Here is a 57,671-nt window from a genome sequence, read left to right on the forward strand (position 1 = left end):
CATCACTGTCACCCGATAATATTTGTAAACGTACGGTTGTGCCCTTCGAGCCTTTTATTAGCTCGACCACATCATCTAAACGCCAGCCAATAACATCTTCAAAATCTTTTTCACCTTGAGCAACACCAACAATTTTATCTTTTGCTTTAAGCTGCTTTGATTTATCTGCTGGTCCGCCGGTAACGATGCGGTGTATAACTGTATAATCCTCAATGGAGCGAAGTTCTGCACCAATACCTTCAAGTTGTAGGTTCATATCAACTTGGAAACGTTCCGCATTGCGAGGTGATAGATAAGAAGTATGTGGTTCAACAACACGAGCAAAACTGTTCATCACAAGCTGAAAAGCATCCTCGCTTTCACTTTGCTTTAATCGTTTGATCGCATAATTATAACGTTTGGTGAGTACTTCTTGAATTTTTGGCCATTTTTTCTTAGTTAATGTCAGATTCAAGACGTCTGATTTAACTTTTAAGCGCCATAATTCATCTAATTCTGCTTCGCTAGTCGGCCAAGGAGCGTCTTCGCGATCGAAATTATAACTATCATGCTTGGTGAAATCGAAAGGGTTTTTACTTCCTTTAACACCGAGTAAGTTAATCGCATATTCATAACGCTCTAGGCGCCTTTGCATATTAACATTATAAATAGTAAAGGCTGACTCTAACTTGCCTCTGGTAAGTACCGAGTCAAATTCTAAACGATACTTTTCAAAGCTATCAATATCAGTTGCTAAAAAAACATTACGTGCATAGTCGAGTTGTTTGATATAGCGGTCAAAAACTTCACTAGATAAGGCGTCATCTATAACGACTTTTTTATAATGTGCACGGGTAAATCGTGCCGTAATGCGCTTGCTAGCTGTTGCATGCTGACTTTCAGGCATGAGTACAGGGAGTTCTTCAGGTGTGTGTTGTTTCTCAAACGCGATGGCGCTTACGGACAAACCTAATGATAAAGAGACGGCGAGCGCGATACGACAAAATTTTTGCATGCATTAACTTCCTATTCAATTTCTATTTGACTTAAAACAGTGCTAAGTCTGGCCGACAAACTTTACAGGATGTCGACTATTTATGCGGTTACAAGTAAATATTTTTAAGCTGAGTCTTAATAACCATGCCTGAATTAAGCTGCACACTGATATCTTTACCTGATATCTCAGTGATCGTTGCATTCATTGGCGAGTTACCTAGTTGTACTCTCACTGTGTTACCTACTTTGAGTGTAGCTGATTCAACAGGTTTAAGTGGCGCGACTTCTTTTTTAACAACCGTTTTACTGGCGGACTTAACCGTCTTGAACTTAGCTGAATCACGTTTTTTATCTGCTGGTTTATGAGTACCCGCATCTGTTGAACTGTGCTTACCTTTATAAGGCTTTTTACTATCGCTGTCTGTTGCTTTTTTGTTACCAAACTTTTCTTGGCTTTCTTTAAGCGTTTTACTTGCGTAGGCTGCCTGATCTGCATCAATCTCAGCAACGTCTTTACCATCTACATCAACACGAGAAGTGCCAATTTTAATGGTTTTTAAATAACGCCAGCTACTTGTGTAATGTCTCAAAGCTTGACGCAAACGTGTTTTACTTACCGTTTCATCTTCATTAAGCTTTTCTGCTAGGTCTTGGAAAATACCAATTTTAAGCGGTTTGACGGGGCCTTTAATTGAAAAACACTCAGGGAATTTTTCAGCTAAATACGCGATAATATCTTTAGTACTTGTACGTTTAATTTCAGTTTCCATAACTACACTTTTTTTTTTACAATTTAATTAATTTAAGCTGACTTTATTTTTAAACAAGAATCACTCTATGTAAGAGCACTCTAGCAAGAAAATAGCGCCAATGGTTAGCTTTCTTTATTCTTCAGATTGGAGATGTTGCTCAGGATTCTCAAGCACATTTTTACACCAATCATATATATCGTCTGATTCTATATCAGCTATCACTTCTTGGCCTATCCAGGTATCCCAAATAAGGTCCAATAACTGCTCTAAAACTTCCGTTTCTATATCTTCGTCCGCTAAGTCGTACATTGTATGATAAAACTCATTCATACGCTCAGCAACTTCTTCTCCTTGACCATCCCAGTCCCCGACAACTTCTTGGCTAACTAGATAATCATGAATGACTACAAATTCTTTCATTAAAACTTCACTTTTCTGTTTTTAACTTTCGGTATGACTTTTACTATTACTTTTCATGCTCATTTTGATATTTCTTTAAATGTAAAAAGACTTACGCTTTAAGATCATTATGAGCCACTATGTTTTGCTCAAATACTTTAACAATCGAGCTAATACCTTGTTGATCTTGTAAATCAAAACGGCCTAATGTCGTGCTGTCAATATCTAAAACGGCAATAACTTTTCCGGCTACCTTTACCGGAATGACTAGCTCAGCATTGGTTGTTGCATCACAGGCAATATGTCCATCAAACGCATGTACATTATCAATACGCTGTATTTCACCCGTGGTCGCACATACGCCACAAACGCCTTGCCCGAGTGGAATACGAATACAAGCAACCTTGCCTTGAAAAGGGCCAAGAACCAGCTTGTCACCAACTAAACGATAAAAACCAAGCCAATTAATATCAGCTAAGCGTTCAAAAAGTAACGCACTAACATTTGCCATGTTAGCAATAATATCAGATTCATCATTTATTAGCGCCTTAGTTTGCCCTAATAATTCATTATAAAGCTCAGCTTGTTTACTCATTTAAAATCACCAGTAGCGAAAGCTATAATAAAAAGCGCTAACATACCTAAAAACACGCAATAATTAAAGCTTTTATGACATCAATAGCCAACTATTACCTATTATTGAGTTTTTTTTCATTCTTTGAGGCTAAATACCACTAAAACACGTGCAGTAATTGTTTGGCTACCTATCAATGATACATGCGTTCTTTGGCTAGCACCACTCACCCTCGCTTCACTATACATAGGTCGGTAATGGTTACTTGACACTTCTTTTAAAAATTTTAATTTATCGATTGTTGCCCCCGCCTGCTTTGCCATATGCTGTGCTTTTTCTTTGGCATGACTAATCGCTAATAATAACGCTTGTTGATAATACTCATCTCGCTCCTTCACGCTCATAGATAAAGGCGAGATGTGACTAACATTAATTTTAATAATGTCAGTTAAAAAACGATCGTAATCAGAGACCTTGTTAAAATGAACCGTTATTTGACGACTTAATTCAAAGAGTGGACGTTGTTTAGCATGATCATTTGTTGCTTGATAAATGCTTTGACCATCAACATATATAGAGCCCTGTTTAGCTTTATGATATTCAACTCCCTGCACTTTAATTGATGGTTTTTCAGTCACTATACGTAAATTAACCCGCGCAGAAGTTATATTAGAGTCATTTATTGCCATACTTTTTGCTGAATTGACCACGGCATTACTTTTCTTATCGACCAAGGCTTGTAACTTGCTAGGGACTCGACCACGTTCTGTAATCGTTAGCGTTAAAGAAAATTGATCAGCAACAACCTCAACACTACCTTGTCCTGAAACCTCTATTCCTAGATCTGAAAAAGCATCCGCCTGAATGGGTATGAATAACAAATAGATAAAAAATAAATAAACAGATAATAAACGCATATTTGCCCCTTTATAACAGTGAATTAGATAAGTCGTAATTGGCGGGAGTCAACCAGCGTTACTTTCTTAATTTGGCAAAATCAAAAAATTGTTCTTTTTCAGCATCACTGGCTTTTTTCCACCAGTATTTAAGCATGGGCACAACATCAACTTTCTCGATAACTTTATCATTAAAATCTTGCTCGTTTTCATGCTTGTTATTATCCGTGCTGACGTTTATAGGCGTTATTTCAGTTTCAGTTAAACGAGTCAATACGTTGTTCACTTGTTTTGCTAGCTCATAGTCATCAAGCTTTTGTAATACTAAAACAATTGAGTGCTTTTTCTCATCGAATAAAGTGAGTTCCGGTGACTGTGCAAAGCGCTCAGCATCCGAGAGGTTACTTATTTTATTGGTTGATAACAGTAATTTCTGCTGATTTTCTACGGTAAATTTAATAACAAAATAATCAGAGGTCACCAACCTTTCTTCGGCCATGTCTAAGTCTTCAAAGACATCTTTATATTTAAGTACTAAGGTATGCGCACCTGCGCTGAGCTCAATTATTTTCTTTTGTGAAAAAAAACCGTGTTCTATGGCTTTGTCATCTATGTCACGTAACACCAAATTGTCGCTGATAGTAAGGCTAGCTGCACTTGAGGTCATACTGATGACACTACTTAGTAAAATGCTGGTATAAAGAAGACTAACGAGTATATGGTTTAAAAGTACTGAACGGATGATAATGTTAGACAAGCTTGAATCCCATGAACTAATAAAGGTAATCACTCTTTATAAACTGCCTAGCTGAAAAATAAAAGTAAAAAGATGTGATAAAGCGATGGATTTAGTGTTTTATCGATTGAAGTTAAAATGTAACGAGCAAACATGGATGGCTTTTAATGGTGCACTCTACTAACCAGGGGCTGAATTTAAGTGCTAGCATTATCGACAAGAATAAAACTTAAAACACAAAAAAGCGCAGTAAAAACTGCGCTTTTATGTGTATTCTAGTCTGATGGCACCCTCACCCAACCTTCCATTAATACCCGAGCACTTCGGCTCATAATGACTTTTTTCACGGTCCATTTATCATTTTCGAGTATTGCTTCAGCGCCTACTTTCAAGATTCCTGATGGATGACCAAAAGTAACAGAACCTGAGGTTTCCCCACCCGCATTACCTGCAGCAAGTGCAACTAAAGTTCCAGGAATAGCAGCAGCAGTGCCAATCGCTACCGCCGCAGTACCCATCATGGCATGATGTAGTTTACCCATTGATAATGCTCGCACATGTAAATCTATATCTGTTGATGATACTGACTTACCACTAGAGGTTACATAATCTTGCGCCTTAGCAACAAAAGCTATTTTTGGGGTATGTTGGCGTGTTTTGGCTTCAGAAATATCACTAATCAAGCCCATTCTCACCGCTCCATAGGCACGAATAATTTCAAAACGTGCCAAGGCTTTTTCATCACCGTTAATCGCTTCTTGCAGCTCTATGCCGGTATAACCAAGATCATCCGCATTTAAAAATATTGTCGGAATACCCGCAGTAATCATGGTTGCTTGGAAAGTACCAATGCCCGGCACTTCAAGTTCATCAACTAAGTTACCGGTAGGAAACATAGCTTCTGATGGGTCAACTGGAGCAATGAATTCAACGGGCACTTCTGCCGCCGGAAATGTCACGCCATCGAGCTCAAAGTCACCGGTTTCTTGCACTTGTCCATTAGTGATAGGTACATGGGCAATAATGGTTTTTTGGATGTTTTTCTGCCAAATACGCACAGTACAGACACCATTATCAGGGATACGGCTTGCAGCAACCAAACCTGAATTTATCGCAAAAGAGCCGACAGCCGCAGTTAAGTTACCGCAATTACCCGACCAATCGACAAAGGGCTTATCAATAGACACTTGGCCAAATAAATAATCAACATCATGATCAGCAACATCACTTTTAGCTAAAATGACTGTTTTACTGGTACTTGACGTTGCTCCGCCCATACCATCAGTTTGTTTACCGTAGGGATCTGGGCTACCAATAACGCGCAATAACAAGGCATCACGTGCACTACCCGCTACCTGACAATCTTTAGGCAAGTCGGTTAAATTAAAAAATACACCTTTTGATGTACCACCACGCATATAGGTTGCTGGGATTTTTATCTGAGGAAGGTATTGCATATTTTTCCTTTTTTATCTTCGCTTCTCAAAAGGAGATTTATCTGCGTTGAATGATGTCACATAGAAGTCTATGTTCCTTACATTCGCCTTGCTAAATAACCTTTTGCTTTGCGATCTTTCAACTATTAAAAAACAGCAAATTAGTTATCTAAATTACTGTTTTACATAAATCACACTGAGTTTGACGTATAAGCGAGTTAAATTAAGTTTTGTGCTAGGCGAAAGCGCGGAGTTGACGAACGTCAATGAGCACTTTCAACAACGCACAGAGCATAATTATCCGCTTAGGCGTTAGATTCTAAGAAATCATTGGCAAATTTTTGTAATACCCCACCGGCGGCATATACTGAAACTTCTTCCGCGGTATCTAAGCGACACTTCAGCGGAATCTTAATTATTTCACCATTTCGACGTGTCATAATGACTGTCATTGCCCCGCCTGGTGCCATTGCTTCTACGTTAGTCCCTTCAACATCAAAAGTTTCGCTGCCATCAATGTTATAAGTATGTCGCGTTTCACCGTTAGTAAATTCTAAAGGTAAAACGCCCATGCCGACTAAGTTAGTGCGGTGAATACGCTCAAATCCTTCAGAAATTATCACTTCAACACCGGCTAAACGCACACCTTTTGCGGCCCAGTCACGTGAAGAACCTTGACCGTAGTCAGCGCCGGCAATAATGATTAATGGCTGCTTGCGTTCCATGTAGATTTCAATCGCTTCCCACATGCGTGATTCTGTACCTTCAGGCTCAATACGAGTAAGAGAGCCTTGTTTGACTTCACCGTTTTCATCACGGCACATTTCATTGAACAGTTTCGGGTTAGCAAAGGTAGCACGTTGTGCCGTTAAGTGATCGCCCCTATGGGTGGCATATGAGTTAAAGTCAGCTTCAGGTAAACCCATTTTAGCTAGGTAGGCACCTGCGGCGCTGTCTAGTTGAATGGCATTTGACGGGGATAAATGATCTGTGGTGATGTTATCGCCAAGAACCGCTAATGGCACCATACCTTTCATGGTGCGTTCACCGGCTAATGCACCCTGCCCCTCTGTATTCCAATAAGGTGGACGGCGGATATAAGTACTGGTTTCATCCCAGTCATATAATGGGCTTTCCGCTGGTTCAAAGGCACCTAAATCAAACATTGGCGTGTAAACTTTTTTGAATTGCTCAGGCTTGACACATGAAGCGACAATGGCATCAATTTCTTCATCCAATGGCCAAATATCTTTCAAGGTAATATCGTTACCGTTTTGATCTTGACCTAGAATATCTCTTTCAATATCAAAACGCATAGTACCGGCAATAGCATAAGCAACAACTAATGGTGGTGATGCTAAGAAAGCTTGTTTTGCATGCGGATGAATTCGCCCATCAAAATTACGGTTACCTGATAATACCGCGGTAGAATATAAATCACGATCGATAATTTCTTGCTGAATTTTCGGCTCTAACGCACCGCTCATACCGTTACAGGTAGTACAGGCGTAACCGACGATACCAAAACCTAACTTTTCCATTTCAGAGAGTAGGCCTGCTTCTTCTAAATACAGTTTGGCTACTTTAGATCCCGGCGCAAATGACGTTTTTACCCAAGGTTTACTGACTAAACCTAACTCATTAGCACGTTTAGCCACCAGACCCGCCGCAACAACGTTACGTGGATTTGAGGTATTGGTACATGAGGTAATAGCAGCAATAATTACCGCGCCATCAGGCATTTGCCCATTAGCTTCTTGTGCTTTACAAACATCTAAATTTTTCGCAATGTCTTTCGACACTAAATCAGCGGTTGCTAAACGACGATGCGGATTAGAAGGTCCGGCTAAGTTACGACATACTGTCGATAAATCAAATTCGATAACACGAGGGTAATGCACTTCTTTTAGGTCATCAGCCCAAAGGCCGGTATGTTTGGCGTAAGTTTCCACAAGTTTTACTTGCTCTGGTTCACGACCAGTAATTTTCAAGTAATCAATAGTTTGTTCATCAATATAGAACATACCTGCTGATGCACCGTACTCTGGCGTCATGTTTGAGATAGTTGCTCTATCACCGATAGTTAAGTTTTTAGTACCTTCACCGAAGAACTCTAAGTAAGCAGAGACAACTTTTTCATTACGTAAAAATTCTGTGATGGCTAAAACCATATCGGTAGCCGTAATACCGGGTTGACGCTTGCCAGTTAACTTAACACCAATAATGTCGGGTAAACGCATCATAGAAGGTTGACCAAGCATAACCGTTTCAGCTTCTAGGCCACCAACACCAATAGCAAGCACCCCGAGGCAGTCAATATGTGGCGTATGAGAGTCGGTGCCAACACAAGTATCAGGGAAAGCAATACCGTCACGTGCTTGAATAACCGGCGACATTTTCTCTAAGTTGATTTGATGCATGATACCGTTACCGGCAGGGATAACATCCACATTTTTAAAAGCTGTTTTTGTCCATTCAATGAAGTGGAAACGCTGTTCATTACGACGCTCTTCAATGGCACGGTTTTTAGCAAAGGCTTCAGGATCAGCGCCAGAAGCCTCTACGGCTAAAGAATGATCGACAATTAATTGTGTCGGTACCACTGGGTTTACTTTAGCGGGGTCACCACCTTGATCAGCAATAGCGTCACGAAGACCCGCCAAATCAACTAAGGCGGTTTGTCCTAAAATATCATGACAAACAACTCTTGCCGGATACCAAGGAAAATCAAGGTCTTGCTTAACTTCGATAATTTGCTTTAACGAATCGGTCAGTGTCGCAGGATCACATTTACGCACTAATTGCTCAGCAAGTACGCGTGATGTGTAAGGTAATTTAGCGTATGAGCCTGGTTTAATGGCTTCGATAGCTTCACGGGTATCATAAAAATCTATGGTCACACCGTTATTTTTATAGCCAGGCAACGGTTTGCGGTATTGGTAATTCATAAGTAAATCCAGGAAACATTTCTAATAAACAATAGTTGATGGTTCTATAACTAACATTGTATAAGTCGTTAAAAGTAAAATCAGACGACGGAATTTGCCATGAATTCAAGAAAGAAAATAAGAGCATATAAGTATATGTGACTATTTTCTGACGATGAAGTCGTGGCAAAGTTCAAGTCTCTCCTACCTCTTTTCGATAGCTACAACCGAACGTGGTTCACTGCCGATGTAATCAGCACTTGGTCTGATTATACGGTTATTGCTACGCTGTTCCATAACATGCGCGGCCCAACCAGTTAAGCGTGAACAGACAAAAATAGGGGTAAATAGTTTTGTCGGAATACCCATATAATTATAGGTAGAGGCATGGAAGAAATCTGCATTACAGAATAACTTTTTTGTATCCCACATGTATTCTTCACACGCGACAGAAATATCATAAAGTGAAGTATCACCATTCTGTTTAGCTAGCTTTTCAGACCAAGCCTTAATAATGACATTTCGTGGATCGCTGGTGCGATAAATCGCATGACCAAAGCCCATGATTTTCTCTTTACGCGCTAACATTCCGGCCATTTGTTCTTTAGCATCACTTGGTGAAGTAAAGCTCAGAATCATATCCATTGCCGCTTCATTAGCACCACCATGCAGTGGTCCACGTAAAGTACCAATAGCGCCAGTGATACAAGAAAACATATCTGATAAGGTAGAAGCACACACACGTGCCGTAAATGTTGAGGCGTTAAATTCATGCTCAGCATATAAAATCAGTGATACATCCATTACGCGTTGGTGTTGCTCAGAAGGACTTTCACCGTTTAATAAACGCAGGAAGTGTCCGGCAAGTGAACTCTCAGATGATTGACAATCAATTTCTACGCCATCATGACTGTATTTATACCAGTAACACATGATCGCTGGAAAAGCGGCTAATAAACGATTTGCTGCGTTATTTTGCTGGCTAAAATCATTTTCTGGCTCTAAGTTACCTAAAAAAGAACAACCCGTGCGCATAACATCCATTGGATGGACATCTTTAGGGATAAGTTTTAATACCGCTTTTAATGCCTCGGGTAAATCACGTAACGATTTAAGCTCTGCTTGATAAGCCGTTAATTGTGCTTGATTTGGTAATTCACCATTGAATAATAAATAAGCAACTTCCTCAAAGGTTGAATTTTCGGCTAAATCAGCAATATCATAACCACAATAGGTTAAGCCTGAGCCAGATTTTCCAACTGTACATAATGCTGTTTCGCCAGCACTTTGACCACGTAACCCTGCGCCACTCATTTTTTTATCACTCATGATTTTTTCCTTATATTCTTAAAATTTAATGTTCGAATTATTTTTGAATTGTTATTTAAATTAATGCGCTAAGTCATTGCCTTAATTCAATTTCGATACTTATATTTATTATTTGATTTCTTATTCAGTTACTTATTCTTGCCTTCAGCACTCTTTAGCTATTTATTTTTACCTTCGGCAAAAAGGGAATCAAGCTTTTGTTCATAATCGTGATAACCAAGGTAGTCATATAATTCCATGCGTGTTTGCATGTTGTTAATTTCAGCCTTTTGATCGCCATCTGCTAGCAAGGTTTTATAAACCGATTCAGCGGCTTTATTCATTGCACGAAAAGCGGATAATGGGTAAAGCACCATGGCACAACCCCACTCAGCTAATTGCGCTTTATTCCATAGCTCTGTTTGACCAAACTCAGTGATATTAGCCAGTACAGGTACATCAAGAGCTTCAGTAAAAGCACGATAATGTTCTTGAGTTTTAATGGCTTCAGCAAAAATACCATCAGCACCTGCTTCAACATAAGCTTTAGCACGTTCAATGGCCGCTTCGAGGCCTTCTTGTGCAAAAGAGTCTGTACGCGCCATAATAAAAAAGTCACTATCTATACGGGCATCTACAGCGGCTTTAATGCGATCAACCATTTCTTGGGTTGAGACGATTTCTTTATTTGGGCGATGTCCACAACGTTTTTGCGCAACCTGATCTTCAAGGTGTACGGCCGCAGCGCCAGCTTTTTCCATATCACGAATGGTTTTAGCAATATTAAATGCGCCGCCCCAACCGGTATCAATATCGACAAGTAAAGGCAAGCTTGAAGCACTGGTAATTCTTTGTACATCGGCGATAACATCATTCAACGACGTCATACCTAGATCGGGTAAACCGTAAGACGCATTAGCAACGCCACCACCGGATAAATAAATAGCCTGGTGGCCAAGTTGCTCAGCCATCATCGCGCAATACGCATTTATGGTACCGACTACTTGCAAGGGTTTATTATTTTCTAAGGCAAGACGAAATTTTTTACCCGGTGAAATATTTTTTGTTGATAAGTTTGCTGACATCTTAGATCTCCTATGATTCTTGCTCTGCTTTTTGCAGGGCAATTTTGTTTTCAATGTTTTTACGTGAAGCAGCAATATGACGGCGCATTAATAGCTCGGCTAGTTCACCGTCTCTATCACTGATGGCTTGAATAATATTTGAGTGTTCGGTAAAAGCGCGAGTAGCTCTTGGGCTATGCATACCAAATTGACAACGATACATACGCACTAAGTGATACAACTGACCACAAATAAGATTGATCAATTGTTGATTATGGCTGCCGAGAATAACTTTGTAGTGAAAATCAACATCCCCTTCTTCTTGGTAGTAAGCCACACCATCTTGCAGTGCTTTATCGCCGGCATGTTGAGCAAGCATATCTTGCATATGCGCTATCTCTTCATCGGTCATGTTTAGGGCCGCTTGTCGACATGCCATACCTTCAAGTGCTTCTCGAGTGATATATAACTCAAGCAAACCTTCTATGGTGCAATCAACCACGCGTGAGCCAATGTTGGCCTTACGCTCTATCAAGTGACATTTTTCCAGACGGTTCAACGCTTCACGTAAGGTAGAGCGACTTATTTGGTAGTGCTTAGCAAGCTCAGGCTCACTTATTTTGCTACCCGCGGCCATATCACCTTCGACAATGGCATGTTGAAGCTGTTCAAAGACCTTATCAGCCGTGGTAACTGCCGCTTGTTTTGTGGGGTTTTGTAAAAGCATAGTGTGTCGTATAAACCTAAATGTGAACTTTAAGGGTGTTTGTCGAACCACGCTGCATTGTCGACAAATAAACTAATATCAATCAATAATATCCTAATACTTAGAATACTCAAGTAGACTTAAGTGTAATTGTCGACAATTTTTTAAAATATATAGATGTAAGTGTAAACTTTACTGATCGGGGTCAAGCTTAAGGGTTGGAGTTTAACGCAATATTATTAAGTAAAGACGGGGAATTTATTGGGCTTTATTTAAGGAGTTGTCTCGTCCTAATAGACCTTATTTGATTCTTGGTATTTAATGTTAGTTTTCTTTATTAACTTGCACCAATTGGTAATGAACTTGCAGCGCTGTCAGTAGCATTTGGAGTGCAATACTGGCATTCAACGGGTAATAGTATAATTTCGACACAAGTTATACCAATTTGATTAAATTTCTTCCCGGCTCAGAACTGTACTCAATGTTTAATAACAAGGCGAATTTGTTTAGGTCTAGTCATTCTAAACCACATAAATTTAACGATGTTAGTGGTCATTGAGTAAGCTCCCATAGGGCGAATATCTAATAAAAGGAAAGGGTTCATATGCGGCGTTATTGATTTTGACAAGGACGCTACATGGATGTAGCTTCTTAGAGAATGCAGGAGCTTATTCTCCTGAATAACCATTCTCTTCAATCAATGCCTTGCCTCTAAACCCTTTAACTCTCGCTGAGTGGGAAAGAACTTAATCAACTTGGTATTAGTACTAATAAATGCTCAAACTAAAAAATCAAAGTGCTAAGTTAGCGCAAGCAATTAAAATGAGGAGTTGGGTTGGCTTAAAAATTCAAGCTCTTCTGGCGTTGACTGTCGGTTTAACAATATATTACGGTGCGGATAGCGACCAAATCGCTCAATAATTTCTTTATGTTTTAATTCAGAGTCAATATTATTGGCGATGCCATTAGCCTGAAAAAGTGTTGCCGCTTTCTCGTGAATGACTAATGATTCACTGTGCATAAAAGGCATATATAAAAAGCTCTTTTCTACTGGATCCAGTGCTTTATCTGCCCCTAGAGCAATGGCTTCTTGCGCAAGCGTTAGGGCTAGACCATCATGGGCAAATGCTTGCCCATGATCTCGATACATATTACGCGAGAATTGATCGAGAATGATGATTTCAGCAAGCCGTCCATGCGCTGTTTTCCGCCAAGATACTAACTCGCATTGTCTAGCCGCTTTATGTACTTCTAAAAACTTCGTCGTTATCTCTTGATCAAAGCTTATGTCTTTCAGCCACCAACGCGCCGGCTCTATTTCTTTAAACCAAAAATTGAGCACATCTTGATAATTCATTTTAATATCCTTATTTATAGTTGTTTTCAACAGATAGTTGACCGATATCAGCCTTAGTTTGGCTGATATAACTCTAACGGCAAACCATCGGGATCACTAAAAAAGGTAAACCTTTTACCGGTATATTCATCCACTCTTATCGGTTCAACATCAATACCCGCATTGGTTAAATGCTGACAAACTTGCTCAATACTGTCGACAATAAAGGCTAAATGCCTAAGCCCTTGAGCCTCTGGATAACTAGGTCTAGTGGCAGGAGCAGGAAAAGAAAATAACTCTATTTGTGTGCCATCAGCGAGTGCTAAATCAAGTTTATAAGAATCGCGATCTGCGCGATAATTTTCAGCTAACACTTTTAAACCTAAGATTTTGGTATAAAAGTGTTTAGATTTTTGATAGTCACAACAGATGATGGCTACATGATGTATGCCCTTTAACATGTTTATGGTTCCTTAATGCGCTTGCTTGATATAGCAATATTATTACCGACTAAAGCCGACAAGCTTTTATTGGCGGTATCATAACCTAGTTTGATCATTTCATCTGCCCGATGAAACTCTAAGGTACCACAGGCATTACGCGCTATTTCGACAAAGTAATCCGCAGGGTATGCCGCTAGTTTTTGCCGAGCAATAGTACTTTGCATGGCATCAAACGCTTGATTGGCAATATCATAGGCGCCCCAATCATTCACATTAAGCTGTTCGACCTGAGGCTTAAATCGTGCTAGGAAACTATTCAATTTACTTGCTGGCTGACTTTCAAAGGTACTTGCGTCTACCTCAGCAATGTTTAACGTTTTGACACTACCACCTAAGTTTACCGCGATTGTGAAATCAGTATTATCGCTAAAGGTAGGCGCTATTGGCACAGGATTAAGTACACCACCATCAATAAGATCTACACCACGGTAATGAAAAGGAGTAAAAAATAATGGTAAGGAAATAGAAGCCCTAATTGCATCGAACAAACTGCCAGAGCTAAGCCAAACTTCTTTTTCATTGGCAATATCAGCCGCTACGGCGGTATATTTAATGGAGAGCTCTTCAATATCGATATCACCCACTAACTCGATGAGCGTGGCAATTATTTTATCACCTTTAACTAGACCATTTTTTTGCCAAGATAAATCAAGTAAGGTTAAAATATCGACTTTGCTGATGTCCCTAACCCATTGCTCAAAGACATCAAGTTTACCCGCCGCATATATACCGCCAATTAAAGCCCCCATAGAACAACCAGAAATAGAAGCTATTTCAAACCCTTGCTCTTCTAGCCAATGAATAACGCCGATATGGGCTAAACCTCTTGCACCACCACTACCTAACACCAGCGAAATAGACTTTTTTTTATGCTCTGACATTGCTTACCCCTGCTAATTTTAACGTTAACCTTCAAACACCAAGTCATATTTAAACATTGCACTGTTAAGTAACCTGAATTCTGGATAAGCAGCACTTGCTCACTATTCCCCTTTATCCGATTATCCGCGTTAAAACGTCGATAAGTAACCCGTTATTCATAAACGTTTTGCCTTGATAATCGAATAAATTGAAACATTGATAGACTATATAGCGGCTTAATCTTGTAAATTTTGTTATTAACAGCCTAAGCTATTTTTTTACCTAAACATCAAGCACTCATTATCCAGAGTTCAGGTTAAGTAATTAAAAAGGCTGCTTTTCATAACAGGGTAAATCAGTTGGTAAGTTAAACCATGCTTGTTTTTCACTGGTCCAAATATGCATGCTTGGCTGTATTACTTGTGTATCAGCTAACGTACTCGGTTTTAATTTTATTTTATCAGGATCATCAGGGTTAAAATGATAGATACGATTGCCACAACCCGGACAGAATTTTGCCCCGTTAGTATTGCCATTATCTGCCAAACGGCGCCACTCATGCATTTCACCGGTAAATTCAATATCTGTAGTGTTAACTACGGCGGTAATACTAAAGGCACTGGTTGAAAGTTTTTGACATTGGCGGCAATGACAAGCAGCGATCATCAGTGGTGGCGCCAATAACTGATAAGTTACTTTGCCACACTGGCAAGCGCCTTTGATAGGATATTTAATTTCAGTCACATTAACTTCCTTATTGTATTTCAATGGGATATCAATAAATTTTAAGTTAGATTAATACTATAAAGTGAAATATAAAATATGCCAACAAGAAAGTAATCGAGAAAATCACCACGAACGGTTAACATTAAATATTAGGCAAAAAAAAACCCACGCAATATTTACATATTGCGTGGGTTTTCTCATATAGTCACTGATCTTTTAATAAATTAAAAGAAAGTGGCATCCCTAAGGGGATTCGAACCCCTGTTACCGCCGTGAAAGGGCGGTGTCCTAGGCCTCTAGACGATAGGGACACTGATTGATTTAACGAATACTATTACTAGTAAATATCATAAATCATTTCAAACTATCTAGCAGATTGCTCCGCTGATTTAATTAGACCAAGACTTCAATAATAGAAGTAAAATGGAAAAACTAAAACTCTAAATTCTTATTTTATTTACAGTAATAAGATAACTGCATGCTCTCTCTCATCAAACCTTTATCAGGTATAGATAGAAGTGGCATCCCTAAGGGGATTCGAACCCCTGTTACCGCCGTGAAAGGGCGGTGTCCTAGGCCTCTAGACGATAGGGACACAAGACTTAGCTAATAGCTAAAGTCAGAACAGTACTTAATTTTTTATAAGTTCAAGTAAACTTAGTTCTCTTTTCAGAGTAATGCTCTCTTTCGTTTATTTCTTTAACAGAACTAAATAAAAGTGGCATCCCTAAGGGGATTCGAACCCCTGTTACCGCCGTGAAAGGGCGGTGTCCTAGGCCTCTAGACGATAGGGACACAATATTTAGCTAATCGCTAAATTAGAACAGAGCTTAATTTTTTATAAGTTCAAGCAACTTAGTTCTCTTTTCAGAGTAATGCTCTCTTTTATCATGCCTTAAAAGGTAAGAATAAAGTGGCATCCCTAAGGGGATTCGAACCCCTGTTACCGCCGTGAAAGGGCGGTGTCCTAGGCCTCTAGACGATAGGGACACAATATTTAGCTAATCGCTAAATTAGAACAGTGCTTAATGTTTTATAAGTTTAAGCAAACTTTACCGCCTTTACCCTTGATTTATATAATAAATAAAAGGTAAAGAAAATAGTGGCATCCCTAAGGGGATTCGAACCCCTGTTACCGCCGTGAAAGGGCGGTGTCCTAGGCCTCTAGACGATAGGGACACAAATTAGTGTTTATATTATAAATAATATTAACAAACCAATTAAACTATCTATTTTTCGTTACGGAAAACGCAAGCGTTAACTTTAACAAAAAACCTAATATGGTGGAGCTATGCGGGATCGAACCGCAGACCTCTTCGCTGCCAGCGAAGCGCTCTCCCAGCTGAGCTATAGCCCCGAAATTTTCGGTTTATTTAATAACTGGCCTAATAGCTATTAAATATGCTCTCAACCAGTGGACCTAACACTTGCTGAAAGCGAGGCGCATTATGAGCAGCAGCCCCTAAACTGTCAACACTTATTTGTAAAAAAAAGCATTTATTTCGAAAGAAATGCTTTAACTGATCGCATAATGAGCAAGCTGCTTAATTATTGCCTCATTTCAACTAACTCTCTGTAATAATGGTGTAATTATTAACCAGCTATACAAATACTAATTATTATTAAAGTGATAGCCGACTCCTCTGCCCTATTTCGCCCTTGATATAATGATATTAACTTGTGTACCCTTAGTTACTTTATCTTTTGTCTTTTTAACGGTATGGTTTACATAACTTAGTCATACAATAGATAAAGCAGTAAACCGTATGCAGCTCAAAAAACTTAACATAGTCGCCATTGGCGGCGGACACGGTTTAGGCCGTGTACTCTCCACCCTCTCTTTTATGGGACATCAGCTCACTGGCATTGTCACCACCACAGACAACGGCGGTTCAACCGGCCGATTAAGAAAAAGAAGTAGTACTATTGCATGGGGTGACTTACGCAACTGTTTAACAGAGCTAGTTGATGATAACTCCATTGGTAGTCAGTTATTTAATTTTCGTTTTGAAGGCGAAGATGAACTCGGTGGCCATAACCTAGGTAATTTAATTCTATACGGCTTAGGAAAAGTACAATCAAGCCCAATGGACACTATCAAGCTCGTACGACGCCTTTTACGGGTACGAACGCAAGTATTACCTATGTCAGAAACACCAACAGATTTAATGGCTTTCTATCCTGAAGGCCGCTGTCGTCTCGGTGAGGTATCTGTTGATGACATGCCGATAATGCCTACCGATTTGATGTTAGCGCCGTTAGTTAAGTCTGTGAAGCCTTGTATTGACGCCATTAATAAGGCTGATCTGATTATTTTGGGTCCGGGTAGCTTCTTAACGAGTGTGGTGCCGCCGCTTTTAGTGAGAGATATCACCAAAGCACTTGATAGACGTAAAGGCCATTGTGTTTTTATTGATAATATAGTCGCCGAGCAAAGCCCTGCCGCTAAATTAACCCTAGATGAAAAGCTAAATTGGATTGAAGATAATATTGGTTGTTTACCAATTGACAGTGTTATTTGTCAAGATGAGCATATACATTCAGACCGAGTAAATGTAATTTGCCAAGATCTAGCCCACAATAAAGTGCCGCATCATCATGACAATGAAAAACTCATTCACGCCTTAGAAACATGCATAAAGCAATTTTCTAGTACTGCTAAAATAGAAATAGCGAGTTAATACTCGCTATTTAATATCTTAATATTGACTGTTTATACGTTTATAAGCGCTCTAAACGGTATCATCTTCACTGATACGACTTGCTACAGCACCTTTTTGGTCTTTATATTTTGCATCTGAACGTTTGTTATAGGGACGGTCAGCACTTGATGACATAGTCTCAAAGTTTAATGCCGCTATCTTCATTTTTGGCCGTAACGCTAGCGGTAATTTACCACTGTTAAAAAACTCTAGTACGATTTGACCAGACCAACCGGGATCGATGCGATGCGCTGTTGCGTGCACCATTAGCCCTAAACGTGCTAATGACGAACGACCATCAAGCCAACCAACAATATTATCAGGTAGTGTTACTGACTCATAAGTCACTGCCAACGCCAATTCACCCGGGTGTAAAAAGAAAGCATCACCATCGGCAATATAAATTTCATCACTCATGATAGCGTTCATCGCTTTTTGCACTTCAGCTTTGGGCGCGCTTAAATCGATATAAGGTGCGGTATGATCTTGAAAAACTCTAAACTCATTGCCTAAACGAATATCGACACTGACACCAGAGATCATCGAAGTCTCTGGTTTTGGCTCGATAATTATCTTTCCCTCATCAAGGCATTGCTCTATATCTTTATCACTTAATCTCATAATGGCTTTTATTTACCTTATTGCTCAAAATTTATATTGATTTTGTTGTTACTGTTGCTGTTAATGGACTGGCATTATCACACTGTAAAAATAACTGCGCCGACATATTACGCGCTATTTTACGGTAATGACTGGCTATTTCACCAGCGCTATTTTCAAAAACGGCTGATTCGCCCAAATCAGCGTCCTGTCGAATGGTAATATCTAAAGGTAATTGCCCTAATAATTTAGTTTCATACTCTTGAGCCATGTCTTCACCACCTGCTTCACCAAATATGTGACTTTGATGACCGCAGTTTTCACAGATGTGGTAACTCATATTTTCAATAATTCCTAATACCGGTACTTTTACCTTATCGAACATAGCAATGCCTTTAACGGCATCAATTAAAGCGATATCTTGTGGTGTAGTCACTATCACAGCAGCTGCCACCGGCACTTTTTGCGCCAACGTCAGTTGAATATCTCCGGTACCCGGTGGCATATCAATTAACAAATAATCGAGTTCTGGCCAATCGGTTTCATTTAACAGTTGATTAAAAGCAGTGCTCGCCATTGGGCCTCGCCAAACAGTGGCATCGGCTTGGTCGACTAAAAAACCAATCGACATAGCGCTTAAGCCATTGACCTTAAGTGGCGTCATCAGCTTGCCATCACTTGAGCTCGGTTTTTCATTTTTAAGGCCCAGCATTGTTGGTATTGACGGACCATAGATATCAGCGTCTAAAATACCGACTTTTGCGCCCTCGCTCATTAAGGCATAAGCAAGGTTAACAGTTGTGGTTGATTTACCTACCCCGCCCTTACCTGATGCGATGGCGATAATATTAGCGATCTTTCCTTGAGGAGGTATACCTTGAGATAAAGCCCTTTGTCCATTGCCCTCTTGCGCTTTACCAAGAGAGAATTGACGCACGGGTTTTATTGCTAACTCAACGTTAATACTCACTTCACAGGCCAAACTCTCACTTAACGTTTGCGCCACTAGGTCTAGCTCACCTTGACAAACAAAAGGCATCACTAACTTAATGATGATGGTTTTATGTTGAGAAAGGGTAAACTGTTGGCAAACAGATAAAACGCCTTGGGGAAAATTATCAGAAATATAATGCGTTAAGGACTCTTTAATGAGTTGTTCTACCTCAAGCGCGCTGAGTGGTTCATCGCCCGATTTAATGCCAGTTTTTGGGGTTTGCTTCGAAAAAAATTTACCGAACATAGTGTCTTGAAAACCTTAATAAGAGAAATAGCGAAATTAGTTGCATTCAACTAATGAAAATCATTGCTAAATTCTGTACTATTGCCGGCATTATTACCATCAAAAACAACTATTTTTCATGTCTGAAACTACTTTATCTGAAGCTACATCAAACGCTGCATCGCATTCTTTACAAGAAAAGCGCAAAATTCTCGTTACTTGTGCCCTGCCTTATGCCAATGGTTCTATCCATTTAGGGCATATGTTAGAACACATTCAAACCGATATTTGGGTACGTTTTCAACGAATGCGTGGACATGAAATTTATTTTGTCTGTGCTGATGATGCGCACGGCACACCGATTATGCTAAAAGCACAAGAGCTGGGCATAACACCTGAAGAAATGATCAAGGGTGTGCGTGAAGAGCGTATTAAAGACTTTAGTGACTTTCACATCAGCTTTGATAATTACCATACAACGCACAGTAAAGAAAACAAAGCCTTCTCAGAAGAGATATACAACCGTTTATATGCGAAAGGCCATATTAAAACCCGTGTAATTTCTCAGTTATATGACCCTGAAAAAGGCATGTTCTTAGCTGACCGTTTTATTAAAGGCACTTGCCCAAAATGTAAAAGTGAAGATGAAAACGGTGATAGCTGTGACAACTGTGGTGCGACTTATTCACCAACAGAAGTATTAAACCCACGTTCAGCTATTTCAGGCGCTACCCCGATATTAAAAGATTCAGAGCATTACTTCTTCGATTTACCTGCTTTTGAAACCATGTTAGCAGAGTGGATACGCAGTGGTACCCTACAAGAAGAAGTCGCTAATAAACTCAATGAATGGTTCGAACAAGGATTAAAACAGTGGGATATCAGCCGAGACGCACCTTACTTTGGCTTTGAAATACCTAATGCGCCAGGTAAATTTTTCTACGTATGGCTAGATGCGCCTTGTGGTTACATGGGCAGCTTTAAAAACTTATGTGATAGAGAAAATATCGACTTTGACAGCTATTGGAATAAAGACTCAGATGCCGAGCTTTATCACTTTATCGGTAAAGACATTATTAACTTCCACAGCCTATTTTGGCCAGCCATGTTAGAAGGCGCGGATTTCCGCAAACCTACGGCTGTTTTTGCCCATGGTTTTGTTACCGTGAACGGCGAAAAAATGTCTAAATCAAAAGGTACCTTTATAAAAGCCAATACCTATTTAGCGCATTTAAACCCTGAATACTTACGTTATTACTACGCAACTAAACTGACACACAAAATTGATGATTTAGATTTAAACCTTGAAGATTTTGTTCAACGTGTAAATTCTGATTTAGTCGGTAAAGTGGTAAATATCGCCTCACGCTGTGCTAGCTTTATTTATAAACGCTTTGACGGCATGTTATCAACTAACATTGATAATCAAGAATTAGCGGATGAAGTAATGGCTGCCGGTGATAGCATTGCTGCCCATTATGAAGCACGTGATTTTGGTCGTGGTATGCGTGAAATCATGGCACTAGCTGATAAAGTAAATGAATATATCGCGGTGAAAGAACCGTGGCAGTTAGTGAAAGACGAAACTAAGCAGCAAGAAGTACAAGATATTTGTTCCCTTGGCATTAACATGTTCCGTACCCTAATGATTTACCTAAAGCCGGTACTTCCTGTACTTGCCGATAGCACGGCTGCATTCTTAAATGATGAGCTAACGTGGGAAGGTCATAAAACATTATTAACTGACCATAAAATCAACAAGTTTAAAGCGTTATTACAACGTGTTGATATGGATAAAGTTAATGCGATGACTGAAGCGTCCAAAGATAGCTTAGCCGGCGCTGCTGAAGATGAAAAGAAAAAATCTAAGAAAAGCAAGAAAGCCAAGCCAGCTAAAGTCGTTGATAACAGTGCAGCGTTAGCTGATCCGTTAGCAGCTGACCCTATTTCTGAAGAAATTCAATTTGATGATTTTGCTAAAATCGATTTACGTATAGTTAAAATCATTAATGCTGAGCATGTAGAGAAAGCAGATAAATTATTAAAGCTAACGTTAGCGCTTAATGAAGAAGGCACTGAAACTCGTCAAGTATTCGCCGGCATTAAGTCAGCGTACAACCCAGAAGATTTAATTGGTAAACATACTGTGATGGTTGCTAACTTAGCGCCACGTAAAATGCGCTTTGGACTATCTGAAGGTATGGTACTTGCTGCAGGTCCGGGTGATAAAGACTTATGGATATTAAATCCAGATGATGGTGCTATCGCGGGCATGCGCGTTAAGTAGTTTAACCATTACTAGGCATTGCTAAGCACCACTAATCCTACAAATAAAAAGGTACCTATCCCAAGGTACCTTTTTTTATAAAGCAGATAAACTAGTAGCAAGTGCCTTAACATGGCAACAGTTTGGTCGTTATTATCAGGTTAACCGCTTAAATTTAAACAATATTTAAAAAAAATTTAACATTAAGGTGTCCCGTCGCTTTATAAAATAGCGTACTCTGGTAAATAGAAATTAGGTTAAATCAGGTAAAAACTATTGATCGCTAAAATAAAGCAACTCATCCCCAAGGTGTCATTATCCTCCCGCATCATAGTAGCCATGATGGTTGGCTTAACATTGGGCACACTCACCTCAACGGTATATCTCGGTGTAGATGAACTCGCTGATGGCTTTGTGATGCTACTGCAAATGACTGCGCTACCTTATATTGCCTTGTCACTTATTGTCGGCATTGGCGGCTTAAACCCAAGTAAAGTCACTAATACTTTAAAGACCAGCTTGATCATTTTAATGACGCTATTGGCGATAGTATTAACTTTTATCTTGCTCGCCCCTATCGCCTTTCCAGATTGGGAGAGTGCTGACTTTTATAGTATTAACACCATCAGTACCGCACCAGTATTTGATATTATTTCACTTTTCATACCGACGAATCCTTTTTATGCTTTGGCCAACGGATTAATACCTAGCGTGGTATTGTTTAGTATCTTTATTGGTGCGGGATTAATGCAGGTAAAAGAGAAAAAGCGCACTTTAGCGGTATTAAACGGCTTAAACAATGCTGTGGTTAATGTCAGTAATATGGTGATGCGTTTCGCCCCAGTGGGCATATTTTGTATTGCCCTTAGAGCTGCAGCGACCATAGACAGCGAACAACTTGACGGCTTGCAAGTTTACATAGTTACCTCGGCTGTATTGGTATTCTTACTGACATTTATTGTTTTACCGGCCATTGTTGCGACCATTACCCCTTTTAGTTATCGACAAGTGCTTGCCACCTCTCGCCAAGCCATGATCACCGCTTTTGCTACCGGTAGTTTCTTTGTTGTGATCCCACAAATTGTTGAAAAAGCAAAACAATTGATTGAACAATTACCTAGCGCTAACAATGATAATAAGGTACTTAAAGCCGATGTGAGTAATATGCCTAGCATTATTGTTCCCATATGCTTTAGTTTCCCTGTTGGCGGTAAACTTTTAGCGTTATTATTTACCTTATTTGCTGCCTGGTTTTCTGGCTCGCAAGTCAATAGTAATGACTATCTACATTTATTACTCGCGGGTATTCCGCAGTTATTTGGCACCCCGACCATCGCTATTCCTAACTTATTAGATATTTTTAATGTGCCAGGCTCATTATTTGATTTATTTCTAGTCGCCGAAAATATCATTGTTGGTCGTCTTAGCGCGCTACTTAGCGTTATTTTTTCCATGAGCTTAGTCTTACTTATAGCGACTAGCATGTTAAAAGGTTTCACTTTTAAATGGCGCGCTTTTGCCCGCAACTTACTGCTGTTGCCACTTATATCTATCATCGCCTTTGTCACATTACGCTATACCTTTGATGCTATTAGCTACCAATACCAAGGTTACAGTAAATTTATAGAAAGAGACTTTGTTATGCTCGACGGTAAAGCTAAGGTATTAGCCGAGCCAGATCTGAGTGGCAATAAAAATTTATTAGGCATGGGTGTTTTAGATAGAATAAACCAACGAGGTTTTATTCGTGTCGGTTACTTCCGTGATGATTTACCCTACACGTTTCATAATCAACAAGGTAAGTTAGTCGGTTTTGATATTGAGATCATTAATTTACTGGCCGACGATTTAGGCGTGTCAATCGAGTTTGTGCGTATTTTCCATAAACAAGCGAAAAATCTGCTGTCTTCGGGCTATTTAGATATGACCACAGGTGTTCCGGTAACACCAAAGAACATGAAGCAATATACCTTAACGGTACCCTACTCTAGTCAGTCGATGGCTTTTTTGGTGAAAGAACATCGTCGTAAAGAGTTTAGTGATTGGCAAAGCATTTTTTCTCGCGATGATTTAATCATCGGTATTCCAGAAATTTTTCACAGTGAAAATATTGTCCGTCGTTATTTTGAAAAACCGACAGTATGGGAAATATCAACACCACGGTTATTTTTTAGGGAAGAGTATCAACATATTGATGCCATGCTTTTTGGCGCTGCTACAGCTTCCGCTTGGACTTTGATCAACCCGGAATACACCGTCATTGTTCCCAAACCCGCCAGGCCACAAATCTCTATGGCGTTTGCCATAAACATCCAGGACAATACCTTTGAAATTTTCATGCGTAATTGGATAGTTATGATGCAAAAAAACCAAACTATTGATAAATTATTTACTTATTGGATAGCAGGTAAAAGTCATTCTTCCCTATCTAAATTTTCCCAAGTAGTAACCAACAAGGAGAAACAACATGATTAAACGACTGTTAGCACTGTTAATCACCATGCCAATATTAGCGAGCTGTACTGGTAACTACACCTTTGAAAGTAACGTTAAGCCTAACAATGCACAGCAATATTTTAGTGCCAGTAAGGTAAAGATTTTTAATGACGAAAGTGAATTTATGTCAAGTTTCCAGTATGTCGGTTTAGTCGAGGGGGAAGATTGCCAAAAAGAGCAACATTTAGCAGCCCCCGATGAAATTAATGCCCGTACCCAAGCAAGACAAGTCGCATTCAAGCTAAAAGCTAACGCCGTTATTTTCACTAGTTGTGTCGCTATAGAAACTAAACAATGTGTCGCGCAAGTGGTTTGTTACGGTAAAGCTTATCAATTAGGCGCTCCACATGAGGCACTAGAGCCATAATATGCCAAAAACAAATAACGAGTTACCTTCATCACAAAGCTTTCAGTTTGAAACCATAGGGTTGATAGAATCACCTTATCAAGAAAAGTTTGCTATACCGCGCCAGCCCAATCTAGTCAGTGCTGCCAAAGGAAAAGTGGTACTAATAGGCGAAGCAAATAATCCTGACTTGATTCGTGATATTGAGCAGTTTAGTCATTTATGGCTGCTATTTGTTTTTCATGGTACGCAAGCACAAGGCTGGAAGCCTTTAGTTCGGCCACCACGTCTTGGCGGCAATGTAAAAACAGGGGTACTGGCTACGCGTTCAACGTTCCGCCCCAATCCCATTGGCATGTCTGTGGTCAAACTTGATAAGGTTGTGACCGTAAAAAAGCAAACTGTTTTACATATCTCCGGGTTAGATTTACTCAACGGTACGCCAATACTCGATATAAAGCCCTATATCCCCTATTCTGATGCCATTGTCGATGCCCAAGCAGGTTTTGCCCAAGGCCAACCTGACGCAGGCTTATCAGTGCAATTTAGTCGACAAGCACAGCATGGCTTATCAGCACATCTCGATGAATATAGTGACTTATCATTGTTGATTGAACAAGTATTGGCACAAGATCCTCGACCTGCCTACAAACAGGGGAAAAGGGATGATAAAATTTATGGCATGAGTTTGTATGATCTTAACATTACCTGGCAACTCACCGGTTTAAGACAAGTTGAAGTACTTGCTATCAACAAACGAGTCGAATTAAGTTCTAAATAAATACTAATAAGTACAATGTGAATACTCGTTAGCAATATAGAAAATAAGAGGATAAAAATGAGCCAATACCGCATAACAAAAACATCGGCGAAGCAGATACCACTCGACTGGTCATCAGTTACCGCCCTTGATATCCGTATTTTTCCTTGGTATGAAAGTGGTGAAAAACAAGACACACAAGTAAAAATTGTTGCCAATGACAAGACACTATTCATCCAAGTTATTGCGCAAGACAAGTACAGCTTCGCCAAACAAACCGAGCTTAACCATATGTTGGTCTGTGCAGACTCTTGTGTGGAGTTTTTCTTCAGCCCCTCGGGCGTATTAGGCAGCAGTTATGTAAATTTAGAGGTGAATTGCTGCGGTACCTTACATTTAGCCTACGGCGCAGGCAGAGATAATCGACAATTTATCAGCCTTGAAACTGCCAGTTTAATAGCGCGACAAACTAGTCTTAACGCTCCTGTTAAAATAGAAAGTGAACATGATAACGAATGGCGCGTTGAGATAGCCTTACCTTTTTCCGCTATCGAGCAACTAACCGGCGAAAAGGTGAATAAAGACCAGTGGTTTGCTAACTTTTATCGTTGTGGCGGTAGAACTGAGCCACAGTACGCGGTATGGAATAATATTGACGTAGCCACGCCTGATTATCATCGTCCTGAACACTTTGGCGAGTTGGTGTTTATATAGCTTTTATGACAATTTTCTACATAGGTAAGTGGAATTCAAAAAAAGTTTACCTTCATTTTTTCCTGATATAGTAGAAATAAGTACTTTATTCCTATCTAGTTAGCCCCCAGATCGAGATAGAGCTAACAGTAATTTTACCACATTATAGTCTTTTACTCCTGATTCAGACCATACTTAATTGGTTCAGGTTAGTGCTATTAACCGACAATCGCTCATGGATATCAATCGATCACTATTACCACTGCGGACATTAACATTTAACCTGTAGTATTGATTTGAATTAGATTTTGTATCGATAAAGCGCATTCAGTGGTTTATCCGTTGTAATGTTTTGTTAGATTGATCTTCCAAAACACTATTGACCATTTCAGGGTATTCTCTCATAAATTGTATAAACTCTCTTTCCACATCTTTAGTTGCTGCTATTTCACCTTTAACCACTTGAATGAAGCTCTCCTGCTGCCGATTAATCGGTTTGATTTCTCCCTTAATTAACAACATAAGATATTTTCCAGCATAGCTAATTAAATGCTGGGTGAGAGGACTATAATCATCGGTTAATTTCACATCGAAGCCACCGTCTACAAGAAATTTCATATGTGAATCTGGAAAAATATTTGTCACATCAGCCATATTTTTCAGTAGATGAAAGATCATTTCTTCATTTCTTAAAATGTCGACATGGCTGCTGTTAAAACCAAACTGATTACGAGATTGCCTTTGTGCTTCTGGATGCAATTGACTTGAGAGTGGTACAACGCCATCGCTGTTTTCACCGAGTTTTAATATGTCGGAATTATTATAGGCATAAAAAAGTTGGTGATTGACAAATTTAGGTAGTGGTTTTCTATAGAGTTTTTTTATAAATGGGCTAGCAGGATTTAAATCACGCCATGATGGTAAGACGATTAAGCCATGTTTTTCACCTGAAGCAGCCGAAGGATGGCCGCCGAGCGGGCTTGCAATGCTAACAAATAGTTCAACTTTATTTTCTTTCTCCTTCCCTTGGTAATTATTAAATGCTTCTCGAACTATAAGCCCGCCCATACTATGAGCAACCACAATCATAGGCATGTCTCCCATAGGGACAACTGCTCCTGATAGAAAAATATCATAAAAAAAATCAGCTAACTGATCTAGATCGCCGCCAGAGGGGTAATAGAAAAACCAGGCTTGATAACGGTTTTTATCCATATGTTCAATAATAGCTTTAAATGATCTCGAGCTACCACCAATTCCGTGCACAAAAACAACTGGGATTTTATGTGCAACGCCTTCTTTTAAGGCGTAAAACATGGTTGGGGCGTATTCTAGGAATGAAGCTGGATCATACATGCCCATAGTGGAAATTTTTTCATCAAACATTGGATCATCAAGCCTGCGAATGGTTCCTGCCGGATAATATAAGGATCGCTCTGTCTCAATGATTTCAGGAATTAAAATAGTTTCAGCCCAGACTACATTAAAGCTTGCCGCTATTTCAATATCCACATGCTTAACTATTTTATCTGGAAAATTGGTAGTATCTAGCACAAGCTCTCTCTTACCTACTATTTCAGATTGGTCAAACATCTGGTCTTTATTTATGTCGGCATAAATCAGTAATGTGTAAACACCTTCTGGAAGATTTAAACCATAATGTGTTCCCGTTCCATAAAAGAACATAGTATCGACTCGTTCAGCCTTTTTGAATTTACTGGAATAGGCGGCGATAGCCATAGATGCATTCGGGTAGTTGTTTGGTTTAGGTATTGACTTACCCCAGACAAAAAAAGTTTCTTTATCTAGCATATGCTTTAAATTGACTTGACTGGGATCAGCTTTTTGAAGTTTTGTATACTCCGCCTGAATGGCAGAGTATTTTAGGTAAGTGCATGACGTCAGCAAGAAAGCTAAACAAATAGTTATAACATTAAATTTGTTAATCAAACCATATACTCTTAATTGTTTTGTCTCTGGTATAGACAGCTATATTGTACGAGTAACACTGCACTTCAACACTTATTGTGATTTCAGCTTCATAAGTTCAAGGCACAAATATATTATTAATTAAGACCAATATCACATAATTTCAAAGTGTTAGGAAGTCATAAATATAATTACTCACAATTTTTTAATATTATGAATACGTCTAAATAAGGCTTATTTTAAGAAATGTTATCAAATACAACTATGTCGGCAGGTATTCGGTGCATTACGAACACTGCCTCATAATAAATCATTAGAAAATATATGGCAAAATATCTAATGCTAATGTCCATAATGTGCGCTAAGTGAGCCTTATTAGCCAAGGGTGGAACGGCTGTTGATCGCTCTAAGGAGACATTAATATTTTCAACCTCTTACGTCAACTAATCGCACAGACTTGTCGTAAAACATATACCACTTTGTGCCCCACAGTGAGTTAGATAATCAAGATTACTTTTGCCAAAAAACAATTAAATAAAACAGAGGGCAAGTTAGGCAAAAAAAACAAAACCGTTCGCTCAGTAATGACGCACTTATAAGTCACCTATAGGAAGAAAAAATAGTTACTTGCGCCAATAGACAATTTTTCTATTCTCTGTTCATCGCCTGTTTTATTGAAGAAATATGTTGTGGCCCCATACGACAGCAACCCCCAATAATATTCGCTCCGGCATTTAACCAAGATATTGATGCATGGCCACATTCACTAGGTGATGCCGTTCCATGCCATGTTTTGCTAATTGGATCATAATCTTCACCGGAATTAGGATAAACAACAATAAATTTTTCAGGACATGTGGATTTTATTCTCTTAATTAACTCAACAATATATTTCGGGTTTGTACAGTTTACACCTAACGCAATAGGGTTCACGCTGTGATTAAACTCTTTTACACACTCTTCAATTGGTGTGCCGTCGTTTAATTGTTGTCCATTTTTACAAGAGAAGCTAAGCCAGGCTGGTTTCATTTGTTTTTCAAGTAGCTCTTTCAATATACGAGCTTCTTGCAAACTTGGAATAGTTTCACATGCAAATAAATCAGCGTTGGTTTGAGCTAGAAATTTTATTTGTGCTTGATGATGAGTTCTCAATACTTCATCATTAACACCATAATTACCGTGATACTCTGAGCCATCGGCTAAACTAGCACCATAAGGACCAATACTTGCGGCCACAAAAGCACGCTCAGTATTTGGATTGTTCAACATAAATTCATCAATTGCTTGTTGCGCCAATAAAACCGAGCTGATAATTAAGTCACCTGCTTGTTGTTCGTTTAATCCTGATTGAATAAGACCTGAAACAGTTGCTTGATAACTTGCTGTGATCAAACATTGAGCGCCAGCGTTTAAATAATATAAATGAGCATCTACAATTGCTCTTGAATGAGACAATAACAAATGAGCCGACCACAGATCATTATTAAGATCAAATCCTTGGCTTTCTAATTGATTAGACATACCTCCATCTAACAAAAGTTTTTTACCTTCGTTGAGGAAGTTAAAAATTCTCAGTTTTTTAAAAGGGGAGCTATTCATAATAATATAATCTTTGTATTGTGCTTAAAACAGATATGACTACTGTTAGTGTTATCCTGACATTAATCTTTTCGTTATATAACGTCAACGTTGATAAAACTTATCGTTACGGATTAGTTGTGACAATGATAAATTTATCACAAAGTAACCATAAAACCTGTGGCGAAATGTGCCCCTTTGCGAGATAGCGCTAAAGATAATTTTCAGTTCACCTCAAAAGCAGTATGAATAACATTGATTATTTATTCATCAGCTTTGGTTTTAAAGTTAATTCAGTTGCATAGTTAGAATAGCGCGAGTAAGTAGCACTAAGCAGTGCCTTAGCTAAAGAAAAGTTCTCATCTAATGGAATTACTTGGGTTAGTAAACCGTAGCCAATATTATATAGATACGCATCTTAAACTTAGCCATTCATTGAGTTTATGGATTTCTTATTACAATGGTTTTCTTGCAATAATCTGGGCAATAGCTTGTTTTCCTGATTCAGTAATAGCATCAGTGTTATTTGCATCAATGACCCCTTCAAAACTATGGATAATATGCCAATCAGAAAAGAGCTCAGCCAACTCACCATGTTTTAATAAAAAACTAGGATTTTTGGGGCGGCCAAATTTGGGCTGATCTACGGTAAATGTTTCATAAACAACATAACCACCCGCAGCAACAGCTTGCTTGATTTGTTCAAAAAGAGGTCGGTGTAAATAACGAAAAACGATTATTGCTGAAAAGGACTGACCTACTAGAGGTTTTATACCCTCTTGTTCAAAATTTATCTGCCAAAAGTTTGCCAATGATTTTACCCCGCCATAATGACTCGTTAGGGTACTTTTCACCTGTTCAAGAGCTGACTCTTTTATATCAGCAAATACAACAGGGATGTTTTGATTGAGAAGATAAAGGCCATTTCTGCCACTACCACAGGCAAGATCAAGCACTGATGCTTGACTATTTGCCTCATGTAATAGCTCAATAGTTTTTTCTAATAACGGGGAATGATTCAATTGAAGCTAACCTTTTCTAAACTTTAATGTCGTTTAATGAAGTAATTTTTTCGGCCATGACTTTCTACATTGATAAGTTGAATAATAACGCGCCGAACTTGGTGTTTGGAATATCAAGTCAGTGATAATGCCTGAAATAACAGTTATCGCAACTAAACAATGCCAAACATATTCATCTAAAAGAAATACAGGTGAGCAGAGTCAATTTAATTTACATAACAAGCCCCTTATTTGTCATTCTCGAAGTTTTATGATCGAGAATCCATATTATTTGCTTTATGGATCTTCGACAGGACAACTCGAAGATGACGACTATAAAACTACTCACTTGCTGTTCATAAGGTCTTAAATACCAAAAAGCGCTAAACAGTTGAACTGCTTAGCGCTTTTTATTTCCTGTCACAATACTCTACTCGTTAGAGGTACTACTGAGTTAAAATATGGTGATCAATTGTCAATTTAGTGATCGTGACCACAACTACTATCGGCACTGTGTACATGGCCGTGAGTAATTTCGTCTTCAGTTGCTTCACGTACGTCAACGATATCAATATCAAAAGTAAGTACTTTACCGGCTAATGGTGGGTTGATATCAACAGTCACCATAAATTTACCCACTTTAACGACAGTCACTTGGCGTTGACCACCGTCAGTTTGAACAGCAGCAGTCATGCCTTTTTTCCATTTAGCATTTTTGCTTGGTAAACCTTGTAAGTGTTTAACCGGAACACGTTGCTCTAAACCTTCTTGGTATTCACCGTAAGCTTCTTCAGGTTGTAAAGTTACTGAAAACTTATCGCCAGTCGCTTTTCCTTCAAGTGCTGTCTCTAAGCCCGCTAAAGTATTGTTAGAACCATGTAAATAGGCCAGTGGTTCATGACCATTTGATGACTCTATTTCTTCTCCCGCTTCATTTTTAAGGGTGTAGTGAAAGTGAGCAACAGTTTTTTCAGTGATTTTCATAGTGATCTCTTTTTTAATACTTCTGTTTATTACTCAAACGAGTAAAATAATATTTAATGTTATGGTGCTCAGTTTACCTTGCTTTACGCTTTATTTAAAAGAATTTAAATAGCTTTAGTGACTAAGCAAGTTGATTTGTGTCCATCTCCCCTGTCGATATTCTTATGCCCATAAGAGTAGGATAACCACACTTAAGACAATCAACAACATACCTAAGTACTCTTTTATGGTGATAGTTTCTTTAAAAACGCGATAGGTTAATGCCAAGGTAATAAAGAACTCAACCTGCCCTAACGCTTTAACATAAGCAGCATTTTGATAACTTGCGCCAGTAAACCAACCAATTGAGCCCAGTACACTGGTAATGCCGACAAATAAGCACAAACGCCAATGTTTAAGTATCAAGGGTAATTGTGATTTATCTTGTAGGTAAACATAAACCAATGAAATAACGGATTGTACCGTGATCATAAACACCAGAGTAACCGCAGCACTGACCATTAAATCGGTATTAAGCGCCAAACTCGACTCACGGATCAGTAAGGTGGTAATTGCTAAACCAAGGCCGGCAGCTAAGCCATAGCCCATACCAATGAGGCCTTGGGAGTCAGCTAAAATGTCTTTGACTTTAAATTTCACTTTCGACACTAAAAACACCCCGGCGACACCGACAACGACACTAAACCAACCTACCCCCGAAAGCGTAGCGCCAAAAAATAGCGCGCCAACGATGGCCACTTGAATGGCTTCCGTTTTCGCTAAACTGGTGGCCACAGCAAAATTTCGGTAGCGAAAAGCGGCCACTAAACACGCGGTGCCCCATATTTGCATCACACAGGCGATTAATGCGTATTGTAAAAATTCGTTATTGAGCTCGGGTACTAGCACTTGCCTAAAATCAAGCAGCCACCATAAATAAAGCCAAGCAAACGGCAATGCATACCAGTAGCGAACACCTGTGGTAGCCATGGAGTTAAGTTTAGCTGATAACTGCTTTTGTCCTGCGGTTCTTACTGCTTGCATAAATGCAGCGAGCAAGGTGAAATAAATCCAAATTTCCAACGATGTATCCTTACTGGTTTTTACTATTTAGTGATCTTTACTATTCAGTGATTACTACTATCTAGTGATTAGCGTACCGTTATTCTGTTTGAGATTTTATTACTGAGCAGTCTTACTCACTTATCATGCAGACTTAGTAAGTTAAAAATCATCTAAGCTTTTAACTTACTGTCTGGGCATGAAACTCATATTGTTTATCTAAACTACTAACACCCAAACCACTGAGCTTACTGACTTTAATCTGCACGCCGATACGCTCTTTCAAGGCCTCAACATGACTTATAACGCCAATCATTTTACCGCTGGCGTTTAGATTATCGAGAGCATCAAGGGCTACTTCCAAGGTATTGTTATCTAAAGTACCAAAACCTTCATCAAGGAATAATGAATCGATACTGGTCTTATTGCTGACTAAATCTGAAAGCGCCAAAGCTAACGCCAAACTAATTAAGAAACTTTCCCCACCCGATAAGGTTTTTATATCGCGAGCAGTGTCCCCTTGCCAAGTATCAACAACTTCGAGTGCCAAATTATCACTTTGTTGACATTGCAGTTGATAACGAGCAAATAATCGTTCTAACTGGGCGTTAGCTAAGTGCACTAAATTACTTAGCGTTAACCCTTGAGCAAAACGTCTAAATTTAGCGCCATCAGCTGAGCCAATTAACGCATTTAGGTGGCTAAGGTCATCCAAAGCCAGTTGCGCTTGTTTTATTTGTTCAAGCAAAGATTGTTGTTGAATTTTATTGGTTTTATCGTGGCTAATTTGTTGGCTGTATTGACCTGTTTTTTGCTGACATTGTTTTAACAATTCTGACAAGTTAATTAGTGTATTTGCAACAGATTCATCATCAAAATCAACGGCACCACTGTCGCTCAATTGCGCCTTTTTATCTGCTAACTCTAACGCTACTTTTTCACCTTGAGTTATCAATACTTGCGCTTGCTTTTTGCCATCACTAAGGTCGATAGCAAGCTTATGAAGTTGCTGTGCTTTTTCAGGACTAATCAATGCCAACAAAAATTGTTCTTCATCGATAAAAGTACTGGAAGAGAAGTCTTTATCCCAATCAACTTTCACCTTGCCATTTTGTTTCGACAGCGCTTCTAATTGAGCTTCAGCTGTGGTTAATTGGCCTTTATTAAGTTGTTGAACTGACAATTTATCATTATGTTCAACATCTGCAATATTCAACGATTCCTCACTCACTTCTCGTTGCTTATTTATATTTTCTCTCAACATAATAGAGTCTTGCATAGCAAGTTCATCAACACCAAGTTCAGTCAGCAAGGTAACCCGCAACGAACTATTGCGTGCTAGTTCACTTTCTTGCTGACTTAATTGTGTTTTTGTTTGGCTTAGCTGACCTTGATGCTGCTCAACTTGTTGGGTTAACAAAGCCAAGTTATTTTCAAGGCTTATTAACTGTTCTTGTGCGGCTTGGTGAGTGTTAACAATGCCTTGATATTCTTGCCCCTGTTTCGAGACCGACTTCAGCCAATTTTCATCAATACATAGGTCTTGGTATTGCTCGTCACTTTCACTTATTGGTAAGGCTATTTTAGTTGCGGTAATGTCTGCTAACAATTGGGTATTGTCGGTGGCAATAGTTTGTTGTGCTAACGCTAAATCGTTAAGGATTTTTGTCTTAACCTTGTGTTGAGCATTACCTTGCTCTTGGACCAATTGTAATTGGCTCTGCTGAGTAGATAATTGCTTCTCACCCTGAATTATTTGTTCCGCGGTTTGTTGTTGAATCTGGCTGTTTTCTTGCAATTGTTGTTGTAAGGAAACGAGCTCTTCAAGCTGATGCAAGGTATGGTTTAGTTGCTTATTTAAGTCATGTTCAGCATTGATGTTTTGTAATAAAAACGGCTGTTCATCTTGGTTTTTCGCAAAGCCTTTATCAGCAAATTGGTTCAATTTTAACGACTGCCAATCCTGCTCAATACCATTTTGCTCGTTTACTATAGCGTGCAGACGACTTTGCTGTTGTGAAAGTCGCTCGGTTAATTGTGCTTGCACGTTATTGAGCTGTTTACCCTGAGTTTCTAATGTCGCTAATTCATTTTTGAGCAGTGTTAAACGATTTTGATGTTCATCACTATCCAACGATTTATAGTCACTGATTGCTGGATGCTCAACCGAACCACACAAAGGACAAGCGTCTTCAGGTTGAAGTTTTGCTCTGTGCTCACTTAACGCCATAATAGTTTGTTGCTGAGCAAGTAACGTTTCTACATCTTTTTCCTGACGTTTAGTCGCACTATAGGTATGCCGTAACTGTGTTAGTTGCTGCTCTGTTACGTCGAGTTGTTTTTTGTCGTTGAGTTGTTGCAGTGAAAGCGTTTGATGCTCTTGCCCTAACACATGAAAACGCTTGGCTAGCTGCATAGCTTGTTTTAACGTTAACTGTTGGTTTTTCCTATGAATGACCGCTTGACTAAATACCGCCGCTATTTCAGTAATATTAAGATCAGCGCGATTAACCTGCCCAAGCTCAGTTTCTTTAGCCTCTTCCCCATTGGAGAGGTGATCAAGGATGGCTTTAGCCACTTGGCTATTGCCGATAAGTTGTTGTACTTGCTCAACCATCACTTGCTGTTGATTATTAAGCTGCTGTAATTGCCCTTCGCTATCAGCAATTTGTTGCTGTTGACCTTGCTGCTGAGACGTTAAGCCTAACAGTGTTTTTTCAACACTGCTTTGATCGCTTAATAAGCGCTGCATACTGGCTTGCTGCACGGTTAATTGCTGATATTGATTTTGCCAGAGAGGTAGTTTTTCAGGCAGTTGCTGTAGCGCTTGGCCGTTAGCTAAGTAAGCTTTTTGCTGCTCAACTATTGTAAATGCTTTTTGTTGCTCAACGCCTGCGGCCTTTAGCTTATCGGTATTAAGGGTTAGCGTTTGCGTTTGTGTAGCGACATTATTATTTGTTTCTTGCAAGGTCGCTTTTTGATGGCTGATTGTATACTCCAGCGGTTCAATCTTTTCATGCAATACTTGCTCAATCACTTTGCGCTGCGTTTCCGCTTCAAGGTGAGTAGTTTTTAGCTGTGTTAAGGCAGCTTCACTTGTTATAACCGCGTGGTCGAATACTTCTAGTTGCTGTGTTTGATTAGTAACTTGTTGTAAGGTTTGTTGATATTGCTCACGGTAGTGCAACATTTTCTCATAGGGCGCACGAAGTGGCTCAGCAATGGTAGATTGTGCCAGTAAAGCTAGCTCACTTTTCGCTAGTTTTTCTTGTGCCTCTACCGCTGTTAATTGCTGTTTGGCGGCTTTTTGGCTTTGTTCATTGGCAACATAGTTTGAGCTCCAACTTTTTACCCTTTGGGCTTGCTGCAATTGTTTATTAAACTGCTTTTCTTCATCAATGGTTTGTTCAAGTTGCCGCTCAAGTTCACTGACTTGCTCATCGTCGAGTAAAGTGACGCCCTGACTTTTGGCTTGTAATAACTTTAACTCAACACTAGCACTGCGATGATTGTCAAAAACTTGTTGTGATATATCACCGTAAATTTCAGTACCGGTAAGTTGCTCGAGTAATTGTGCGCGTTCATTGGGTGGCGCATTTAAAAAGGCAGCGAACTCTCCCTGAGAGAGCATCATTGACTTGGTAAAACGTGAGAAGTTAAGCCCTGTTAATTCACTAATATCACTGCGCACAGTTCTAAGCTTGTCTGACACTATGGTGCCATCAAGTTTTGCTAACTCAGCAACAGGCTCTAATAAATTACCATCAAGTTTATTACGGGCGCGTTTTTGGCTCCAAAAGGCTCTGTAACCCTGTCCTTTTACCTCAAATTCAACCTCAGCCATGCAATGACTGGTATGGCGTGTCATTAATTCATTTTGTTTTTTCGAAACGGTTAAACGTGGTGTTTCATGATAAAGCGCCAAACAAATAGCATCGAGTATGGTGGTTTTACCCGCGCCCGTAGGACCAGTAATAGCAAACAAACCATTGTTATCAAAGGGGGGTTCACTAAAGTCTATTTTCCAACTGCCTTTGAGTGAATTGATGTTCTCAAAGCGTAAACTTAATATTCTCATGCGTTATCTTGCTCTACTTCTTCAGCCTTAACGGCCGGCTTAACTACCGAATTAGCTACCGGATTAACTGCTGATTTAGTTTGTTTTATTTTTGCTGTCTCGGTAATTTGCTCAGCAGATAAATTAGCTTGTTTCTGCTCTGCTGCTAATTCTACTGAAATCTCGGTAAATAATTGCTTTAAACGGGTTTTACGAGCGACTTCATCTGTTTGCCAGTCAAGTTGCGATAAACGCGAATCAAATACTTCCATTAAAGATAACTCACTTAAGGTGCTGTTATCTTGCTGTGAAAGTTGCGCCTGTCGGCGTTGTCGCGCCTTTTTACAACGACGTACCAGTAACACTTCAAAAGGCATATCACTGGCTAATTCATTCACCCGTTGTGATAAGTCACTTAAGTGGTCGCCATTATCAATTTCGATATCAAGCCAAGCTTTTATCTCAACAGCGCTATTTACTTTTATCGACGCTGTCGTTGCTAAGTGTGCTTGTTGCTCTTTAAACCGTTCAAACTCAGCCAAGGTGGCATTCAAACTTGACTCAAGTTCATCGACAGAAGTTTTGACCATATATAAGGGTTGAAAACAGGGCACGAAAAGATCGCTAACTTGGCTAAGTTTTCCGCAAGTAAACTCAACCATTAACACCCGTTTATCTTGACTAGCTTCATCAAAACTCAATGGTATGGGTGAGCCGCAATAACGAATATGATCTGACTTGGCAATTTTTTGGGCGCGGTGGATATGACCTAGGGCAATATAATCGGCCGGTGGAAAAGCACTCGCGGGAAAGGCTTCTAATGAGCCAATGTATATATCTCTTACTGAATCACTTTTACTGTCAGCTACCGACACACCCAGCGCCGTTAAATGACCGGTAGCAATGATTGGCAGTTGCTCGCCCTCTGCTAGGTTCAACTCTTTCGATAAACATTTTGATAGTTGCAACGCGTGTTGATAGAGCGCTTGATAATGATCACTGATCGCTTGTTGCAAGCTTTGTTGCTTATCCTTAGCTGACTGTCCTGCCCTACTTTTGATAACATCACGGGGACGAACAAAAGGAATAGCGCAAATAATGGCTGATGGTTGCCCTTTGGCATTCATTAGTGGGAAAACTTGCTGATTAATGATGTGAGCTGCATCAGTTTCATTTTCACAAGCTGCTGCACTTTCTTTATTGTCTTTACTTTCTAGTGCTTCTTCAGCAATTGATACCGGGATGACTTGGCTAATTACTCGGGTCGATAAACTGGCTAACACCGCTTGCGATTCAGCTAACATAGCGACAGAGTCATGATTTCCGGCCAAAATAATAAGTTGGCAATTCGTTTGGTGTAGTTTGGCAATAAAATCAAAGTACATTTCACGGGCATAACTTGGCGGTGTCGAGGTATCAAAAATATCACCCGCGACGATAATCGCATCAATATTGTGACTGCTAACTTGTGCTAATAACCAAGTAAGAAATTGTTGATGTTCACTGGCGCGGCTTTTGCCGTAAAAATATTGGCCAAGGTGCCAATCTGAAGTATGGATAATACGCATAAAACGGTAAGAAAACTGTGCAATGAAGAGTTATTGATAGTTTACCTGAACAAGCAAATTAAGTGTAGTCGCGCATATTTTATTAGGTCTACAAATTAGCTACATTGCATCGGCTCCATTTCATCAAGAATTGTAAAATAAGCTTAATCACTACTAATTTTTACTGAATTGTTAGTCCTAAACGGGTAAAATCACTCCCAGAATTCATTGCATGATTAAAAGTTAAAAAGGTTGGCACATGGCTCGTACGGCAGCGGCGCTTCATATTTTAGTGAAGCATAAAGAACAGGCAGAAGAAATACTCAAAAAAATAGAGAAAGGGGCTAAGTTTCAAACCTTAGCCAAGAAGCACTCTACTTGCCCTTCAGGTAAAAAAGGCGGCAGCTTAGGTGAGTTTGCTAAAGGCACTATGGTACCTCAATTTGATAAAGTGGTTTTTACCAAGGAAGTGTTGACTCCACACTTAGTTAAAACCAAACACGGTTGGCATATTATTAAAATTTTGTATCGTACTTAACTAACCTGAACTCTGGATAAGCAACACTTACTCAGGTTACCCGCCTGATGTTATGTTTATCAAAGGCTGACATTATCTATCGTTGAGATGTTCAATGTGGTTTTATCATCTATATAACCACATCTATATTGGTTTCAAGCATATTATTTCTTTCTATAAAAACCATAGAAACGCCTTGGGCTTGTTCTACCGACATCCGGCGATAGAGTCCGTCAGTACTGTTAAGTTTATTCCCGGCAATATAAAATTGTGTCGTTAATAGCTCACGATCTCCATCGAGAACTTTGACGTGAATATGTGGCGCACGGCCCGGGTATATCGTTGGTTTTATCGTTTTAAAACTATAATTACCATTACCGTCAGCGATATCATGTCCAAAGCCTTGAAAGCCATTATCATAACTTACCTTGCTATTATCATTAGGGTGTAGGTATTTCCCATTGACGTCGCATTGCCAGATTTCTATTCGGTGCCCAGCCAGTGGCTTACCTTGCTTAGACATCAGCTTACCTGTGATTCGAATAATTTCACCGCCCGCTTGTTCTACTGCTCCAGAGACTTTGATAAGATCGTTGTCAACATCAGCAAAACGCATCGATGTATCGGGATAAAAAGGTCCCTCCGTTGCCCGTGGTGTTAACACAGCTGACACTGCATGGCGTGAATAAGCAGCCAAGCCTGCTATAGCAATAAAGCCTTTTAATAAACCTCTACGCGTTAGTAATTTCATTTAATATTCCCCAAAATAGTTTCCAATAAAAAAACTCAATTAAAAATCAATTATTCGCTGTCATTAACAGCACCTTAGCTAAGATATAACATAGTAAAGCCAGCTTATGACTCGAATTACTGGTGTCTGACAACTACCTCCGTATATAATTAAGTAATCAATAGTATTTAAATTTTTCTTCGTTATTTCAAGGTTAATTTTGTGTCTAAACATTTTAGTAAAAAGCCTAACAAAGCCGGTGGTTTGTCTTCATTGACCTCGACCCTAAAGCACATCATTCAAAGCCAACAACCACAGACCAATGTCAAAAATTTATTAAGAGCAAACAAGGATAAAGGTTTTGATTGCCCCGGTTGTGCTTGGGGCGATGAAAAAGAAGGTCTGCTACAATTTTGTGAGAATGGCGCCAAGGCTATTGCTTGGGAGTCAACCAGTAAAAAAGTCGACGCTGATTTTTTCGCTCAGCATAGTGTTAGCCAATTACAAAAACAGAGTGATTATTGGTTAGAATACCAAGGCAGGTTAACGCAGCCAATGAAATACAATAATCAAACCGATCATTACGAGCCAATTGCCTGGCAAGACGCCTATCAACTGATAGCAGATAAACTCAATAGTTTAGCTTCACCCAATGAAGCAGAATTTTATACCTCAGGCCGCGCGAGTAATGAAGCCTCGTTCCTTTATCAATTATTTGGCCGACTTTATGGGACTAATAATTTCCCAGACTGCTCAAATATGTGTCACGAAGCAAGTGGTGTGGCATTAAATGAATCAATAGGCATTGGTAAAGGCACGGTAATCTTAGATGATTTTAACCACGCTGATGCAATTTTTGTCTTTGGACAAAACCCGGGTACCAATCACCCTAGAATGATGAATGCTCTACGTAAGGCCGCACGTGGTGGCTGTAAAATAGTGAGTTTTAACAATTTAAAAGAAGTGGCGCTAGAACGTTTTGCTAGCCCGCAAGATCCCATTGAGCTACTAACGACTAAAGCAACGACCATAAGTCATGCTTATTTCACGCCTAAATTAGGCGGTGATATGGCGGCTGTTCGCGGCATGGTAAAGATTATTCTCTCGCGTAATGAAGAGCGAATAGCCACTGGAAAGTCAGCGATTATCGATGATGATTTTATTAAACTACATTGCCAAGATTTTGACCAATACCAGCAAGTCGTTAACGACACTAGTTGGCAAAAAATAGAGCAACAGTCTGGGCTATCGTTTGAACAGTTATGCCAAGCGACTGATGTGTTTCTAGCGGCCGATACCGTCATTTGTACTTGGGCAATGGGCATCACTCAGCACAAACATTCCGTCGCGACCATTCAAGAAATTGTTAATTTACAATTATTGTCCGGTAATATTGGCAAAAAAGGTGCAGGTTTGTGCCCTGTTCGTGGTCATTCTAATGTGCAGGGTAATCGCACCATGGGCATTAATGAAAAACCAACAGCAGCATTCATCGACAAACTTGCGAAAGTCGTTAAGAGCCAACTACCAAAAGAAAAGGGTCATAACGTTTATTTCGCCTTGAATGCTATGTTAGATAAAACCAGCAAGGTACTCATTTGTTTAGGGGGTAACATCGCCCAAGCGGCGCCAGATACTAAGCAATGCCATCAAGCGTTAAAAAATACTGAACTGAATGTACAAATAAGTACTAAGCTCAACCGCAGTCATTTATGTATCGGTCAAGACGCACTGATTCTGCCCTGTTTAGGACGCACCGAAATTGATAACCAAGCCACCGGCGAGCAGTTTATTACCGTCGAAGATACCTTTAGCATGGTACATGCATCGCAGGGTAATGTAGTCCCATTAACAACTACTATGCACTCTGAAACCGCCATTGTCGCTGATATCGCTGATACTACGCTTAACAGTACAACTAACGCCACGATCAACTGGCAGCAATTAAAGGGAAATTACGATTTAATTCGGGACTTAATCGAGCAAGCTATTCCGGGCTTTACTGATTTTAATGTGCAACTTGAACAACCTGGTGGCTTTTATCTTGGTAACAGTGCCGCACAACTTCAATGGAATAATGCTGAAGAAAAAGCATTATTTTCTGCTAACGCCTTACCTGCAAATATTATCAATATTTCAGCAGAGCAGCTAACCGAGCTTCAAAATAAGCGGCAAACCCTTTATACGTTGCAATCCTTACGTTCCCATGACCAGTTCAATACCACAATCTATGGTATGGATGATCGATATCGAGGTATTAGCAATGCCCGAAATGTGCTGTTTATCAATGAAAAGGATGCACGAAAACAAGGTTTTAACAACAGTGACTATGTCGATATCACCTCTATTTGGTCTGATAACCAAAACCGGACGGTAAATAACTTTATACTTTGCTTTTATGAGATTCCCAGAGGCAACCTTGCCGCTTATTACCCAGAAACCAATCCACTGGTACCACTGGATAGTTTCGGTGATCGTTCATATACACCAACGTCAAAGTCAGTGGCGGTTATTATAAATAAAGCTGAGAATCCACCCTTGATTTAACCGGTCAGATGAGCGGTTAAATTGATTTTGGCTTGCCCTCACAACAACATAAGACTATTTACTTGTGCTAAGTAAGCAGTGGCTTTGAATAACAAAGTCACGCACAGTTTTGGTTTAGGTCTAGCTTAAGATTTAACTTGCCTTAAGGACCTAGCCGCCACGGCAAGAGCATTATAAATTTGTTAGTATTATTGTCATGCAACAACGTTCGGTATTTTTTGAAACCTTTGTCGCGGTGGCGACAACACCCAAAAGGGGCTAAACGACGAGCCCCCTTTGGAATCCCGCGTCGCTGCCACACAAAACGTAATCTTGCATTCTTTCAAGTGCTATCGTGCTAACAGCGCTGAAGGGGCGTCAGGACAATATGCGTCCTGCATTGTCTTATAAGCTGCATCCTTGCAGCGTCATGCCCTACATCGCATTTTTTCATCATCAGGACAATATGCTCCTGCATTGTCTAATAAGCAGCATCCATGCAGCGTCATGATGAAAATAGCTGAGCTCTTTCTCTCATTCCAGCGTTTTGACAGGCAGACTTGGTGCTTGTTGTACTGCAACTCGATTTAACGCCTTGTGATATATTTTCAAAAACGCTAGCAAATGTTATTTGACTACTCGAGCTATAAACACCTACTCCCATCTCAGCAACGCAAGCTGAGTTTAGACCAAGAAAAATCTAAGCTGAGACAGCCGTTACATGGATGTAATTTATGTGGACAATGCAGGACGCATATTGTCCTGATGTCGAAGACTGCCGCTGTTCAGGGACGATAAATCGGCAGGTATTAGATTTTTCTCTAAACACAGCAGTAGTGCTCTGCTGAGTTGGGGCTCCGTGGGATTGTTAAGGGAGGCCGGAGGCAGCTTCCCTTAACCTGTTGTCGCCAGCGCGACGCGGAAGATATATACCCAAGCTACTTCAAGATGCTCGTTTCAGGACGAATGAGCGATTCATAATCAAGGCGCGTATTTTATTAATGGTTATTCCCTTAATTACATACGCAACGATGAATATGATTTGCTCATGCGTCCCCATAGGGCTGGTTTAGAAACGTTTTACCCATCGTTATTGATTTCGACAAGGGAATAACCATTCTCTTCAATCAATACCTTGCCTAAAGACGTTTCTAATTCCAGCTGAACCCTGCATCTTGAGGTTGTTTGGGTATAAAGAGCTCAAACTCTTTTTGTTAACTAAGTCAGTAGCGGTAAGGGATTAAAATGCGCTAGCCGTAACCTAGTCGCCAATCAGCATGATAAACATTAAAACCGTTCTCACTAACAAAACCTATTAAGGTTAAGTCAAATTGTTTAGCCGCTTGTATAGCCAGATCAGAAGGTGCTCCCACCCCGACTAACACATGAATACCCGCCATGATGTTTTTTTGTACTATCTCAAAACTTATTCGACCACTGACCAATAATATTTTTAATAGCGTATCTTGCGACAGTTGATTATTGTTATGAGAATTTTGATAACTTTGATAGCTATCAAGCCTCGGCTTATGATTACAAACACCGGTTAACATAGCGCCAATCACTTTATCAACGGCGTTATGACGACCGATATCTTCATACAATTGCTGTATAGTTAGCTTTTGCTCAAGTTGCGCTGCACACTGTGATTCGACTTTTCGAACAAGATTTGTTTTAAGTTCAAGTTCTAATTCAAATAAGGCCGCGCCATGAACGCCTCCCGTTTCATCAAATAAACCTTGGCCGCTGCGCATTGTATTCGACAATGAAAGTAATGACGCTGGCTCGAGGACATTTTTATGCTCAGGAAAAGATAAATTTATTTCGGTTTTTAACTGCAAGTTTTTTAATGACGTCGTACCGCACAGACCACAGCTAGAATAACTCATCATGTATCGCTCTAATGATGATAAGTCAGGGATTACGCCAGCAGAAAACTCGACTAACCACTCATTTTGCCAACCTTCTCCGCTAATGTCTGCCGAAGCTAATTTTATTGACTCGATATCACTTAGCTTTTTTATAACCCCTTCACTATGTAATAAACCGATGATCAATAACTGATCGTGCCCCGGAGTACGCATAGTAATAGTAAAGACTTTATTGAACACTTGTCCCTGGTTTTGCCAAGACAAGGTAATTTGCAAAGGTTGCTCAACAATCACGGTATCTGAAGTCACTTTTCTTAGCAGTTTACTATTACTTTTGTCGGTAGTATCACTTCTGAGTCCATCAATTTTATTAGCCGCGAACGAATAAGTGACTTTATTAATGATTTTGGTTGAATATTTAGATATTTCGGCATTTTTCATATGAAATTTAACACTATTTAAGGTGTGCTTTGTCAGTAAAGTTTACCGCCTAACATTAAAACTGAAAAGGTGCGATTACAATGTTTAACCACGAATCTTTTACATTTTGTATAACTTTTGTTGCATATCAAATTTAGACAATAAATTTCCACAACAAAAAAACACCTATTGAACCGGATAGGGACGGCGCTGTATATAATTATTAGCTTAGGTGCACCGTTTAATCATCGGGGTCATTAAACAACACAAAACAATATAATTGTGGCTATAATAATGCCACTGATTGTTGCATTTTTTATTAAATAAGTTATGACTAGCCATGCTAGTAGTAACCAAGGGAAATATGGATAACGTTGAGGTAATGGTTGTTGGTGCTGGTGTTATTGGTTTAGCCATTGCAGCAAGGCTCAGTGAAGCATTTGACGATGTATTAGTTATTGATAAAAACACTAAATTTGGTGAAGAAACCAGTAGCCGAAACAGCGAAGTGATTCATGCGGGTATTTATTACCCTCAAAACAGCCTAAAAGCAAAACTTTGCATACAGGGCAAAGCAATGCTCTATCGTTATTGCCAAAAGCGACATATCCCGGTAAAAAAAATAGGTAAGTTACTGGTTGCTCAAGGAGGCCTTGAGGAAGCGTACCTTAGACAAACATTAATCAGCGCTAAAAAAAATGGTGTTGATGACCTAACCTGGTTAGACCAAGCTAGATTACAAGTACTCGAGCCAGAGCTGAATGCTACAGCGGCATTGCACTCGCCTTCCACGGGCATAATTGATAGCCATGCTTACATGAGGAGTTTATTAACCCAAGCCGAGCAAAATAATGCCATGTTCGTTGCTCAAACTAAAATGGTCAGTGCCAAACCAATACCAGGCGGCTATGAGGTTAACTTAGATAGCCAAGGTGAATTGTCATCAATACGTTGTAAATATTTAATTAATTGCTCAGGACTGCACAGTGAAAAGTTGGCACAAACCATTGAAGGTCTAGATAAATCATACATTCCCAAGTTACATTGGTGTCGTGGTCATTATTATTCTTATCAAGGAAAAAGCCCCTTTAAGCAACTAATTTATCCGGTGCCTCGAGACAATGGTCTAGGTATTCACGCCTCATTTGATATCGGTGGACAATTAAAGTTTGGCCCTGATACCCAATATATAGAACAACTGGCTTATGACTTTCCTGAAAATTTAAAAGCAAAGTTTATTCAACAAATATCGTTATACTTTCCCAATGTTGTTGCCGAAAAATTACAGCCCGCTTATGCGGGTATTCGCCCTAAGTTACAAGGTGCAGGTGACGTTTTTCAAGACTTTGTGATTCAAACCAGTGATGAACATCACCTTGAAGGTTTAGTCAATTTATTCGGTATAGAATCACCGGGTCTAACCGCTAGCTTGGCAATCGCTGAATATGTTGCTGATAAACTAAAGGTTGTTTAATTGTACATGCTGTATTACTTTTAAAGTAGTAACAAATTTAACCGTTTAAATAGGTAAATGGATTCAAAGGGATTGTCTTATATGCAAAAAGTAAAGGATACTCGAACAAACAAGGCTGTTTATCCTATTGTTACCCTGATAATTTTATCCGCCATCATTATTGCCCTACTCTATCTCGACATAGACATAGACAAACATAAGATAATTAATTTAAGTTCTGCCGAGGTGAGTACTGTTGACGATCGCACCGTCTTAGGTAGTTCAATTGCCAGTGTGGTAAAAACAAATCATGGTATTGAGTTTTCCTGCCAAATTAAAAAATCGCATCTTGAACAGCCCTTTTGCCAGTTAGTGATTAATATCGAGAACTTAAGTGCACAAAGTCCGCTTAATGGCGTAGATTTATCTGGCTTTGAGCAAATTGGTTTGTGGATAGAGCATAACCACCCAACACAACCTGGCACACGCATTGAGCTGCGCAACTTCAATGCCGCTTATTCTGAATTTGATAAGAGCGAAAGTCTAAAACCCAATAGTGTTGAATACCTAGAGGCCTTTGTGACAAATCCCGTTTGGCTAAACCTAAGTCACTTCTCTATTCCTCAGTGGTGGAATAATATCCATAATTTATCATTAACAAATGGTGGCACTGATTTTTCTAATATCTATTCAATTACCCTAGCTCCCAGCCTAACAGTGCAAGAAGGCAGTTATAAATTAACCGTTAACCGCATTGTAGTAAAAGGAAAATACATAACTTCAACAACGCTTATTACCCTATTAATAGCTATATGGTGTTTAGCAATAGGTTATTTCATGAATCGAAGCGGCGCCCAGATGACTGAAAGTACAGCCATTGTAAAACCAACTAAGCCAGCTATCGTCTTTGGCGCTATGAGTTGTCCAGTCACTGGAGCGCTAAACCGTATTGGCTTGCGTAAGTGTTTTGATCAACTTGCACCAACAGATTTAAATAATTTAAGTGTTATCTTTCTTACCATTGATTCTTTTGAAGATCTTTACTCAACTAACGGACAACAAATAGCGGATATTATTCTGAATAAATTTGTATCTGAAACAAATAATACCTGCCGCTCTAGCGATACTGTTGCGAGATGGAGTCCTGAAGCATTTTTGTTAGTTTGCCCTGATACTGCTTTAGAGCAGGCGGTAGAGGTTGCAGATAAAATAAGATCTTCTATCCAAAGGGCTGAATGGCCAAATAATATTAAAATCACCTGTAGCGCCGGCGTCGCGCAAATGGATGATGAGGATCTTAATGATTTAATTACCCGAGCAAATAGAGCCGCTTATAAAGCCTCAAATAGCGGTCGTAATAAAACGGCTGCCGCTTAATTTTCAGCTTTACCTAGCTTCGCTGCATTGATCTAATAAATACAGCACCGACTGATAAGATATACCTGATTGTTCAGTTAAACCTATCTCACAGGTACGAGAGTTACTCAAGCCTTGTTGACAACCTGAGGGGATTTGGGCTTTTAATGGCGCCAGTGCACTTTTATTTAACTCAGGTAAATAAAAGCCTTTATCACCGGCGAAGCCACAACAACTGATATTCTCGGGTTCAATAATATTATCACTACAAAGCCTGGCTATTTGCTTTAAATATCGACCTTTATCCATTTTTTCACTGCTACAGGTATTGTGCAGCATAAAAACCTCATCGCTTTTGTTAACAGTAAGATTATCAACAACAAATTTAGCGACAAACTCCGTTGCTTCTAATATCACTAGGTTATTTGGCAGTTTATCCTCGCCTTCAATTTGGCTAATAGTTAACGCGCATGGACTAGCATCAATAATGACTGGCCATTGACCTTGCTCTGAAGCTGCGACTACTTTTGCTATAAATTGCTGTTTTTTATCTTCGGCAATCGCTGCCAAGCCTTTTGACTGCCATGGCATGCCACAACATAATTCATCACTACCTGTTGGGATAATAACCGAGATATTAGCTTTCTTACATAATGAGAGTATTACTGCTGGTAAGCTGCGCTTATCTTTAGCTTTACCATCGGTGCCGAAAATACGATTAGCACACGAAGGTACGTAGACCACTTTACTTACAGTACCGGCGCTATTGTTAGAACTTTCTAGGCGAATATTTTCTTTATAACCTTTGCTATCAGTACTCTTTTTCGCTCCTGTTGGCCAAGCCTCATACCATTTAGGAATGGCATTATGACTAAATTTATTCAAAAGATTAAAAGTGCTTTTTGTTAACTTATTTCCGACTACTTTATTCACCGTACTTACGGTATTTAATCCTAACTTAGCAACACTAGTGGCTATGGTGAAATTATTCGCTATTAGTTTCGCTGCCGTAGACTTTATTTTACTGTCAGTATTTTTCTTTTGCCTTAACGATTGAATAAACATGCCGGTATCAATTCCCACCGGACATTGCTGACCGCATAACCCCGTGGCAGCACAACTATCAATGCCGAAAAATTGATAATCTTTTTCTAATTCAGTTAATTTGGCTTGTAAGTCTGCTTTTATCGGGTCTTGGGCACCTTCTATTTGCTGAGTTAATAAGGCTTTTTGGCGCCATAAGGCAATACGTTGGCGCGGTGTGATGGTAAAGTCTTTCGACGGACAAACCGGCTCACAAAAGCCACATTCAATACAAGTATCAATGATGTCATCGGCAGCAGTCATGGTCTTTAAGTTACGAACATGTACCTCGCTATCTTCATTGATGATAACTCCAGGGTTGAGTATACCGTGGGGATCAAACAATACCTTTAACTGTTTCATCACTTGATATAAGTCCCCTCCCCACTCCATTTCCACAAATGGTGCCATATTACGGCCGGTGCCATGTTCAGCTTTAAGCGAACCTTGATAATCAATAGCCACCATTTTTGTGACTGTTGCCATAAATTCACGATAACGATTGATTTCTTTTTCATTGGCAAAGGTTTGAGTAAAAACAAAGTGTAAGTTTCCATCTAAGGCATGACCAAAAATAATGGCTTCATCATAGCCATATTGCTTAAATAGTTGCTGTAATTCACTAACACCTTCTGCCAACCTTGGTAGTGGCAGGGCTATATCCTCAATAATCACCGTGGTTCCCGTTGGACGAACAGAGCCAACGGCGGGAAACATGCCTTTGCGTATTTTCCATAAGGCCTCAATTTCGACTGTATCAGTGGTGAATGATTTTTGTCCTTGAATCGAATGTTCAAAATTTTCAATATGTACCAACAACTGCTGTTCATTAAAGTTTAACATTTCGCTAGTTTCAGCCGTAAATTCTATGAGCAGTCCAACACTATTTTCGTGCAGGGCTTTATCCATAGTTACAATGGAGGCTAGTTGTGTTTGGACACAGCTTAAAGCTCTCGAGTCCATAATTTCTACGGCATCCACTCGCTCTTTTGCTAAAAGTGACACCAAATTACACGCTGTCGCCATATTATCAAAAATGAATAGTCCGGTAGATTTATGAGGCAAGACGACTACGGTGTGATAGGTAATATTACTAATGAACGCTAAAGTCCCTTCTGAGCCAATCATTAAATGACTAATAATATCGATAACATCGCTGTAATCTATCAGTGCGTTTAAGCCATAACCGGTGGTATTTTTTAAGCGGTACTTATGTTTAATCTTAGCGACTAAGGTTTTATCAGCATTGACGTAATCAACGATACTCATTAAGCGAGTCACTAGCGTTTGGTTCTGCTGAAGAAACATCGCCCTCGATTGACTATCAGCCGTATTTAACTGGTTGCCATTAGCAAAAATCAACTGGATATCTGCTAAGGTGTGATAGCTATTATCTTTCACCCCACAACACATTCCCGAAGAGTTATTGGCGGCAATACCGCCAATTTTACAACTATTGATAGAGGCAGGATCTGGCCCAATTTTTCGAGAATAATCAGCCAGTGCTTTATTTGCTTGCGCGCCGATAACTCCAGGTTGCAGGGCTATTTTTTCGCCTTGATCTAAAACCTGAATGCCCTGCCAATGACTCGATAAAATAATGAGTACTGAGTCGGTAATAGCTTGGCCTGATAAACTAGTGCCTGCGGCGCGAAATGTGATGGCTACCTGATATTTTTCAGCCAGTTGTATCACCGCACAGATCTGTTTTTCATCGTCAATTTTCAGAACAACTTTAGGGGTTAAGCGATAAAAACTTGCATCGGTGCCATAGGCAAAGCGCTGTAAATAGCCCGCTATTATATTTTCTTCTGGCAGGATTTGGCTGATAGCCTGACTAAATCCTGTAAATAAGTTTGCCGATGTGGTTTGATTAGCATTTGCCATTAAAGTTATCCTTATAAAGCCACAGTTCCATATTCTCCTGAACAACCATTAGTGCATCACAGCGCCTTGAATTGAGATTGCTCAAGCACTCTAAAACATCCATCCTAAATGGTAACGGCTATGAACAAGTTCAATGCTAGTTTATATCCGGATAAAGCAAATATGGACGGCGTTTACGCTTAAAAGCCTCTAAATCAGCTTGCCAACTCTGTTTAATTTGCTCGGCACTATGCCCTGAAATTATCGCTTTTCTTAATTTATCTGTTCCTGCCAATTTATCCATAAACTTTGGACTATTAAAAAAAACAACCTCTTTTTCAGCGAATGCTTTATACCAACGAATGATAAAATCTAAGTCTAATCCTTGACTTACAATGTGGCGAAGATCCTCTCCATATAACTTTTTATTGAGCAATTTTGGCTTACTTGCAGCTCCAGGCGTAACAACAGGAGTAAAACTAAAACTTCCCCTATTGATATTATCATGACCGATCACCTCAAATGGAAAAGGTGTGCCTCGACCTATGCTTACAGGCGTCGCTTCAAAAAAGGCTAATGACGGATATAAAGCAATAGCATGGGCATTCGGTAAGTTAGGGCTCGGTTTTATCGGTAAGTTATAGGCTAAGTCTCTTTGATAGTTTTTTACTTTAACAACGGTAAGCGCAAGATTTTTTTCAGTAGTTAACCAATTTTCACCTTTAATCATTTGAGCCAACTCGGCCACAGTAAGGCCATGTAACAAAGGAATTGGGTGCATACCAACGAATGATTGAAACTCTACTTCCAGGACAGGCCCGTCAATATAGGCGCCATTAGGGTTAGGTCGGTCTAAAACAATAAATTCAACCCCCGCATCGGCAGCGGCTTCCATCATATAGTGCATAGTAGATATATAGGTATAAAAACGGACACCAACGTCTTGGATATCAAAAACAATCACATCAAGTTTTTTCATCGTGCTTAACGATGGTTTACGGTTATTACCATAAAGTGAAACTAGCGGTATACACGTTGTTGTATCGATGCTAGAAGCAAATTTTTCACCTGCATCACGCTTGCCGCGAAAGCCATGTTCTGGGGCAAAAATCATCTGTATATTGATTTTTTCTTTTAGTAAGACATCAACGAGATGTTCATCAAACACTGTCGAGGTTTGATTAACGACCAAAGCGACTCGTTTACCTGCTAATTTTGGTAAGTATTGCGAGACTCGCTCTGCGCCAACCGTCAGTGTTGGTTGTGTTGTAGCCGTTACCGACAAACTTAAAAAAGATGAAGAAATGCTAATAAATAGCATGATGACTTTGATCAATACCGTTAATTTATTAACCACAACATTAATGCCCTTGTTGCTCGACAGCTTTACGCAGAAAACCTTTGTTAGTGATTAAGGCCGCTGTAGCTTGCTCAACAGTTAAACCTGTTAATACCATCAAGCTGGCGAGCTTGGTTTGATTGTTTGCTTGGCAAAGTGCTTTCTCTGCCGTACTAAAGTCACATTCTGTTGCCTGCATGACAATGCGAACAGCACGAGCATAGAGTTTTTCATTACTGGCATTCACATCGATCATTAGATTTTTATAGCTTTTACCGCTTCGTATCATACTGGCAGTACTGAGCATATTTAAAATCAATTTTTGGGCAGTACCTGATTTCATTCGAGTCGAGCCGGTGAGCACTTCTGCACCCACCACAGCGCAAATGTCTATGTCACTATGTTGCGCATAATCCTTATTAACACTACAACTGATGCCGATAACCTTAGCGCCCTGCTCTTTGGCATACACCATAGCCGATAATACATAAGGTGTTCGGCCACTCGCAGCGATGCCCACTAACACATCTTTATCACAAAAGTGAATCGCTTTTAAATCATCAATAGCCTGCTGCCTATTGTCTTCTGCGCCTTCAACTGCTTTATACATAGCGCACGCACCACCCGCTAAAATACCCAGCACTTGCTCGCTTGTCACACTAAAAGTAGGAGGACACTCAACCGAATCAAGTACCCCTAATCTGCCACTTGTACCGGCGCCGATATAAATAAGTCGACCACCACAAGCAAAAGCATCAACAATCAAATCAACACTTCGTGCAATCTCAGGTAATAATTGGCCAACAATACCGGCAACCTTTTGATCCTCAGTATTTATTTTTTTCACTATGCCCAATGAATCGAGTAAATCTATATCTAAGGTGTCAGGATTTTGCCCTTCTGTGCTGATGTTATTAAGCGCATTTACTAGGTTTTCTTGAATGTTCATGACTTTATCTCGTTGTGGTTATCTGGCTTAATTTCTCGTTGTATAAAACACCTTAAAATTATATAAATTTGTCGGTTAACCATAAAGTTACGATTAACCTAAAGCACGCTATAGTTATCATGGTACACTGATAACTAATAAAAAATAGAAGAATTAACGACATTTCACCTCGTCAACTCGTTTATTTTTGCCTTTCTTTATCTGTAATCATTCAGCCGTAAATTATCAACCATACACATGAATCATACTTCCAGACATACACAAGCAATTATCGACTTAGATGCACTAGTTAACAACTATCAATACATTGATAGTTTAGCCAGTAATAGTAATACCATTGCCGTCATTAAAGCCGATGCCTATGGTCATGATGCCAATGAAGTGGCGCGAGCATTAAGCTCGAAAGTAACTTGCTTTGCGGTCGGTTTTATCGATGAAGCATTAGCGCTGCGCCGTGATGGCATTAATAATGAGATACTCATTCTTGAAGGTCCTTTTAACCAAAGTGACTTTGACATAGCGCAAAAATATAATTTTATATTAATGCTGCACAGTGATTATCAAATACAGTGGTTAAACTCGATGAGCGCTGAATTTTCGGGTGATCTTTGGTTAAAAGTAGATACGGGCATGAACCGCTTAGGTTTCCCTGTTGGGCAAGTCGATAACATCATCTCACAGCTAACCGAAAAACAAAGAAGTAAGCTAGTATTGTGTTCTCATTTTTCAACGGCGGAACAACTTGATAATGCTAAACCTCTAAAGCAATTAGCTGCCTTAAAGAAGTTGGTCTCAAAGCACGACTGTAAATTTAGTATGGCTAATTCGGCTGGTATTCTAAATTGGCCGGCAAGTCATGGTGATCACACTCGCTTAGGCTTAGCCCTTTATGGAATCTCACCCATTGGTGATACCCCGATAACACAAGCGCTCATTCCCGTAATGACCTTGCAAGCCAATATTATAGCGATACATACAGTCCCCATTGGCGAAACGGTTGGTTATGGTGATATTTGGCAAGCTAAACGAGAAACGACAATAGCAACGGTTGCGATTGGCTATGCTGATGGCTACCCACGTAATGCAAAATCGGGTACTCCAGTTTTCATAAATGGTAAAGTTGTGCCACTTGTCGGCCGAGTTTCAATGGATATGATTACCGTAGATATCACCGACTTAGCTAATACTGTAATTGGTGATATTGTCGAGTTATGGGGCAAGAATATCAACATTGATATCGTTGCCCGACACAGCGACAGCATCAATTATGAGTTATTAACCCGGGTGTCAAAACGTGTACCAAAGGTTATCGCTGAGTAAGTTGTCTTATTGCCAGGTCACCTGCTTTTTAATCTGGGTTTAAGTCAGATTAAAAAGCCAGTTCACAGAGTCAATTTATTCAATACCAATATATTTGTGTACTTGTATCGATAAACGCCAGTTGTTTTCTATGCACGTTGCGATGGCTAGATCCGTCGCCCGTTTCTTTTGGCTTATGGGTTGCAAATAAATAGCGGTATCCGCTACTTGATGCTGTGCCAATAAGGCTTTTAAATCCTCGACGTGTTGCTCTGTTGCCACTGGGTGCTTAATTTCATTAGCCCGTGACATAGCACTCGCTAAGATTTTATAACCACCGCGCATATTTATTTTAGGCGAGACTGTTACCCAACATTTTTCGGTAGTGATAATTTCAAACGTACCTGAGGTTTCAATTTGTGTGCTATAACCTTGCTGTTCAAATAACTGACACAACGGCGTTAAATCAACCATACAAGGCTCGCCACCCGTAATAACTATATGTTTCGCTTTAAAGTTTTTCTCTTGTACTAACGCGAAAATATCCTCAACGGTAAAACTAGACCACTGCGAGGTCTCTACTTTTTTAGCTAACATCGTTTCAGGGCTAACTTGGTCATCAAGTTCAATATCCCAGGTATGTTTAGTATCACACCACGAACACCCTACAGGGCAGCCCTGTAGTCTAATAAAAATTGACGGTTGTCCGGTAAAAGACCCTTCTCCCTGAATGGTTTCAAAAAGCTCATTAATTTTATAGTTCATGGGTATTATCGATTTCTCTTCTGCATTATGGGGTATTTTATTAGCCGTGTTAGTCACTTTCTGCTTTAGCCTATTGCTTATTTCAAGTAAAATAATAGGCCTTGTTTAGGGGCTATTGATCTTTCAGGGTTAAATTTTGTTCGAGATAAAAGCGTTTTAGTCGCGGCGAGTAGTGTGTAGCCTAGTAATTCTAAGCTAATACTACTCAACAAAGAATAAAACGCTTTTAGCCGAATCCTTCGGACAGCGTTTTTTTTGGCATTTTTACTGCGTTATCGCCTTTTTATGTGGAATAACCACACGACAAAGGCTCTACCTTGTATAAGTACCCAACAATTCGCTGCAAAAGTAATCTCGAAAGATCAACAGCTCCCATTATACCTTAGATCAATTAAGAGAGCTTTCAAATGACTGAAAAAGTTGTTGTTATATATTCTGGCGGCATGGACTCATTTACTGTTTTAAACCGTGCTCAAAAAGACGGAAAATTAGTATTTGCTTTATCCTTTGACTATGGTCAACGACATGTAAAGGAGTTGGAATGTGCTAGCACTGTCTGTAGTGAACTCGGCATTAACCATAAAGTCATTGATATATCAGCAATCAATCAATTACTTGGTGGCTCTTCATTAACTGATGATATCGATATTCCCGAGGGACATTACGAATCTGAGAGTATGAAGTCTACAGTAGTACCCAATAGAAACATGATTTTGCTTTCTTTAGCCGTTGCTTATGCCGTATCGGTTGGTGCAGAGCAGGTTTATTACGGCGCTCACTCTGGTGATCACGCTATCTACCCTGACTGTAGACCCGAGTTTGTCGAAAAGATGAACGATGTTTGTAAAATAGCTAACTATGAAAGTGTGGAAATATTCAGTCCTTATTTAACCGTTAATAAATCAGCAATACTGAGCGATGGGATCGCGATGGGTTTAGATTATAGCAATACTTGGACCTGTTATAACGGTCGAGATAAAGCCTGTGGAAAATGTAGTGCTTGTGAAGAAAGGTTAGAGGCTTTTTCTGATAACAATGTCACTGATCCAATCAGTTATGAATAAGCATTAATAGAAATTAAAATTATAAGTAGTTCAAAATATAACGATGACTGATTCAAAGTTAGCTGTAAGCATAGTAAAAAAAACGCTAGTACAATCATATCGGGCTAAAGTGTACCAATTGCTTGAGGGCCACTCAAATATAAGTATTGCCGCAAAATTCATTAATTTGTTATTAATAATACTTATCATTACTAACGTTATTGCCGCTATCTTTGAGTCAGAATCAACTTACCATCAGCAATATTTGTTTGAATTCGCCCTCTTTGAATTTATTTCGTTATCGATATTTTGCGCTGAATACTTACTACGTCTGTGGTGCTGCGTTGAAGCTGAAGAATATGCTCACTTACCCAAGTCTAAAGCTCGGTTGCAGTATGTTTTTACCCCACTGGCCTTGATTGACCTTATCGCGATTCTTCCGTTTATTATCGCAATGTTCTTTAGTATCGATTTACGTTCATTACGTTTAATTAGGGTTTTACGATTATTAAAACTAACGCATTACTTTAAAGGTTTTAATATTTTTATTACGGTTATTACCAAAGAATTCAAAAGTATTACGGCTGCCATGATGGTGATGTTATTTCTTATTATCATCGCCGCCAGTTTAATGCATGCTATTGAAGGTAAAATTCAACCGGAAACCTTTGGTAGTATTTTACGTGCTTTGTGGTGGTCTGTGGTCACCATGACCACAGTGGGCTATGGTGATGTTGTACCCATTACCGCCATTGGAAAAGTTATTGCTACCCTGATTATGCTTATTGGTGTTGGTTTAGTTGCCCTCCCTGCCGGCATGTTAGCAGCAAGATTTGGAGAAGAGCTTAGAGAACGCAAAGAAAACCTCGATAGCCAGATAAGAGATGCTTTAACAGATGGCTATATCGACCAAAAAGAGTATCAGGATTTAGCCAAGTTGGCTGATAAATTAGAAATTGACCCAGAAGACTTTAAACGCAGCATTACCCTATTAAAACAGGGAAAACACCACAAAAAATGCCCACACTGTGGAAAATAACCACTGAAATAGTCAATGCGCAGTGATTCTCAAGTAAATAATATAATGCTTTTTAATAACTTATCCGTCTATAGATTATTATCTTCCATTGATTTTCTTTTAAGACAAAAAATTTATAACCGCTAGCACGCTTTAGCCCTAGACTTATAGGGTGTTAAATGAAAGTTAGAGGTTACCTGATGAGTGCTACTTGGAAGTATCAAGCACAACGTTTGAAGCAATTAATTGATGCCAATAGTGTAACTCAAGCCCACCTTTATATGGAGCGGCTATTATTGTTTCCTATCGATATTCAAGACCGAATAATAGAAGATATTAGTCACCTTCCCCACTGTAACAGTGATGCTGTAGCGACTATTCTTGGCCACTACTCCATACAAGATCTTAAGTAGCGACAGAGTTATACCAAGTCCAATACGTTTAACAAAAATGAATTTTGTTCTCGCTAGTGTTTTTTATGGCAAAGCAGCTAACTAGATAGTTGCTGTATACGTAATTTAGCGATTTTGTCACGTACTGTCGCGGCTTGTTCAAACTCTAAGTTTTGCGCATAACTTAGCATTTCTTTTTCAAGCGTATTTATTTTAGTATCTATTTGCTTTGTCGTTAACAGAGGCTCTTCTGCTTGTTGGTTAATGTGGTAATGAGTACTCGCCTCCGCCACTTTATCGAGTGACTTAGCATCACTATAATTACCAACGCCCATCACATCGGTAATTTTTCTGACAATGCCTGTAGGAGTAATATTATTATCTAAATTGTATTGATGCTGCTTAACCCTACGTCGATCAGTTTCATCAATAGCGCGTCGCATTGAGCCCGTTATTCTGTCTGCATATAAGATGGCTCGACCATTAATATTACGTGCCGCTCGACCAATTGTTTGGATTAAAGAGCGTTCTGAGCGTAAAAAGCCTTCTTTATCGGCATCTAGAATTGCCACTAAAGAGACTTCCGGCATATCTAGCCCCTCACGGAGTAAGTTAATTCCCACTAA

At 39.5% G+C, this 57,671-nt stretch carries 46 protein-coding genes, 6 tRNA genes and 1 pseudogene (2 of these 53 cut by a window edge); 15 read left to right on the forward strand and 38 right to left on the reverse strand.

All coding sequences use genetic code 11. The features are described 5' to 3' along the window. The 22 genes from prc to F580_RS0117690 all read right to left on the reverse strand — a co-directional run. Nucleotides 1-994, reverse strand: the 5' portion of a protein-coding gene (prc, locus tag F580_RS0117590) for a carboxy terminal-processing peptidase (RefSeq protein ID WP_019029069.1). Its footprint begins 1,058 nt before the window's first position; 994 of the gene's 2,052 nt are visible here — the first part of the coding sequence; it begins with the start codon at nucleotides 992-994; the stop codon falls past the left edge of the window. Between the two features lie 88 nt (nucleotides 995-1,082). Beyond that, a complete protein-coding gene (gene proQ / locus F580_RS0117595) occupies nucleotides 1,083-1,745 on the reverse strand; it encodes an RNA chaperone ProQ (protein ID WP_019029070.1) in 663 nt (220 codons plus the stop codon). 114 nt (nucleotides 1,746-1,859) lie between these two features. Beyond that, nucleotides 1,860-2,147, reverse strand: coding sequence for a hypothetical protein (locus tag F580_RS0117600; protein WP_019029071.1), 288 nt, complete (start codon nucleotides 2,145-2,147; stop codon nucleotides 1,860-1,862). A 91-nt stretch (nucleotides 2,148-2,238) separates the two neighbouring features. Further along, entirely contained in the window at nucleotides 2,239-2,721 is a 483-nt protein-coding gene (locus tag F580_RS0117605; protein ID WP_019029072.1) for a GAF domain-containing protein, read from the reverse strand. Nucleotides 2,722-2,837: 116 nt separating this feature from the next. Further along, entirely contained in the window at nucleotides 2,838-3,617 is a 780-nt protein-coding gene (locus F580_RS0117610) for an SIMPL domain-containing protein (RefSeq protein ID WP_019029073.1), read from the reverse strand. 58 nt (nucleotides 3,618-3,675) lie between these two features. Beyond that, the gene (locus tag F580_RS0117615; RefSeq protein WP_245560640.1) at nucleotides 3,676-4,353 is read right to left on the reverse strand and encodes a YccT family protein; all 678 of its coding nucleotides are present in this window, start codon (nucleotides 4,351-4,353) and stop codon (nucleotides 3,676-3,678) included. A gap of 254 nt (nucleotides 4,354-4,607) precedes the next feature. Next, the gene (gene prpF / locus F580_RS0117620) at nucleotides 4,608-5,789 is read right to left on the reverse strand and encodes a 2-methylaconitate cis-trans isomerase PrpF (protein ID WP_019029075.1); all 1,182 of its coding nucleotides are present in this window, start codon (nucleotides 5,787-5,789) and stop codon (nucleotides 4,608-4,610) included. Between the two features lie 284 nt (nucleotides 5,790-6,073). Beyond that, the gene (gene acnD / locus F580_RS0117625; RefSeq protein WP_019029076.1) at nucleotides 6,074-8,716 is read right to left on the reverse strand and encodes a Fe/S-dependent 2-methylisocitrate dehydratase AcnD; all 2,643 of its coding nucleotides are present in this window, start codon (nucleotides 8,714-8,716) and stop codon (nucleotides 6,074-6,076) included. 183 nt (nucleotides 8,717-8,899) lie between these two features. Beyond that, nucleotides 8,900-10,024: a bifunctional 2-methylcitrate synthase/citrate synthase gene (gene prpC, locus F580_RS0117630; protein ID WP_019029077.1), complete on the reverse strand. Its 1,125-nt coding sequence runs from the start codon at nucleotides 10,022-10,024 to the stop codon at nucleotides 8,900-8,902. Nucleotides 10,025-10,182: 158 nt separating this feature from the next. Then, nucleotides 10,183-11,061: a methylisocitrate lyase gene (gene prpB / locus F580_RS0117635; RefSeq protein ID WP_026301515.1), complete on the reverse strand. Its 879-nt coding sequence runs from the start codon at nucleotides 11,059-11,061 to the stop codon at nucleotides 10,183-10,185. A gap of 37 nt (nucleotides 11,062-11,098) precedes the next feature. Further along, complete coding sequence (locus F580_RS0117640) at nucleotides 11,099-11,794, reverse strand: GntR family transcriptional regulator (RefSeq protein WP_019029079.1); 696 nt, start codon at nucleotides 11,792-11,794, stop codon at nucleotides 11,099-11,101. 303 nt (nucleotides 11,795-12,097) lie between these two features. Further along, nucleotides 12,098-12,205, reverse strand: a complete 108-nt coding sequence (locus tag F580_RS27375) for a thioredoxin domain-containing protein (protein WP_483772822.1) — start codon at nucleotides 12,203-12,205, stop codon at nucleotides 12,098-12,100. 385 nt (nucleotides 12,206-12,590) lie between these two features. Beyond that, a complete protein-coding gene (locus F580_RS0117645) occupies nucleotides 12,591-13,130 on the reverse strand; it encodes a DUF924 family protein (protein WP_019029080.1) in 540 nt (179 codons plus the stop codon). Nucleotides 13,131-13,183: 53 nt separating this feature from the next. Then, on the reverse strand, nucleotides 13,184-13,570 hold the full coding sequence (gene gloA2 / locus F580_RS0117650; RefSeq protein ID WP_019029081.1) for an SMU1112c/YaeR family gloxylase I-like metalloprotein: 387 nt from the start codon (nucleotides 13,568-13,570) through the stop codon (nucleotides 13,184-13,186). Between the two features lie 2 nt (nucleotides 13,571-13,572). Then, the gene (locus F580_RS0117655; protein ID WP_019029082.1) at nucleotides 13,573-14,493 is read right to left on the reverse strand and encodes a patatin-like phospholipase family protein; all 921 of its coding nucleotides are present in this window, start codon (nucleotides 14,491-14,493) and stop codon (nucleotides 13,573-13,575) included. A gap of 304 nt (nucleotides 14,494-14,797) precedes the next feature. Next, nucleotides 14,798-15,217: a GFA family protein gene (locus F580_RS0117660; protein ID WP_019029083.1), complete on the reverse strand. Its 420-nt coding sequence runs from the start codon at nucleotides 15,215-15,217 to the stop codon at nucleotides 14,798-14,800. 217 nt (nucleotides 15,218-15,434) lie between these two features. After that, nucleotides 15,435-15,510: transfer RNA gene (locus F580_RS0117665), tRNA-Glu, on the reverse strand. 208 nt (nucleotides 15,511-15,718) lie between these two features. Then, nucleotides 15,719-15,794, reverse strand: a tRNA-Glu gene (locus F580_RS0117670). Between the two features lie 124 nt (nucleotides 15,795-15,918). Next, nucleotides 15,919-15,994: transfer RNA gene (locus tag F580_RS0117675), tRNA-Glu, on the reverse strand. A 119-nt stretch (nucleotides 15,995-16,113) separates the two neighbouring features. Further along, nucleotides 16,114-16,189, reverse strand: a tRNA-Glu gene (locus F580_RS0117680). Nucleotides 16,190-16,302: 113 nt separating this feature from the next. Further along, a tRNA-Glu gene (locus F580_RS0117685) sits at nucleotides 16,303-16,378 on the reverse strand. A 102-nt stretch (nucleotides 16,379-16,480) separates the two neighbouring features. Further along, nucleotides 16,481-16,556, reverse strand: a tRNA-Ala gene (locus F580_RS0117690). Between the two features lie 409 nt (nucleotides 16,557-16,965). On the opposite strand from F580_RS0117690, the gene F580_RS0117695 reads away from it, so the two are divergent. After that, the gene (locus tag F580_RS0117695) at nucleotides 16,966-17,880 is read left to right on the forward strand and encodes a gluconeogenesis factor YvcK family protein (protein ID WP_019029084.1); all 915 of its coding nucleotides are present in this window, start codon (nucleotides 16,966-16,968) and stop codon (nucleotides 17,878-17,880) included. A 51-nt stretch (nucleotides 17,881-17,931) separates the two neighbouring features. On the opposite strand, the gene dcd is transcribed toward F580_RS0117695, so the two are convergent. Further along, nucleotides 17,932-18,522: a dCTP deaminase gene (gene dcd, locus F580_RS0117700; RefSeq protein ID WP_019029085.1), complete on the reverse strand. Its 591-nt coding sequence runs from the start codon at nucleotides 18,520-18,522 to the stop codon at nucleotides 17,932-17,934. 31 nt (nucleotides 18,523-18,553) lie between these two features. Continuing rightward, nucleotides 18,554-19,741, reverse strand: coding sequence for an iron-sulfur cluster carrier protein ApbC (gene apbC / locus F580_RS0117705; RefSeq protein ID WP_019029086.1), 1,188 nt, complete (start codon nucleotides 19,739-19,741; stop codon nucleotides 18,554-18,556). A 118-nt stretch (nucleotides 19,742-19,859) separates the two neighbouring features. Between apbC and metG the strand changes: the two genes are divergently transcribed. The 5 genes from metG (at nucleotide 19,860) to F580_RS0117730 (ending at nucleotide 26,302) form a co-directional block, all read left to right on the forward strand. Next, nucleotides 19,860-22,007: a methionine--tRNA ligase gene (metG, locus tag F580_RS0117710; protein ID WP_019029087.1), complete on the forward strand. Its 2,148-nt coding sequence runs from the start codon at nucleotides 19,860-19,862 to the stop codon at nucleotides 22,005-22,007. Between the two features lie 255 nt (nucleotides 22,008-22,262). Continuing rightward, a complete protein-coding gene (locus tag F580_RS0117715; RefSeq protein WP_157443161.1) occupies nucleotides 22,263-24,461 on the forward strand; it encodes a cation:dicarboxylate symporter family transporter in 2,199 nt (732 codons plus the stop codon). Next, a complete protein-coding gene (gene rcsF / locus F580_RS0117720; RefSeq protein ID WP_019029089.1) occupies nucleotides 24,454-24,849 on the forward strand; it encodes an Rcs stress response system protein RcsF in 396 nt (131 codons plus the stop codon). The genes F580_RS0117715 and rcsF overlap by 8 nt, the downstream gene beginning before the upstream one ends. Before the next feature lies 1 nt (nucleotide 24,850). Next, nucleotides 24,851-25,609 carry a tRNA (N6-threonylcarbamoyladenosine(37)-N6)-methyltransferase TrmO gene (gene tsaA / locus F580_RS0117725; protein ID WP_019029090.1) on the forward strand — a complete coding sequence of 253 codons (759 nt, stop codon included), beginning with the start codon at nucleotides 24,851-24,853 and terminating at the stop codon, nucleotides 25,607-25,609. Between the two features lie 57 nt (nucleotides 25,610-25,666). Then, nucleotides 25,667-26,302, forward strand: coding sequence for a carbohydrate-binding family 9-like protein (locus F580_RS0117730; RefSeq protein ID WP_019029091.1), 636 nt, complete (start codon nucleotides 25,667-25,669; stop codon nucleotides 26,300-26,302). 306 nt (nucleotides 26,303-26,608) lie between these two features. On the opposite strand, the gene F580_RS0117735 is transcribed toward F580_RS0117730, so the two are convergent. From F580_RS0117735 to F580_RS0117765, 7 genes are all read right to left on the reverse strand, one after another. Further along, nucleotides 26,609-28,231, reverse strand: coding sequence for an alpha/beta fold hydrolase (locus F580_RS0117735; protein WP_019029092.1), 1,623 nt, complete (start codon nucleotides 28,229-28,231; stop codon nucleotides 26,609-26,611). Nucleotides 28,232-28,858: 627 nt separating this feature from the next. Then, the gene (mmuM, locus tag F580_RS0117740; protein WP_019029093.1) at nucleotides 28,859-29,809 is read right to left on the reverse strand and encodes a homocysteine S-methyltransferase; all 951 of its coding nucleotides are present in this window, start codon (nucleotides 29,807-29,809) and stop codon (nucleotides 28,859-28,861) included. 434 nt (nucleotides 29,810-30,243) lie between these two features. After that, nucleotides 30,244-30,810, reverse strand: coding sequence for a methyltransferase (locus F580_RS0117745; RefSeq protein ID WP_019029094.1), 567 nt, complete (start codon nucleotides 30,808-30,810; stop codon nucleotides 30,244-30,246). Nucleotides 30,811-31,269: 459 nt separating this feature from the next. Beyond that, nucleotides 31,270-31,773: an FKBP-type peptidyl-prolyl cis-trans isomerase gene (locus F580_RS0117750; RefSeq protein WP_019029095.1), complete on the reverse strand. Its 504-nt coding sequence runs from the start codon at nucleotides 31,771-31,773 to the stop codon at nucleotides 31,270-31,272. A gap of 162 nt (nucleotides 31,774-31,935) precedes the next feature. Beyond that, nucleotides 31,936-32,835: a DMT family transporter gene (locus F580_RS0117755; protein ID WP_019029096.1), complete on the reverse strand. Its 900-nt coding sequence runs from the start codon at nucleotides 32,833-32,835 to the stop codon at nucleotides 31,936-31,938. Nucleotides 32,836-32,995: 160 nt separating this feature from the next. Next, a complete protein-coding gene (locus F580_RS0117760) occupies nucleotides 32,996-36,892 on the reverse strand; it encodes an AAA family ATPase (RefSeq protein WP_019029097.1) in 3,897 nt (1,298 codons plus the stop codon). Further along, nucleotides 36,889-38,439 (reverse strand): exonuclease SbcCD subunit D, encoded by a 1,551-nt coding sequence (locus tag F580_RS0117765; protein ID WP_019029098.1) that lies wholly within the window; start codon nucleotides 38,437-38,439, stop codon nucleotides 36,889-36,891. Before F580_RS0117765 ends, F580_RS0117760 begins: the two co-directional genes overlap by 4 nt. 238 nt (nucleotides 38,440-38,677) lie before the next feature. Between F580_RS0117765 and F580_RS0117770 the strand changes: the two genes are divergently transcribed. Next, a complete protein-coding gene (locus tag F580_RS0117770) occupies nucleotides 38,678-38,956 on the forward strand; it encodes a peptidylprolyl isomerase (RefSeq protein ID WP_019029099.1) in 279 nt (92 codons plus the stop codon). 109 nt (nucleotides 38,957-39,065) lie between these two features. Here the strand turns inward: F580_RS0117770 and F580_RS0117775 are convergent, their stop codons facing one another. Next, the gene (locus tag F580_RS0117775; protein WP_019029100.1) at nucleotides 39,066-39,686 is read right to left on the reverse strand and encodes a dioxygenase family protein; all 621 of its coding nucleotides are present in this window, start codon (nucleotides 39,684-39,686) and stop codon (nucleotides 39,066-39,068) included. Between the two features lie 201 nt (nucleotides 39,687-39,887). On the opposite strand from F580_RS0117775, the gene F580_RS0117780 reads away from it, so the two are divergent. Next, nucleotides 39,888-42,212, forward strand: a complete 2,325-nt coding sequence (locus F580_RS0117780) for an FdhF/YdeP family oxidoreductase (RefSeq protein ID WP_019029101.1) — start codon at nucleotides 39,888-39,890, stop codon at nucleotides 42,210-42,212. Between the two features lie 1,229 nt (nucleotides 42,213-43,441). On the opposite strand, the gene F580_RS0117785 is transcribed toward F580_RS0117780, so the two are convergent. After that, nucleotides 43,442-44,503, reverse strand: a complete 1,062-nt coding sequence (locus tag F580_RS0117785) for a formate dehydrogenase accessory sulfurtransferase FdhD (RefSeq protein ID WP_019029102.1) — start codon at nucleotides 44,501-44,503, stop codon at nucleotides 43,442-43,444. 343 nt (nucleotides 44,504-44,846) lie between these two features. Between F580_RS0117785 and F580_RS0117790 the strand changes: the two genes are divergently transcribed. Together F580_RS0117790 and F580_RS0117795 are read left to right on the forward strand one after the other, a co-directional pair. Continuing rightward, on the forward strand, nucleotides 44,847-45,956 hold the full coding sequence (locus tag F580_RS0117790; protein ID WP_019029103.1) for an NAD(P)/FAD-dependent oxidoreductase: 1,110 nt from the start codon (nucleotides 44,847-44,849) through the stop codon (nucleotides 45,954-45,956). An 81-nt stretch (nucleotides 45,957-46,037) separates the two neighbouring features. Further along, the gene (locus F580_RS0117795) at nucleotides 46,038-47,312 is read left to right on the forward strand and encodes a GGDEF domain-containing protein (protein WP_019029104.1); all 1,275 of its coding nucleotides are present in this window, start codon (nucleotides 46,038-46,040) and stop codon (nucleotides 47,310-47,312) included. 9 nt (nucleotides 47,313-47,321) lie between these two features. On the opposite strand, the gene F580_RS0117800 is transcribed toward F580_RS0117795, so the two are convergent. From F580_RS0117800 to murQ, 3 genes are all read right to left on the reverse strand, one after another. Beyond that, nucleotides 47,322-50,261, reverse strand: coding sequence for an FAD-binding and (Fe-S)-binding domain-containing protein (locus tag F580_RS0117800; RefSeq protein WP_019029105.1), 2,940 nt, complete (start codon nucleotides 50,259-50,261; stop codon nucleotides 47,322-47,324). A 136-nt stretch (nucleotides 50,262-50,397) separates the two neighbouring features. Then, nucleotides 50,398-51,561, reverse strand: coding sequence for an exo-beta-N-acetylmuramidase NamZ family protein (locus F580_RS0117805; protein WP_040357662.1), 1,164 nt, complete (start codon nucleotides 51,559-51,561; stop codon nucleotides 50,398-50,400). 40 nt (nucleotides 51,562-51,601) lie between these two features. Next, a complete protein-coding gene (murQ, locus tag F580_RS0117810; RefSeq protein ID WP_019029107.1) occupies nucleotides 51,602-52,528 on the reverse strand; it encodes an N-acetylmuramic acid 6-phosphate etherase in 927 nt (308 codons plus the stop codon). A 237-nt stretch (nucleotides 52,529-52,765) separates the two neighbouring features. Between murQ and alr the strand changes: the two genes are divergently transcribed. Further along, entirely contained in the window at nucleotides 52,766-53,848 is a 1,083-nt protein-coding gene (gene alr / locus F580_RS0117815; RefSeq protein WP_019029108.1) for an alanine racemase, read from the forward strand. A 75-nt stretch (nucleotides 53,849-53,923) separates the two neighbouring features. On the opposite strand, the gene queE is transcribed toward alr, so the two are convergent. Continuing rightward, the gene (gene queE, locus F580_RS0117820; RefSeq protein WP_019029109.1) at nucleotides 53,924-54,592 is read right to left on the reverse strand and encodes a 7-carboxy-7-deazaguanine synthase QueE; all 669 of its coding nucleotides are present in this window, start codon (nucleotides 54,590-54,592) and stop codon (nucleotides 53,924-53,926) included. 172 nt (nucleotides 54,593-54,764) lie between these two features. Here queE and F580_RS26965 point away from each other — a divergent pair. From F580_RS26965 to F580_RS0117835, 4 genes and pseudogenes are all read left to right on the forward strand, one after another. After that, nucleotides 54,765-54,978: pseudogene (locus F580_RS26965) on the forward strand (hypothetical protein). A 21-nt stretch (nucleotides 54,979-54,999) separates the two neighbouring features. After that, nucleotides 55,000-55,656, forward strand: a complete 657-nt coding sequence (gene queC / locus F580_RS0117825; RefSeq protein WP_019029110.1) for a 7-cyano-7-deazaguanine synthase QueC — start codon at nucleotides 55,000-55,002, stop codon at nucleotides 55,654-55,656. Between the two features lie 43 nt (nucleotides 55,657-55,699). After that, nucleotides 55,700-56,674: an ion transporter gene (locus F580_RS0117830; protein ID WP_019029111.1), complete on the forward strand. Its 975-nt coding sequence runs from the start codon at nucleotides 55,700-55,702 to the stop codon at nucleotides 56,672-56,674. A 158-nt stretch (nucleotides 56,675-56,832) separates the two neighbouring features. After that, nucleotides 56,833-57,066: a hypothetical protein gene (locus tag F580_RS0117835; RefSeq protein ID WP_019029112.1), complete on the forward strand. Its 234-nt coding sequence runs from the start codon at nucleotides 56,833-56,835 to the stop codon at nucleotides 57,064-57,066. Nucleotides 57,067-57,143: 77 nt separating this feature from the next. Here F580_RS0117835 and uvrB read toward each other — a convergent pair whose 3' ends face one another. Then, nucleotides 57,144-57,671, reverse strand: partial view of an excinuclease ABC subunit UvrB gene (gene uvrB, locus F580_RS0117840; protein ID WP_019029113.1) — the 3' portion only. It continues 1,494 nt past the right edge of the window; 528 of the gene's 2,022 nt are visible here — the last part of the coding sequence; the start codon falls outside the window, past its right edge — the gene reads right to left on this strand; it ends in the stop codon at nucleotides 57,144-57,146.

Origin of the sequence: Colwellia piezophila ATCC BAA-637 (assembly GCF_000378625.1) — a bacterium.
Taxonomy (GTDB): Bacteria; Pseudomonadota; Gammaproteobacteria; order Enterobacterales; family Alteromonadaceae; genus Colwellia; species Colwellia piezophila.

Bases quoted from the DNA above. Each gene is read 5' to 3' on its own strand.
- apbC (WP_019029086.1), bottom strand. From the start codon at position 19,741: ATGTTCGGTAAATTTTTTTCGAAGCAAACCCCAAAAACTGGCATTAAA.
- prpC (WP_019029077.1), bottom strand. From the start codon at position 10,024: ATGAGTGATAAAAAAATGAGTGGCGCAGGGTTACGTGGTCAAAGTGCT.
- F580_RS0117695 (WP_019029084.1), top strand. From the start codon at position 16,966: ATGCAGCTCAAAAAACTTAACATAGTCGCCATTGGCGGCGGACACGGT.
- F580_RS0117835 (WP_019029112.1), top strand. From the start codon at position 56,833: ATGAAAGTTAGAGGTTACCTGATGAGTGCTACTTGGAAGTATCAAGCA.
- F580_RS0117610 (WP_019029073.1), bottom strand. From the start codon at position 3,617: ATGCGTTTATTATCTGTTTATTTATTTTTTATCTATTTGTTATTCATA.
- F580_RS0117805 (WP_040357662.1), bottom strand. From the start codon at position 51,561: ATGCTATTTATTAGCATTTCTTCATCTTTTTTAAGTTTGTCGGTAACG.
- rcsF (WP_019029089.1), top strand. From the start codon at position 24,454: ATGATTAAACGACTGTTAGCACTGTTAATCACCATGCCAATATTAGCG.
- F580_RS0117760 (WP_019029097.1), bottom strand. From the start codon at position 36,892: ATGAGAATATTAAGTTTACGCTTTGAGAACATCAATTCACTCAAAGGC.
- F580_RS0117600 (WP_019029071.1), bottom strand. From the start codon at position 2,147: ATGAAAGAATTTGTAGTCATTCATGATTATCTAGTTAGCCAAGAAGTT.
- tsaA (WP_019029090.1), top strand. From the start codon at position 24,851: ATGCCAAAAACAAATAACGAGTTACCTTCATCACAAAGCTTTCAGTTT.
- F580_RS0117750 (WP_019029095.1), bottom strand. From the start codon at position 31,773: ATGAAAATCACTGAAAAAACTGTTGCTCACTTTCACTACACCCTTAAA.
- gloA2 (WP_019029081.1), bottom strand. From the start codon at position 13,570: ATGTTAAAGGGCATACATCATGTAGCCATCATCTGTTGTGACTATCAA.
- F580_RS0117800 (WP_019029105.1), bottom strand. From the start codon at position 50,261: ATGGCAAATGCTAATCAAACCACATCGGCAAACTTATTTACAGGATTT.
- queC (WP_019029110.1), top strand. From the start codon at position 55,000: ATGACTGAAAAAGTTGTTGTTATATATTCTGGCGGCATGGACTCATTT.
- dcd (WP_019029085.1), bottom strand. From the start codon at position 18,522: ATGAGATTAAGTGATAAAGATATAGAGCAATGCCTTGATGAGGGAAAG.
- F580_RS0117790 (WP_019029103.1), top strand. From the start codon at position 44,847: ATGGATAACGTTGAGGTAATGGTTGTTGGTGCTGGTGTTATTGGTTTA.
- F580_RS0117770 (WP_019029099.1), top strand. From the start codon at position 38,678: ATGGCTCGTACGGCAGCGGCGCTTCATATTTTAGTGAAGCATAAAGAA.
- alr (WP_019029108.1), top strand. From the start codon at position 52,766: ATGAATCATACTTCCAGACATACACAAGCAATTATCGACTTAGATGCA.
- F580_RS0117795 (WP_019029104.1), top strand. From the start codon at position 46,038: ATGCAAAAAGTAAAGGATACTCGAACAAACAAGGCTGTTTATCCTATT.
- F580_RS0117775 (WP_019029100.1), bottom strand. From the start codon at position 39,686: ATGAAATTACTAACGCGTAGAGGTTTATTAAAAGGCTTTATTGCTATA.
- prpF (WP_019029075.1), bottom strand. From the start codon at position 5,789: ATGCAATACCTTCCTCAGATAAAAATCCCAGCAACCTATATGCGTGGT.
- F580_RS0117640 (WP_019029079.1), bottom strand. From the start codon at position 11,794: ATGCTTTTACAAAACCCCACAAAACAAGCGGCAGTTACCACGGCTGAT.
- metG (WP_019029087.1), top strand. From the start codon at position 19,860: ATGTCTGAAACTACTTTATCTGAAGCTACATCAAACGCTGCATCGCAT.
- F580_RS0117765 (WP_019029098.1), bottom strand. From the start codon at position 38,439: ATGCGTATTATCCATACTTCAGATTGGCACCTTGGCCAATATTTTTAC.
- F580_RS0117785 (WP_019029102.1), bottom strand. From the start codon at position 44,503: ATGAAAAATGCCGAAATATCTAAATATTCAACCAAAATCATTAATAAA.
- mmuM (WP_019029093.1), bottom strand. From the start codon at position 29,809: ATGAATAGCTCCCCTTTTAAAAAACTGAGAATTTTTAACTTCCTCAAC.
- F580_RS0117655 (WP_019029082.1), bottom strand. From the start codon at position 14,493: ATGTCAGAGCATAAAAAAAAGTCTATTTCGCTGGTGTTAGGTAGTGGT.
- queE (WP_019029109.1), bottom strand. From the start codon at position 54,592: ATGAACTATAAAATTAATGAGCTTTTTGAAACCATTCAGGGAGAAGGG.
- murQ (WP_019029107.1), bottom strand. From the start codon at position 52,528: ATGAACATTCAAGAAAACCTAGTAAATGCGCTTAATAACATCAGCACA.
- acnD (WP_019029076.1), bottom strand. From the start codon at position 8,716: ATGAATTACCAATACCGCAAACCGTTGCCTGGCTATAAAAATAACGGT.
- F580_RS0117730 (WP_019029091.1), top strand. From the start codon at position 25,667: ATGAGCCAATACCGCATAACAAAAACATCGGCGAAGCAGATACCACTC.
- F580_RS0117645 (WP_019029080.1), bottom strand. From the start codon at position 13,130: ATGAATTATCAAGATGTGCTCAATTTTTGGTTTAAAGAAATAGAGCCG.
- F580_RS0117605 (WP_019029072.1), bottom strand. From the start codon at position 2,721: ATGAGTAAACAAGCTGAGCTTTATAATGAATTATTAGGGCAAACTAAG.
- F580_RS0117830 (WP_019029111.1), top strand. From the start codon at position 55,700: ATGACTGATTCAAAGTTAGCTGTAAGCATAGTAAAAAAAACGCTAGTA.
- proQ (WP_019029070.1), bottom strand. From the start codon at position 1,745: ATGGAAACTGAAATTAAACGTACAAGTACTAAAGATATTATCGCGTAT.